The organism is Streptomyces sp. NPDC013187, assembly GCF_042899705.1.
GTDB lineage: Bacteria > Actinomycetota > Actinomycetes > Streptomycetales > Streptomycetaceae > Streptomyces > Streptomyces hawaiiensis_A.
On record NZ_JBIBAF010000002.1, the window covers coordinates 113,538 to 171,208 of the forward strand.

At 70.5% G+C, this 57,671-nt stretch carries 45 protein-coding genes and 2 tRNA genes (2 of these 47 cut by a window edge); 8 read left to right on the forward strand and 39 right to left on the reverse strand.

All coding sequences use genetic code 11. The annotated features are described in order from the left end of the window. The 4 genes from ACFY5B_RS03695 to proB all read right to left on the reverse strand — a co-directional run. Positions 1 to 294: the 5' portion of a hypothetical protein gene (locus ACFY5B_RS03695; RefSeq protein WP_389963972.1), read on the reverse strand. The gene continues 309 nt to the left of window position 1, outside the view; only the first 294 of its 603 coding nucleotides appear in the window; its start codon is at positions 292 to 294; its stop codon lies off the left edge, out of view. A 165-nt stretch (positions 295 to 459) separates the two neighbouring features. After that, positions 460 to 1,746, reverse strand: coding sequence for a glutamate-5-semialdehyde dehydrogenase (locus tag ACFY5B_RS03700; RefSeq protein ID WP_389963975.1), 1,287 nt, complete (start codon positions 1,744 to 1,746; stop codon positions 460 to 462). Positions 1,747 to 1,818: 72 nt separating this feature from the next. Further along, positions 1,819 to 2,286, reverse strand: coding sequence for a hypothetical protein (locus tag ACFY5B_RS03705; protein WP_389963978.1), 468 nt, complete (start codon positions 2,284 to 2,286; stop codon positions 1,819 to 1,821). Positions 2,287 to 2,411: 125 nt separating this feature from the next. After that, positions 2,412 to 3,518 carry a glutamate 5-kinase gene (gene proB, locus ACFY5B_RS03710; protein ID WP_389965125.1) on the reverse strand — a complete coding sequence of 369 codons (1,107 nt, stop codon included), beginning with the start codon at positions 3,516 to 3,518 and terminating at the stop codon, positions 2,412 to 2,414. 504 nt (positions 3,519 to 4,022) lie between these two features. On the opposite strand from proB, the gene ACFY5B_RS03715 reads away from it, so the two are divergent. Next, entirely contained in the window at positions 4,023 to 5,996 is a 1,974-nt protein-coding gene (locus ACFY5B_RS03715) for a hypothetical protein (protein ID WP_389965128.1), read from the forward strand. 25 nt (positions 5,997 to 6,021) lie between these two features. Here ACFY5B_RS03715 and ACFY5B_RS03720 read toward each other — a convergent pair whose 3' ends face one another. The 14 genes from ACFY5B_RS03720 to ACFY5B_RS03785 form a co-directional block, all read right to left on the reverse strand. Continuing rightward, a complete protein-coding gene (locus tag ACFY5B_RS03720; protein WP_389963981.1) occupies positions 6,022 to 7,230 on the reverse strand; it encodes a glycosyltransferase family 2 protein in 1,209 nt (402 codons plus the stop codon). Between the two features lie 202 nt (positions 7,231 to 7,432). After that, positions 7,433 to 9,547 carry a hypothetical protein gene (locus ACFY5B_RS03725; protein ID WP_389963984.1) on the reverse strand — a complete coding sequence of 705 codons (2,115 nt, stop codon included), beginning with the start codon at positions 9,545 to 9,547 and terminating at the stop codon, positions 7,433 to 7,435. A gap of 174 nt (positions 9,548 to 9,721) precedes the next feature. Beyond that, entirely contained in the window at positions 9,722 to 11,218 is a 1,497-nt protein-coding gene (locus ACFY5B_RS03730) for a bifunctional cytidylyltransferase/SDR family oxidoreductase (RefSeq protein ID WP_189588927.1), read from the reverse strand. Positions 11,219 to 11,871: 653 nt separating this feature from the next. Next, complete coding sequence (locus tag ACFY5B_RS03735; protein WP_389963988.1) at positions 11,872 to 13,422, reverse strand: alkaline phosphatase D family protein; 1,551 nt, start codon at positions 13,420 to 13,422, stop codon at positions 11,872 to 11,874. Positions 13,423 to 13,646: 224 nt separating this feature from the next. Beyond that, a complete protein-coding gene (locus ACFY5B_RS03740; protein WP_389963991.1) occupies positions 13,647 to 15,143 on the reverse strand; it encodes a VCBS repeat-containing protein in 1,497 nt (498 codons plus the stop codon). A gap of 152 nt (positions 15,144 to 15,295) precedes the next feature. Further along, complete coding sequence (gene obgE / locus ACFY5B_RS03745) at positions 15,296 to 16,732, reverse strand: GTPase ObgE (RefSeq protein ID WP_389963994.1); 1,437 nt, start codon at positions 16,730 to 16,732, stop codon at positions 15,296 to 15,298. A gap of 124 nt (positions 16,733 to 16,856) precedes the next feature. Next, positions 16,857 to 17,111, reverse strand: a complete 255-nt coding sequence (gene rpmA / locus ACFY5B_RS03750; RefSeq protein WP_003990207.1) for a 50S ribosomal protein L27 — start codon at positions 17,109 to 17,111, stop codon at positions 16,857 to 16,859. Positions 17,112 to 17,125: 14 nt separating this feature from the next. Further along, positions 17,126 to 17,446 carry a 50S ribosomal protein L21 gene (gene rplU, locus ACFY5B_RS03755; protein ID WP_030836278.1) on the reverse strand — a complete coding sequence of 107 codons (321 nt, stop codon included), beginning with the start codon at positions 17,444 to 17,446 and terminating at the stop codon, positions 17,126 to 17,128. 267 nt (positions 17,447 to 17,713) lie between these two features. Beyond that, on the reverse strand, positions 17,714 to 22,009 hold the full coding sequence (locus ACFY5B_RS03760; RefSeq protein ID WP_389963997.1) for an Rne/Rng family ribonuclease: 4,296 nt from the start codon (positions 22,007 to 22,009) through the stop codon (positions 17,714 to 17,716). A gap of 260 nt (positions 22,010 to 22,269) precedes the next feature. Then, a complete protein-coding gene (locus ACFY5B_RS03765; RefSeq protein WP_389964001.1) occupies positions 22,270 to 23,052 on the reverse strand; it encodes a TIGR03936 family radical SAM-associated protein in 783 nt (260 codons plus the stop codon). 48 nt (positions 23,053 to 23,100) lie between these two features. After that, entirely contained in the window at positions 23,101 to 24,354 is a 1,254-nt protein-coding gene (locus ACFY5B_RS03770) for a hypothetical protein (RefSeq protein WP_389964004.1), read from the reverse strand. A gap of 90 nt (positions 24,355 to 24,444) precedes the next feature. Further along, positions 24,445 to 24,921 (reverse strand): GNAT family N-acetyltransferase, encoded by a 477-nt coding sequence (locus tag ACFY5B_RS03775; protein WP_389964007.1) that lies wholly within the window; start codon positions 24,919 to 24,921, stop codon positions 24,445 to 24,447. Further along, positions 24,921 to 25,151, reverse strand: coding sequence for a helix-turn-helix transcriptional regulator (locus tag ACFY5B_RS03780; RefSeq protein ID WP_104780597.1), 231 nt, complete (start codon positions 25,149 to 25,151; stop codon positions 24,921 to 24,923). The genes ACFY5B_RS03775 and ACFY5B_RS03780 overlap by 1 nt, the downstream gene beginning before the upstream one ends. Next, on the reverse strand, positions 25,151 to 25,648 hold the full coding sequence (locus tag ACFY5B_RS03785) for a DUF2975 domain-containing protein (protein ID WP_389964011.1): 498 nt from the start codon (positions 25,646 to 25,648) through the stop codon (positions 25,151 to 25,153). Before ACFY5B_RS03785 ends, ACFY5B_RS03780 begins: the two co-directional genes overlap by 1 nt. A gap of 168 nt (positions 25,649 to 25,816) precedes the next feature. Between ACFY5B_RS03785 and ACFY5B_RS03790 the strand changes: the two genes are divergently transcribed. Both ACFY5B_RS03790 and ACFY5B_RS03795 read left to right on the forward strand, forming a co-directional pair. Next, positions 25,817 to 26,506 (forward strand): GAF and ANTAR domain-containing protein, encoded by a 690-nt coding sequence (locus ACFY5B_RS03790; RefSeq protein WP_389964013.1) that lies wholly within the window; start codon positions 25,817 to 25,819, stop codon positions 26,504 to 26,506. Positions 26,507 to 26,878: 372 nt separating this feature from the next. Continuing rightward, the gene (locus ACFY5B_RS03795; protein ID WP_389964016.1) at positions 26,879 to 27,484 is read left to right on the forward strand and encodes a dihydrofolate reductase family protein; all 606 of its coding nucleotides are present in this window, start codon (positions 26,879 to 26,881) and stop codon (positions 27,482 to 27,484) included. 144 nt (positions 27,485 to 27,628) lie between these two features. Here ACFY5B_RS03795 and ACFY5B_RS03800 read toward each other — a convergent pair whose 3' ends face one another. From ACFY5B_RS03800 to ACFY5B_RS03855, 12 genes are all read right to left on the reverse strand, one after another. After that, positions 27,629 to 29,593, reverse strand: a complete 1,965-nt coding sequence (locus ACFY5B_RS03800) for a TIGR03960 family B12-binding radical SAM protein (protein WP_389964019.1) — start codon at positions 29,591 to 29,593, stop codon at positions 27,629 to 27,631. Positions 29,594 to 29,680: 87 nt separating this feature from the next. Then, complete coding sequence (locus ACFY5B_RS03805; RefSeq protein ID WP_389964023.1) at positions 29,681 to 31,186, reverse strand: CHAD domain-containing protein; 1,506 nt, start codon at positions 31,184 to 31,186, stop codon at positions 29,681 to 29,683. Positions 31,187 to 31,253: 67 nt separating this feature from the next. After that, positions 31,254 to 31,862 (reverse strand): hypothetical protein, encoded by a 609-nt coding sequence (locus ACFY5B_RS03810; protein WP_389964026.1) that lies wholly within the window; start codon positions 31,860 to 31,862, stop codon positions 31,254 to 31,256. Positions 31,863 to 31,882: 20 nt separating this feature from the next. After that, positions 31,883 to 33,085 (reverse strand): rod shape-determining protein RodA, encoded by a 1,203-nt coding sequence (gene rodA / locus ACFY5B_RS03815; protein WP_389964029.1) that lies wholly within the window; start codon positions 33,083 to 33,085, stop codon positions 31,883 to 31,885. Further along, a complete protein-coding gene (gene mrdA / locus ACFY5B_RS03820) occupies positions 33,082 to 35,328 on the reverse strand; it encodes a penicillin-binding protein 2 (RefSeq protein WP_389964032.1) in 2,247 nt (748 codons plus the stop codon). Before mrdA ends, rodA begins: the two co-directional genes overlap by 4 nt. 115 nt (positions 35,329 to 35,443) lie before the next feature. Beyond that, on the reverse strand, positions 35,444 to 36,118 hold the full coding sequence (mreD, locus tag ACFY5B_RS03825; RefSeq protein ID WP_344453526.1) for a rod shape-determining protein MreD: 675 nt from the start codon (positions 36,116 to 36,118) through the stop codon (positions 35,444 to 35,446). A 13-nt stretch (positions 36,119 to 36,131) separates the two neighbouring features. Further along, positions 36,132 to 37,079 (reverse strand): rod shape-determining protein MreC, encoded by a 948-nt coding sequence (gene mreC / locus ACFY5B_RS03830; protein WP_389964036.1) that lies wholly within the window; start codon positions 37,077 to 37,079, stop codon positions 36,132 to 36,134. 144 nt (positions 37,080 to 37,223) lie between these two features. Continuing rightward, positions 37,224 to 38,243, reverse strand: coding sequence for a rod shape-determining protein (locus ACFY5B_RS03835; protein ID WP_004001297.1), 1,020 nt, complete (start codon positions 38,241 to 38,243; stop codon positions 37,224 to 37,226). A gap of 275 nt (positions 38,244 to 38,518) precedes the next feature. Next, entirely contained in the window at positions 38,519 to 38,932 is a 414-nt protein-coding gene (gene ndk, locus ACFY5B_RS03840; RefSeq protein WP_104780585.1) for a nucleoside-diphosphate kinase, read from the reverse strand. Positions 38,933 to 38,997: 65 nt separating this feature from the next. Then, positions 38,998 to 39,354: a DUF4233 domain-containing protein gene (locus ACFY5B_RS03845; protein ID WP_030836239.1), complete on the reverse strand. Its 357-nt coding sequence runs from the start codon at positions 39,352 to 39,354 to the stop codon at positions 38,998 to 39,000. A gap of 5 nt (positions 39,355 to 39,359) precedes the next feature. Continuing rightward, positions 39,360 to 40,883 carry a bifunctional folylpolyglutamate synthase/dihydrofolate synthase gene (locus ACFY5B_RS03850; RefSeq protein WP_389964043.1) on the reverse strand — a complete coding sequence of 508 codons (1,524 nt, stop codon included), beginning with the start codon at positions 40,881 to 40,883 and terminating at the stop codon, positions 39,360 to 39,362. Between the two features lie 176 nt (positions 40,884 to 41,059). Next, a complete protein-coding gene (locus ACFY5B_RS03855) occupies positions 41,060 to 43,684 on the reverse strand; it encodes a valine--tRNA ligase (protein ID WP_389964046.1) in 2,625 nt (874 codons plus the stop codon). Positions 43,685 to 43,822: 138 nt separating this feature from the next. Here ACFY5B_RS03855 and ACFY5B_RS03860 point away from each other — a divergent pair, with 138 nt between their 5' ends. After that, positions 43,823 to 44,788, forward strand: coding sequence for a hypothetical protein (locus ACFY5B_RS03860; RefSeq protein WP_389964049.1), 966 nt, complete (start codon positions 43,823 to 43,825; stop codon positions 44,786 to 44,788). A 64-nt stretch (positions 44,789 to 44,852) separates the two neighbouring features. Here the strand turns inward: ACFY5B_RS03860 and clpX are convergent, their stop codons facing one another. The 5 genes from clpX to ACFY5B_RS03885 all read right to left on the reverse strand — a co-directional run bounded on the left by clpX (position 44,853) and on the right by ACFY5B_RS03885 (position 49,756). Further along, positions 44,853 to 46,139: an ATP-dependent Clp protease ATP-binding subunit ClpX gene (clpX, locus tag ACFY5B_RS03865; RefSeq protein WP_010041898.1), complete on the reverse strand. Its 1,287-nt coding sequence runs from the start codon at positions 46,137 to 46,139 to the stop codon at positions 44,853 to 44,855. A gap of 183 nt (positions 46,140 to 46,322) precedes the next feature. Further along, complete coding sequence (locus ACFY5B_RS03870) at positions 46,323 to 47,030, reverse strand: ATP-dependent Clp protease proteolytic subunit (protein WP_298570889.1); 708 nt, start codon at positions 47,028 to 47,030, stop codon at positions 46,323 to 46,325. Positions 47,031 to 47,139: 109 nt separating this feature from the next. Further along, positions 47,140 to 47,745 carry an ATP-dependent Clp protease proteolytic subunit gene (locus ACFY5B_RS03875; protein WP_030818448.1) on the reverse strand — a complete coding sequence of 202 codons (606 nt, stop codon included), beginning with the start codon at positions 47,743 to 47,745 and terminating at the stop codon, positions 47,140 to 47,142. Positions 47,746 to 48,100: 355 nt separating this feature from the next. Next, positions 48,101 to 49,486: a trigger factor gene (tig, locus tag ACFY5B_RS03880; protein WP_389964052.1), complete on the reverse strand. Its 1,386-nt coding sequence runs from the start codon at positions 49,484 to 49,486 to the stop codon at positions 48,101 to 48,103. Between the two features lie 193 nt (positions 49,487 to 49,679). Then, positions 49,680 to 49,756: transfer RNA gene (locus ACFY5B_RS03885), tRNA-Pro, on the reverse strand. A gap of 164 nt (positions 49,757 to 49,920) precedes the next feature. Here ACFY5B_RS03885 and ACFY5B_RS03890 point away from each other — a divergent pair. Then, positions 49,921 to 49,991 (forward strand) — tRNA-Gly (locus ACFY5B_RS03890). Positions 49,992 to 50,215: 224 nt separating this feature from the next. After that, positions 50,216 to 50,419, forward strand: a complete 204-nt coding sequence (locus ACFY5B_RS03895; protein WP_389964055.1) for a hypothetical protein — start codon at positions 50,216 to 50,218, stop codon at positions 50,417 to 50,419. A gap of 135 nt (positions 50,420 to 50,554) precedes the next feature. Here the strand turns inward: ACFY5B_RS03895 and ACFY5B_RS03900 are convergent, their stop codons facing one another. Continuing rightward, positions 50,555 to 53,065 (reverse strand): PQQ-binding-like beta-propeller repeat protein, encoded by a 2,511-nt coding sequence (locus tag ACFY5B_RS03900; protein WP_389964058.1) that lies wholly within the window; start codon positions 53,063 to 53,065, stop codon positions 50,555 to 50,557. Between the two features lie 104 nt (positions 53,066 to 53,169). Continuing rightward, a complete protein-coding gene (locus ACFY5B_RS03905) occupies positions 53,170 to 53,364 on the reverse strand; it encodes a hypothetical protein (RefSeq protein ID WP_003990237.1) in 195 nt (64 codons plus the stop codon). A 694-nt stretch (positions 53,365 to 54,058) separates the two neighbouring features. Here ACFY5B_RS03905 and ACFY5B_RS03910 point away from each other — a divergent pair. After that, positions 54,059 to 55,177, forward strand: coding sequence for an acyltransferase family protein (locus tag ACFY5B_RS03910; RefSeq protein ID WP_389964061.1), 1,119 nt, complete (start codon positions 54,059 to 54,061; stop codon positions 55,175 to 55,177). A 15-nt stretch (positions 55,178 to 55,192) separates the two neighbouring features. On the opposite strand, the gene ACFY5B_RS03915 is transcribed toward ACFY5B_RS03910, so the two are convergent. Together ACFY5B_RS03915 and ACFY5B_RS03920 are read right to left on the reverse strand one after the other, a co-directional pair. Then, positions 55,193 to 55,630 (reverse strand): HD domain-containing protein, encoded by a 438-nt coding sequence (locus tag ACFY5B_RS03915; protein WP_389965131.1) that lies wholly within the window; start codon positions 55,628 to 55,630, stop codon positions 55,193 to 55,195. 30 nt (positions 55,631 to 55,660) lie between these two features. Beyond that, positions 55,661 to 56,839, reverse strand: a complete 1,179-nt coding sequence (locus tag ACFY5B_RS03920) for a PP2C family protein-serine/threonine phosphatase (protein WP_389964064.1) — start codon at positions 56,837 to 56,839, stop codon at positions 55,661 to 55,663. A gap of 162 nt (positions 56,840 to 57,001) precedes the next feature. On the opposite strand from ACFY5B_RS03920, the gene ACFY5B_RS03925 reads away from it, so the two are divergent. After that, positions 57,002 to 57,671, forward strand: the 5' portion of a protein-coding gene (locus tag ACFY5B_RS03925; RefSeq protein WP_389964067.1) for a GNAT family N-acetyltransferase. Its footprint extends 581 nt past the window's final position; the window shows 670 of its 1,251 coding nt (coding positions 1-670); the start codon lies at positions 57,002 to 57,004; its stop codon lies beyond the right edge, outside the window.

Below are 57,671 nucleotides of genomic sequence, written 5' to 3' on the forward strand. Positions count from 1 at the left end.
CACGCCCCGCCGGTCCGGGCCGTACCCGTCGTCGTAGCGCTCGCCTCTGGTGTGGGCGCGGCGCGCCTCGGCCTCGGAGGCCTCGGCTCTCGCCTGCGCGGCGGCCAGGAGGCGCTCCACCGCGCTCGGCTCGTGCACCACGGCCGCGCGTACGAAGGCCTCGTCGAAGACCACGGAGGCGAACTCTTCGTCCGACACCCCGCGGTCGTGGTCGTCGTCGGGCTCCCGGCCGTCCGGAAACGGCGTGCCCCCCACGTCCTCCGGCACGGATCCAGAGTAGACCTGGGGGGTCATTTTGGGCAGACGGTATGGAAATTCATCCGCAGGTCGAGACGGCTTCCACGGGGCGCCGGAGGGCGCACGCCGCCCGGCACTCCTCCCGCACGCATCTGCGCCACCCGGGTGACGCCTGCACGGGCATGCGAGGGTGCGCATGCCCGTACCCACGGCGAGAGCGGCTCAGCGCCGTACGTGCCCGTCCCCGGTGACGATGTACTTCGTGCTGGTCAGCTCCGGCAGGCCCATGGGGCCTCGGGAGTGCAGCTTCTGGGTGGAGATGCCGATCTCGGCGCCGAAGCCGAACTGGCCGCCGTCGGTGAAGCGGGTGGAGGCGTTCACGGCGACGGTGGTGGAGTCGACCAGCTGGGTGAAGCGGCGGGCGGCCTGCTGGGAGGTCGTGACGATGGCCTCGGTGTGGCCGGAGGTCCACAGCCGGATGTGCTCGACGGCCTTGTCCAGGGAGTCCACGACGGCCGCGGCGATGTCGTACGACAGGTACTCGGTCTCCCAGTCCTCGGCCGTCGCCTCGACGACGGTGGCCTTGGAGTCCTTGGCGTGAGCCTGCACGCGCTCGTCGGCGTGCACGGTGACCCCGGCCTCCGCGAGGGCGTCCAGGGCGCGGGGCAGGAACTCCGCGGCGATGTCCTGGTGGACCAGGAGGGTCTCGGCGGCGTTGCAGACGCCGACCCGATGGGCCTTGGAGTTGATCAGGATCTCGACGGCCATGTCGAGGTCGGCCTGGGCGTCGACGTAGACGTGGCAGTTGCCGGTGCCGGTCTCGATGACCGGGACGACGGACTCCTGGACGACCGTGTTGATCAGGGAGGCGCCGCCGCGCGGGATGAGCACGTCGACCAGGCCGCGGGCGCGCATCAGCTCGCGCACGCTGTCACGGCTCTCGCCGGGGACGAGCTGGACGGCGTCGGCGGGCAGCCCGGCCCCGCCGACGGCGTCGCGCAGGACGCGCACGAGGGCGGTGTTGGACCGGTACGCCGAGGAGGAGCCGCGCAGCAGGACCGCGTTGCCGGACTTCAGGCAGAGGGCGGCGGCGTCGACGGTGACGTTCGGCCGGCCCTCGTAGATGATGCCGACGACACCGAGCGGCACGCGGACCTGGCGCAGATCGATGCCGTTGGGCAGCGTGGAGCCGCGCACGACCTCGCCGACCGGGTCGGGCAGCGCGGCCACGTCGCGCACGTCGGAGGCGATGGCGCGGATCCGCTCGGGGGTGAGCGTGAGCCGGTCGATCATGCCCTCGCTGATGCCGGCCTCGCGGGCCCTGGCGACGTCCTCGGCGTTGGCCTCGACGATCTCGCTCGCACGGACCTCCAGCGCGTCCGCGATGGCGAGCAGCGCGTCGTCCTTCTCGGCCCGGGGCAGTGGCGCGAGGGTCGCGGCTGCGGCCTTGGCGCGGTAGGCGGCCTCGGTGACCGGGGACATGGAGTCGTACGGAGAGAGCGTGGTCATGAGGGAAGGGTAGTGCGCCGGGCGGCTCGGTTCATCGTTCGTTCCACAGCGCGAGACACTTCGTGGAACGGGTCAAAACGGGTGGACGCCGACCGGGGACGCCGGCGGCGGACCGTACCCCTCGGCGATGCGCTGGTGGTAGGTCGCGCGGTCGATGACCTCCAGGCCGACGATCTCCCAGGGGGGCAGCCCGGCGGTCTGCCGGTGCTCGCCCCACAGGCGCAGGGCGACGGCTGCCGCGTCGTGCAGGTCGCGGGCCTCCTCCCAGTAGCGGATCTCCGCGTGGTCGACCGCGTACCGGCTGGTCAGGAAGAAGGGGTGGTCGTGGGCGAGCTGTTCCAGGGCGCGCCGGACCTCGGGGAGCGGGGCCTCCGTGCCGGAGACGCTGAGGGTGACGTGCCACAGGCGTGGGGTGTCCACGGGTTCCTCGCCCTCGAACCGGTCCCCGGCCGCCACGCTGGTCAGGGCGCGTTCCTCACCGGCCGCGCGGGAGCCGGCACCACCGCGGGACGCCTGAGTCCCAGGGCGCACTCGTCGCACGACGGCCTCCTTCTGCACGTGGCGCTGCTGCGGAACAGTTCCCCGAGACAAAGTTGAGCAGGCCGCAAGGGATCGCGTGGCGGTTTTGCGGAACGTCCACCACCGGGGGCGGACGTTTCGACACATTAGGGATGCAGGAGCACCAGGTCGTCCCTGTGTACGACCTCGCGTTCGTACGCGGGTCCGAGTTCGCGGGCCAGTTCCCGGGTGGAGCGGCCGATCAGCCGGGGGATCTCCTTGGCGTCGAAGTTGACGAGCCCCCGGGCCACCGCGTGCCCCGTGCCGTCCCGCAGCTCGACCGGGTCGCCGGCGCTGAAGTCACCCTCGACGGCGGCGATACCGGCCGGCAGCAGCGACTTGCGGCGGTCCACTACGGCCTGCACGGCACCGTCGTCCAGGGTCAGCGCGCCCTGCGGGGTGGAGGCGTGCTGGAGCCACAGCAGCCGGTCGGCGGAGCGCTTGCCGGTGGGGTGGAAGAAGGTGCCGGTGTCCTGGCCGGTCAGGGCGTCGGCGGCGTGGATGGCGCTGGTGAGGACGACGGGGACGCCGGCGGCGGCCGCGATCCGGGCGGCCTCGACCTTGGTGACCATGCCGCCGGTGCCGACGCCGGCCTTGCCCGCGCTGCCGATCTCGACGTCCGCGAGGTCGGAGGGGTCGCGCACCTCGCCGATGCGGGAGGTGCCGGGCTTGGCGGGGTCCCCGTCGTAGACGCCGTCCACGTCGGACAGCAGGACCAGCAGGTCGGCGTGGACGAGGTGGGCGACCAGGGCGGCGAGGCGGTCGTTGTCGCCGAAGCGGATCTCGTCCGTGGCGACGGTGTCGTTCTCGTTGACGATCGGGAAGGCGCCCATCGCGAGCAGCTTGTCGAGGGTGCGCGAGGCGTTGCGGTGGTGCGAGCGGCGGCTCATGTCGTCGGAGGTCAGCAGGACCTGCCCGACGCGGACGCCGTAGCGGGCGAAGGAGGCGGTGTAGCGGGCGACCAGCAGGCCCTGGCCGACGCTGGCGGCGGCCTGCTGCCGGGCGAGGTCCTTGGGGCGGCGGCGCAGTCCGAGCGGGGCGAGGCCGGCGGCGATGGCACCCGACGAGACCAGGACGATCTCGCGCTCCCCGCCGCTGCGGACCTTGGCGAGGACGTCGACCAGCGCGTCCACGCGGTCCGCGTCCAGGCCGCCCGAGGCGGTGGTCAGCGAGGAGGACCCGACTTTGACGACGATCCTGCGGGCTTCGCCCACGGCCTGCCTTGCCCCTGCCACGTCGCCGTCCGTCCCCTCGCGTCGATTCGCTCCCTCACCAGGAAATCTACGGGACGGCCGGACCCGGCGCGGCGCCGGTCCACGCTACGGACGGCGCCGTCCGCCTCACGGGAGCGCAGCCGCCCGTCTCTTCCGTCGGCGCGGTCCCACCCATGACTGGAAGCCGCCCCGCCGTCTCCCTCGACAACCTGAAAGGGAGCGGGTCATCCATCCCTCGGCGCGGCCCCGCCCATGGCCGGAAACCGACCTTCCGCCTCTTCCGGGCCCACCCCACGACAGGAACAGGATCTTCCGCTACCGTCCGACGACACGCCTTACGGCCCCCGGCTCCCACACCCCGGCGACACGCGCGTGTCGTCGGGAGGCCGCCGCGCGTTAACCCGGACGGCCGACCTGCGCCGACCCGACGCTCCTGGAGTGACCGCAGTGCCCGTACCTCTCCCCCGTCAGCAGGCCCTCCTCAAGGGGCTGGTCACCGTCGTCATGGCCGCCGCGTTCGCCGCACAGGCGGTCGCGGCGCTGCTGCCCGACGTCCCGCTGCTGATCGCCGCGACGACCGTCTCCCTGGCCACCGAAGGCGTCCTGTACAAGTGGCAACGCGGGGTGCTGTCGCTGTTCGCCAAGGCGCACGCGGACACCATCGTGCGCCAGGTCGTCCGGGACCTGCTGCTGGTCGTGGCCCTGCTGCGGCTGGGCGAGCAGGACCGGGAGACGGTGTACGCGCCGCTGGTGGCCGGGCTGCTCGTCTGCTACGCCCTGCACTGCGCGATCCAGGCGGTCTCCGTGCTGGTGCGGCGCACCCGCACCCTGCCGGTGGTGACCCGGAACATCGACGCCTCGGCGCTGCGGCTGTCCCCGGCCCCGTCCGTGCTGCTGCGCCGCCCCGGCCAGCGGCTGCTGGTGTTCGGCCTGCCGGCGACGGCCGGGCTGCTGGCCGGCACGCCGGGCGACCGTCCGGTGTACGCGGCGGCGGGCATCGCGCTCTCCCTCGTCCTCGGACTGACCGGCCTCGGCGCGCTGCTCCTCCGGCTGCTCCCGGGCCGCCGTCCGGCGGACGAGCAGGAGGTGCTCGAGTGGTTCGACGCATGGCTGGCCGCGTACCGGCCGACCGCCGGCCTGTACTTCTCCGGCGGCGCCGCCTCGGCCTACCAGGCGAACATGTGGCTGGAGCCGCTCGCCGGTCTCGAGGGCAGGCCGGTCATCATCCTGCGCGAGCGGTTCATGGTGCAGAAGATCGCGGCGACGGACATCCCGATCGTCTGCCTGCCGAAGGTGTCGACGCTGATGCGCCTGGAACACTCCACGCTCCAGGTCCTCATCCACCCGTCGAACTCCGGCAAGACCTCCCAGGTGCTGCGCATCCCCACCATCCGGCACACCTTCGTCAACCACGGCGAGAGCGACAAGCTGTCCTCGTGCAACCCGTACGCGAAGGCGTACGACGAGGTGTGGGTGGCCGGGCCCGCCGCGCGTGAGCGGTACGCACTGGCCGAGGTGGGGGTCGAGGACAAGGACGTGGTGGAGACGGGCCGCCCGCAGCTGGACGGCGTGCTGCCCTACGCCGGACCGCCGACCGGGCCCTGGACGACCGTGCTGTACGCGCCGACCTGGGAGGGCTGGGACGGCAACCCCGGCAACACGTCGGTGATCGCGGCCGGGGAGAATCTGGTGCGGGCGCTGCTCGCGGACCCGGGGGTGCGGCTGCTGTACAAGCCGCATCCGCTGACGGGTTCGGTGGACCCGCGCGCGGGTGCGGCCGATCTGCGGATCCGGGAGCTGATCCGGGCGGCCAACCGGGAGCGGGAGACGCGCCCTTCCGACGGCGCGGAACTCGCCCGCCGCACCGCCGAGCTGGACCGGCTCACGACGTCGGTCTTCCGCTCCGGGGCCGACACCGTGGAGCGGATGCTGGTGCAGTCGGCGCCGGAGCCGGGCCGCGCGGAGGCGGTGGCACGGGCGACGGCCGCGTGGGAGGAGGCGTACTGGGCCTCGCTGCCGGCGGGTGAGCACCAGATCGTCACGGACGCCCGGCCCGCGCTGTACTCCTGCTTCAACGTGGCCGACCTGCTGATCAGCGATGTGTCGAGCGTGATCAGCGACTTCCTGGCGAGCGAGAAGCCGTACGCGGTGGCCAACACCAGCGGGCTGTCCGAGGAGGCCTTCCGTACGGCGTTCCCGACCGTGGTGGCGGCGACGGTGCTGACGCCGGACGCCGCCGGGGTGCCGGACCTGCTGGAGACGGTCCGCCACCCGGAGCGCGACGAACTGGCCGAGGCGCGTGCCGAGTTGAAACTGCGTCTGCTGGGCCCGGCGGAGCCGACGTCGCAGGAGCGCTTCAACGAGGCCGTCCGTGCGCTGAGCGCGGAGGCCCGGGACCACCGGGCACGGGTGACGGAGCGGCTGGCCGCGGTGCCCGGACAGCGCACCGGAGCCGAGGTCCCGACCGCACAGCGCTGAGCGGCGCCGCACACCCCCGTGCCGGTCACGCCGCGTGCCGTACCTCCCGGGACGTCAGCACCCGGCGGGCCTTGCGTACCGCCCGGCGCATGAACGTGTCGACGCCGCCCTCGCGGTACCCCGGGAAGGCGCGGGCCTCCCGGGGCTCGGCGAGGTAGACCGAGTCGGGGACTCCGGCCGCACGGTCCCGGAAGTGCGGGTAGGCCAGGTACACCCGGCGGCCCTTCCTCTCCAGGAGGGCCGCCGCCTGCTTCTTGTTCTTGACGAACTTCACGACGTCCAGGAGCAGTTCGGGCCGCTGCTCGGCGACCAGGTGCAGCCGCAGCCGCTCGTGGACCTTGAGGCGCTGGGCGACGCCCTCGGTCCAGTAGGTGTCCATCAGCGGCTTGGCGAGCTCGAACTTGTGCCGGCGTATCTCCTCGCTGTCCGTCAGGTACTTGGGCCCGAACTGCGGCAGCAGCGTGACGAGGAAGGGCCGGACCATCAGCTGGTCACGCCGGCCGCCCGCGGGGACGAGCTCGGCGATGAGCTCCATCAGGGCCCGCGCGGAGTCGAAGCGCAGCGTGTAACTGCCGCTCTTGGTCACGTGCTTGCCGTCGTCGCGGCCCACCAGGTAGTAGCAGGTGTGGTCGGCGACCACGGAGACGCCGTCCGCCCGCAGGTACGCCTCCATGGTGAACAGCGCGTCCTCGCCGGTGAACAGCGACTCGTCGAAGCGCATGCCGTGCCGGTCGAGCAGTTCGCGGCGGAACAGCTTCTGCGCGCTGAGCGTGAACTTGATGTTGGAGGAGAAGACGTCCGTCCGCTCCACCGTCCTGCCCCACATGGACTTCGGCGCCGAGCGGTTGACGCCCTCGACCTTGCCGAGCACCACGTCCGTGCCCGCCCGGTCGGCCATGCCGACCATCCGCTCCAGCGCCTCGGGACCCAGCCGGTCGTCGGCGTCGAGGAAGAACACGTAACGCCCGGTGGCCTTCCCCAGGCCCACGTTGCGCGGCCCGCTGGGGCCGCCGGAGTTCTCCTGCCGGATCACCAGCACGTGCATGGGAGCACGCTCGGCGAACTCCTCCAGGTACTCCCCTGTGCCGTCCGTCGAACCGTCGTCCACCGCGATGACCTCGACGCGTGTCGGATCGATGGTCTGCGCCTCGACGGACGAGAGGCACTCGATCAGATACGGCATCGCTTCGTACGCCCCGATGATCACACTCACATCAGGCTGCGTCACGGTCACGTTTCCCCCTAGTCAATGGGATATTCCCCCCGTATCGCCTCATTCGCTACTTGATAGACGGGTGATCGAGGCAAGCGGTTGCCTCGCACACGGGTGTTAGTGGGACACGTCACACAGTGAGCCGACAGGCCGCGGGAACGAGAAAGAGTTCGGCCCCGAGGAGTTCTCCTCGGGGCCGAACTCTTCAGTCGGCGGCGGCCGTTCAGGCCGTACCGACACCGTCCGTGTCACCGGCGGCGGGCACGCGCTGCCCGGGCACGGCGTTCGCCAGCTCGGCCTCGCTCTCCGCGAGGGCGGCAGCGTCCCGTGACTGCTGGCCGAGGTTGCGCGTCTCGGCCTTGAGGGCGAGGTTCGCGACGGCGGTGTTGAACTGCTCCAGCGAGGTCGGCTCGTCCGGGCCCAGCAGGTACTGCTTGAGCTCCTTGCGGTCCTCGGCCAGCGGGTCGGCGTCCGGGGCGCGGACCGCGCCGAGCAGCTCGCCCAGCTCGTCCGCGCTGTTGGACAGGATCACCGCGGCACGCACCGCCGTGTTGTTCCGCTTGAACTCCTCGACGCCCACCCCGGCGGAGTCGGTGACCGCGTACGGCTTGCCGCTCGCGATGAAGTCGGAGACCACGCTGGAGATGTCGGAGACCATCGCGTCGGAGACGTTGAAGCAGTCGTACAGCCGCGGCTCGGCACCGGTGATGACCCGGTGCTCCCAGGACGGGAAGGACCGCCAGTAGGCGTCGTTCCACTCGGCGCGCAGCCGGGCGACCTCCTCGTGCCGGGCGACGTCCACCAGCCCGTCACGGGTGGCCACGGCCTCGTCGCCACGGTCGCCGCCGGAGCCGGACAGCTGCGCGAGCCGGGCCTGGATCCGGTCCAGCTCGGCCTTGGCCTGCGCCTGGGCGGCGGTGTCGGGGATGAACCGGCTGTCGATGGCGCGCTCGGCGGCGGCCTTCTGCACCAGGGCGGTGATCCGCCGGTGCGCGGCGCCGGCCTCCTTGCTGACGTTGCCGGTGAAGGGGTGCGGCTTGTACAGGACGCGGACCGGCGGGTCGGCCTGCACCAGCTGCCGCACGATGTTCTCGCCCGCCAGCACGACCGAGGTGTTGCCGGGGTTGCCGTCCCAGCCCTCCCAGGTGGGGGCGTACAGGACCGTGGGGATGCGCCCCTCGGGCACGCCCTGCCAGGTCTGGATCGGGGCGAGCTGCGGGCGGCCGACCTCGACGATGTCGTCGTCGCGGACACCGACGTCGGCGATGGCGTAGCGGTCGCGGCCCGCGCGGCCGGCCGTCCACACCTCGTCGTAGACCTTGCTGTACGGGTTGACGCTGGCGAGCTTGTCGCTGTCGCCGTGGCCGATGAAGACGTGCTTGATGGTGGGCACGCGCAGCATGTGGATGTTCTTGCCGACGTTGGCCGCGTAGAGCGCGACGCGCACCGTGGACAGGTCCATGTTCATCAGGTGCACCCCTCCGGGCACGCAGATGACGGGGACCGTGGTGGGCGCCATGTTGTTCAGGATGGCCCGCTCACGCAGGATGATCAGCGGCTTGGACTCCAGCTTCTCCATGGTGTCGAGCCACATGTTGACCTGGTAGGCGGAGTCCTTCGAACCGGAGAAGTACAGGACCGTCTCCGGCTTGTACTCGCCCAGCCAGTCGTCGACCGCGGCCAGGACCTGTTCGGCCCTCGGCGGGATCCTCCGGCCGCGCACGAACGGCACGAGCGCCAGGACGTACAGGGTGGCCAGGGCCACCGTGATGCCGATGCCGATGAAGCCGATCAGGGCCGACTTCACCTGGGCGGCGAGCAGGACGCCGACGACGGCGGCGAGGTCCAGGTGGAGCATCTTCTCGGCGGAGCGGTGCAGCAGCTTGCGCGGCGGGGCGTCCGGGATGCGGATGCGGGAGGCCAGGTCGACGTTGCGGGTGGCGACCGGCATGCGGCGGCGGTTGCGGATCAGCTGGACCAGCGCGCCGTGCGGGGCCTGCAGGCCGTAGAAGGCGATGAAGCAGGCGATCGCCCCGTAGTAGATCAGGTTGTCCGCGAGGGACAGCCGGGCCAGCAGCAGGACGAGCAGCAGCTGCCGGATCAGGAAGCGGATCGACAGGCCGGCCCGGACCTTGCCGAGGCGGTTGATCAGGTAACTGCCCTTGCGGTGCAGATAGTGGTCCGCCAGGTACGTCACGGCGGCCGCTGCCGCGAAGGCGGGAACGCTCGGGACGAGCGCGGCCAGCATGAGGGCGGGGAAGCCCGCCACCATGAGGACCGCCGCGGCCAGCTCGGCCGCGCTGCCCACCCGGGCGACGCGAATAGCGGTGGATATCACGGAGAAACCTGCTCTTGGGAGGGGTGTGCCGGTCTTGGTTCGAGAATGCGGCTGGTCTGTGAATATTCGCGGGACTGTATGGATTCAGGCCCCTGCGAAACCTCCTGTACAGGGAAACCCGTTAACAGGAGGGCGCAGAGGCCTGAATTACCGAAGTCTATTTGGCGCCAATTATTACACGCCGTCCTGCCGGTCCAGCACCGTGGCCAGGGCCTGCTCGAAGCCGGAGGCCCGGGCCGCGCCGGCCGTCGGGTCCTGCTGGCGGACGTCGATGACGTGGCCGGTGAGCTCGGAGAGCAGCACGTCGAGGGAGGTGCGGGCCACGGCCTCGGAGGACAGCAGGGACCCCGAGGGCTCCTGGCCGAAGGCCTTGGTGCGCATGGGGGTGGCGGTGCGCTCGGGGTTGATGCAGTTGACGCGGACGCCGTCGCCGGCCCACTCGTCGGACAGCGCCTGGGTGAGGTTCACCATGGCCGCCTTGGTGGAGGAGTACAGGCTGTACTCGGCACGGCCGCGGGTGTAGCTGCTGGAGGTGTAGAGCAGCAACTGGCCCTTGGTCTCGGAGAGGTACTTGTACGACGACCGGGCGATCTGCACCGGGGCCAGGTAGTTGACCTTCAGCGCCTCCTCGATGGTGGCGTTGTCGGTCTCGGCGAGCTTGCCTATGCGCAGCACGCCGGCGGTGTTGACCACGTAGTCGATGCGGCCGGTCTCGGCGTACGCCTTGGACAGGGCGTCGTCGACCTCCTCCGGGTTCTCCACGTGGGTGCCGGTGGTGGAGCGGCCGAGGGCGTAGACCTTGGCGCCGTAGGACTCGGCGAGTTCGGCGATGTCCTTGCCGATGCCGTAGCTACCGCCGAAGACGACCATGGTCTTGCCGGTGAGGAGCTCGCGGTAGGCCTCCTCGGAGACCTGCTCGGGCGCGGCCGTGGAGGCCAGCTGGAACAGCTTGTCGGCGATGAAGACGTCGACGGGCTGCGTGACCTTCATGTTGTACTCGTCACCCGCGACGACGTGGATCGGCACGTCCGGCAGGTACTTGAGCACGACGGAGCAGTCGTCGGTGGCCTGGAAGTTGGGGTCGCCGGCGGCGACCTCGTAGGCCCGCTTGATCGTGGACAGCTTGAACGCCTGCGGCGTCTGGCCGCGGCGCAGCCGGGAGCGGTCCGGGATCTCGGTGATGAACTCGCCGTCCTCGCCGTGCGTGCGCGTGACGATGATGGTGTCCGCGGACGGGATGGCCACGTCGACGGCCTGGTAGCGCTCCAGCGCGACGACGCAGTCGTCGATGACGCGCTGTGAGAGCAGGGGGCGCACGGCGTCGTGGAAGAGGACGTTGGCGTCCTCGCCCTCGGCCAGGCCCTCGCCCAGCGCGGCGATGGCGCGCTCGGTGGTCTCGTTCCGCGTGGAGCCGCCCTCGATGACCTTCGAGACCTTCTTGAATCCGGCCTTCGCGACGATCTTCTCGATGTCGGGCACGTAACCCGGAGCCATCAGCACGATGATGTCGTCGATCGAGTCGGTGTTCTCGAAGGTGGTCAGCGTGTGCTCGATGACTGCCTTGCCGGCGATCTTCAGCAGCTGCTTGGGGATCGACAGACCCACGCGCTGGCCGGTGCCACCGGCCAGGATCACTGCGGTGGTACGGGGCTTGGCTATGTGCTGGGACACAGGTGACCTACCTTGGGGCGACAGGGAACTCGGAAATGGTCCCACTTGTGGTTACCGCGATGCAAGGTGAGCGCCCTCCACCGCATATGTGCGCGCCACCTCTCATTCACCTGACGGCACTGGTGATTGCGGACGGTTGCGCGCGCCCCGGGAAAATGCGCTGTGAGTAACTGCACAGCAGCTCGGCGACGGCGGAGCCGCACGGGACAGCGGTGACCGGGGGGCCTTCACGGGTTCCTCGGACGATGTCCAGTGCACGGTACGCGCTTTGGGGGCGCCCCGCGTACCGCGCCCGCCGCCCGCCGGGCCGGGTACGGGGGTTCCGGTGCGTGGATCCCCACTTCCCGGTGCACACGGCTGCACGTGTTCTTCATGCCGGCCGGCCGCGAATACGGCCCTCCCGGCAGCTCTTTGCCGCGGAATTCCCGGTTGCGATTCCGCAGCATTTCGGTCTCGGCGAGAGCAATACGCCGCAAACCCCGGTCGCACTTCTCACCCGGCCCGCCCGTCCCGTACGGCGAAGAGCCCGGGACTCCGAAGAGTCCCGGGCTCACGCGGCGCACGGACCGGGTCAGACGACCTTTCCCGGGCTCAAGCGGCTCACGGGCAGGGTCAGACGGCCTTTCCCGGGCTCAAGCGGCTCACGGGCATCGTCAGACGACCTCGACGCCCGGCCGGCCCGCCTCGACCCTCAGCCGGGCCAGCGTGCTCGGGACCGCCGTGGGCCGGCGCACCGTGTCGACCACCCTGACCTGGGCGTCGATGCCGTCGCGGCGGACGTCGAAGAGGTGGTAGCCGCGGTGCGCGTCGAGCAGCTTCCAGTGCGGGTTGTCCGGGCGCCGCGGGTCCCACTCCTTGCGGAAGGCCTCCTGGTCCTGGTCACCGTTGCTGGAGATGGAGGTGCCGACGAACTCGGCGCCGACGACCTCCGAGTCCGGGTCGGCGTAGTCCTCCTTGAGGTCGCTGATCATCGTCAGGTGCCGGTCCCCGGAGAGCACCACGGGGTTGCGGACCTGCCGGAACTCCTCCAGGAACGCGTTGCGTTCGGCCTGATAGCCGTCCCAGGCGTCGTAGAACCAGAGCTTGCCCTCGCCGACCTTGAGGTCCGTCTCCGCCATCATGATCTGGGAGGCGATGAGGTTCCAGCGGGCGGGCGAGTCCTGCAGCCCGTTCAGCAGCCACTGCTTCTGCCGCGCGCCGAGCATGGTCAGCGACGGGTCCTGGGCTCCGGCCTGGCTGGTGGCCTGGTCGCTGCGGTACTGGCGGGTGTCCAGGACGTTGAGCCGGGCCAGCCGGCCGAACTCCAGGCGGCGGTACATCCGGATGTGCGGTCCGTCCGGGACGGCGGTGGCACGGACCGGCATGTGCTCGTAGAACGCCTGGTACGCGGCGGTCAGCCGGGCCACGAACGCGTCGTGCGGCTGCTTGTCCGGGTCCTGCGGGATCTCGCCGGCGAAGTCGTTGTCCACCTCGTGGTCGTCGAAGGTCACCACGAAGGGCGCGTTGGCGTGCATCGCCGCGAGGTCCGGGTCGGTGCGGTACTGGGCGTACCGGTTGCGGTACTGCACCAGGCTGAACGGCTCGCCGGTGCCCTCGTGCCGCCGTACGCCCGTCGCCGAGGGCGTGGACTCGTAGATGTAGTCGCCGACGAACACGACGACGTCCGGGTCCTGCTCGAGCATGTCCGCGTATGGCGTGAAGTAGCCGTGCTGCCAGTTCTGGCAGGAGGCGAGGGCCATGCGCAGGGAGCCACCGGAGCTGTGGGGGTGGGGTGCGGTGCGGGTGCGGCCGACGGGCGAGAGCTGTCCACTGGTGCGGAAGCGGTACCAATATGTACGCCCCGCGCGCAGCCCGCGTACGTCCACGTGAACGCTGTGCCCGTACTCGGGCCGGGCCTGTGCGGTGCCCCGTCGAACGGTTTTACTGAACCGGGGGTCCTCCGCGAGCTGCCACTCCACCGGCACCACCCGATCGGGCATGCCGCCGCCGTTCAGCGGGTCCGGGGCGAGTCTGGTCCACAGCACGATGCCGTCCGGCAGCGGGTCGCCCGAGGAGACGCCGAGGCTGAACACACCGTCCGGCAGCGGCGTCTCCGCCGCGCGGGCGGCGGCCGGGAGCCACAGCTGGGCGGAGGCCGCGGCACCGAGCACGGCGGCACCCGCGGTCAGAAAGCGGCGTCGGTCGGGGGATACTGCTCCGGTCATCGGCTGACTCCCTTACCTCGCTGGCCACATGGACACGGGGAAGCTTCACGCTCGCGGGCGGTCCGCCCGCTGAACGCCGGGATTCGCGTACATGACAACTAAGCAGACAGAGAGAGACTCGCCGCCAGCACCGGAACAAGCCGTTGCCGGGGCGAGTCTGACAGGTGATCAGCAGGCGATACCGGAGCCGGGACGGGCGCCTGCGGCGGGAGGGGGTCCTGAGGTCAGCGGGCGAAACCCCTGCCGAGGGAGGAGCCGCTCCTGACCGTGCCGAGGGTGCCCGCGCCGAAGCTGACCGAGCCGGTCGCGGTGGGAGTGTTCACCGGGTTGGGGAACGCCCAGACTCCGCCGTCCCGGTTCTCGCCGGTGGCGCCGGCGAAGAGCTCGGCCCGGCCGTCGCCGTTGACGTCGAGCAGGTTGGTGTCGGCGCCGAAGAAGTCGTTCTGCTCCGCCGCGCCGGGGACGTTCCTGGTGTTCTGGTTCATGCTGTAGGCGCCCTCCCCGGTGAGCCCCTTCTTGCCGCCACGCAGGACGGTGACCTGGCCGGCCGCGTACACCTCCCCGAGGTCCTCGCTAGAGCTGCCGGTGGAGACGTCCGCGTAGCCGTCGGCGTTGACGTCACCGACGGAGATGCTCCCGCCGAAACTGTCGGACCACTCCGAGCTTCCGGGCACACCTGGGGTTTCCTGCGTGATGATCGTCGTACGGGAGGTGTCGGGTCCGGCGGCCGAGCCGTGCACCACGCCGATCTGACCGCCCTTCAGCAGCGGGTCGTCGAGGTCGACTTCGCCGAAGCCGTCATTCGGGCGGCCGATCACGAGGTCGGCGTACCCGTCCTTGTCCACGTCGCCGACACCGAGGCTCTCGCCGCCGCGCATGCGCGTGCCGTCGGGGTTGTTCACCGGCGCGGGGGCGCCCAGGCCGTCACGGGTGCCCCGCAGGAAGACCGCGCGACGGTGCCTGTAGTCGGGGTCGTGCATGTCGTCGTCGCTGACGTCGTGGATGAGCGCGACCAGGTCCGTGAGGCCGTCGTGGTCGACGTCCCCGGCCGCCACGTCGTCCGTGACGTACGCGGGCTCGATGGCCAGGGTCCGGCTCTTCGCGGCGCCCGTGGCGCGGTCGAACGGCCCGGACAGCAGGCGGTTGCCGGTGGCGAGGTCCAGGTGGCCGTCGCCGTCGAAGTCGCCGAGCGCCGGGGTCTCGGGGTCGACCCGGTCCTCCTCGGTGCCGGTGGCCACGGCCGTGCCGCCGGACAGACCCTGCTTCCCGCCCCACAGCACGGCGAGCGTGCCGGCCGCCCTGACGTCTCCGACGCTCTCGCCCGGGGCGCCCACGACCAGGTCGGCGTAGCCGTCGCCGTCCAGGTCGCCGGCGGCGAGACCGTCGCCGTAGTCGTCGTTGGTCTCCGCGGCACCGGGTATGCCCGGGGTGTTCTGGCTGATGACCTGCTTGTGCGTCAGGTCGATGCCCTTGGCCGAGCCGTACACGACGGCGACGTACCCGGCCTGGGCCTGCCCGTCGACCTTGCCGCGCGAGGCGGCGACGGCCAAGTCCTGGTAGCCGTCGCCGTTGAAGTCGTCACGGAGTTTCTCCGCGACGGACGGGGCGGCGGGGGCGGCCGGGGCGGCGTGCGCGACCACCGGGGTGGTCACGGTCGCGACGACGGCGATCGCCGCCGCGACCGCTCCGCCGACCCTGCGCTTGCTCATGGACTGTGGCACGTCAACTCCGTTGATCCGCTGGACAGCTGGTATACGGGTGGGGAACAAGATCCTCACCCGCACTGCCCTGTACGACTCACCGGAGAACGGCTTGGTTGCACCGAAGTCCGTTGCGAATTTGCTTTCTGTTAACCCAGAAGGGCTCTGTTGACTCAGAAGGGCTCGAAGTCGTCGAACTCCTGCTGCGCCTCGTCCCGCTCGGCCTGCCGGTCCTTGCGGCGCTGCGCGGCCGGCCGCTCCCCCTCGAGCCGGTGGTCCTCACCACGGCGGCCGAGCATCTCGGCACCGGCCGTCATGGAGGGCTCCCAGTCGAAGACGACCGCGTTGTCCTCGGGGCCGATGGCCACGCCGTCGCCGCCTCGGGCGCCCGCCTTCATCAGCTCCGCTTCGACACCGAGCCGGTTGAGCCGGTCCGCGAGGTAGCCGACGGCCTCGTCGTTGTTGAAGTCGGTCTGGCGCACCCAGCGTTCGGGCTTCTCGCCGCGTACCCGGAACAGGCCGTCGGCCTCCTGCGTCACGGTGAAGCCGGTGTCGTCCACGGCCTTGGGCCGGATCACGATCCGGGTCGCCTCTTCCTTCGGCTTCGCGGCCCGCGACTGCGCCACGAGCTCGGCGAGCGCGAAGGACAGCTCCTTCAGGCCCATGTGCGCCACGGCCGACACCTCGAACACGCGGTAGCCGCGCGCCTCCAGGTCGGGCCGCACCATCTCGGCCAGGTCCTTGCCGTCCGGTACGTCGATCTTGTTCAGGACGACGATCCGCGGCCGCTTGTCCAGCCCGCCGTACTGCCGCAGCTCCTCCTCGATGATGTCGAGGTCGGAGACGGGGTCACGCTCGGACTCCAGCGTCGCGGTGTCGAGGACGTGCACGAGCACACTGCACCGCTCCACGTGCCGCAGGAACTCCAGGCCCAGGCCCTTGCCCTGGCTGGCCCCGGGGATCAGCCCGGGCACGTCGGCGATCGTGTAGACCGTCGAACCGGCGGTGACGACACCGAGGTTGGGCACGAGGGTCGTGAAGGGGTAGTCGGCGATCTTCGGCTTGGCGGCGCTCAGCACCGAGATCAGCGACGACTTGCCGGCGCTCGGGTACCCGACGAGGGCCACGTCGGCGACGGTCTTCAGCTCCAGGACGACGTCCCGCAGGTCTCCCGGCTCGCCCAGCAGCGCGAACCCGGGTGCCTTGCGCCGCGCGGAGGCCAGCGCCGCGTTGCCGAGCCCGCCCCGGCCGCCCTGCGCGGCGACGTACGACGTGCCGTGCCCGACCAGGTCGGCGAGGACGTTGCCCGCCTTGTCCAGCACCACCGTGCCGTCCGGCACCGGCAGGACGAGGTCCTGACCGTCCTTGCCGGAGCGGTTGCCGCCCTCGCCGGGCTTGCCGTTGGTGGCCTTGCGGTGCGGGGAGTGGTGGTAGTCGAGCAGCGTGGTGATCGACTGGTCGACGGTGAGGATCACGTCCCCGCCGCGCCCGCCGTTGCCGCCGTCCGGCCCGCCGAGGGGCTTGAACTTCTCACGGTGGACGGAGGCACAGCCGTGGCCTCCGCTACCCGCGGCGACGTGCAGCTCGACGCGGTCCACGAAGGTGGTCATGGTGTGTGCCTCCAGGTGCGTACGTATGTGTACGAGGTTCTACGGGGTTGTTCTCTGCGTAACACGCGAAAGGCGGACCCGCTTCCCGTGAGGGAAGTGAGGTCCGCCTCGCGAAAGTTTCCGATCAGGCGACCGGAACGATGTTCACGACCTTGCGGCCACGGTGGGTGCCGAACTGCACCGAACCGGCCTCGAGGGCGAACAGCGTGTCGTCGCCGCCACGGCCCACGCCGGCGCCCGGGTGGAAGTGGGTGCCACGCTGACGGACCAGGATCTCACCCGCGTTGACGACCTGACCGCCGAAGCGCTTCACGCCGAGCCGCTGGGCATTGGAGTCGCGACCGTTCCGGGTGGACGATGCGCCCTTCTTGTGTGCCATTTCTCCTCAGTCCCTTACTTCGCAGCCGTGGGGATCTCAGTGACCTTGATCGCCGTGTACTGCTGGCGGTGGCCCTGGCGACGGCGGTAACCGGTCTTGTTCTTGTAGCGCAGAATGTCGATCTTCTGGCCCTTGTGGTGGTCCACGACCTCGGCCTGGACCTTGATGCCGGCCAGCACCCACGGGTCGCTGGTCACGGCGTCGCCGTCGACAACGAGCAGGGTCGAGAGCTCGACCGAGTCGCCAACCTTGGCAGTGGAAATCTTGTCAACCTCAACGATGTCGCCGACAGCAACCTTGTGCTGGCGACCACCGCTGCGCACGATGGCGTACACGCGGAACTCACTCTCTCGCTCGGGAAACGGCACCCCCGCAGGCCAGCCGCCCGACTCAGCGAACAGCCTCTCCCGGCGCCCGGCGCCCGGAGGATGAAGGTTTACGGGGATGTGACGCGTCAGTCGACACGCCGACGGTCAAGGTTACGGGGCCGCGGCCGAGGGGGTCAAACCGAGCCGGGCCCGCCACCTGTGCGACCGGTCACGCCGGTCGCGTCCCCGGGGCGTGCGCGGGGTTCGCGCACGCCCCGGGGACATCGAGGCCGGTCAGCCCTCGTCGGTGGAGGCCGAGACGGAGGACCCGGCGGACGCCGACTGCTCCGCCGCCACGGTCTTCTTCGACGCGGTCTTCTTGGCGGCGGTCTTGGTGGTCTTCGCCGCCTTCTTGGCCGTCGTCTTCTTGGCCGCGGTCTTCTTCGCCGCCGTCTTCTTGGTGGTGGCGGCCTTCTTCGCGGTGGCCTTCTTGGCCGTCTTGCGGGCCGTCTTCTTGGCGGGGGCCGACTCCTCGGCGGCCTCCTCCGTTGCGGCACCGCCGGATGCGGGCACTCCTGCGGCCTCCTCGGACGCGGGCGCCTGCGGGGCCTCCTCGGACGCGGCCGACGGGACGACCACGACGGCCGTCTCCTCGGACGCCGTGGACGCCGTGGGCTTGCGCACGGCACGACGCCGCGGACGGGCCGGGGCGGCGCTCTCGGCGGGCGCCTCGGCGACCGGCTCGGCCGCCTCGGGCTGCGCGGCCTGCTCGGGCGCCTCGGCGACGTCGGCCACCGGGGCGGTCTCGGCGACCGTCACCACGGTCGCCTCGGCCCCCGCCGGAGAACCGGCCGGAGCGGACACCTTGCGGGTGGCCCGACGCCGGGTACGGCCCTTGGGCGCGGCTTCCTCGACCGGAGCGGCCTCAGAAGCCCGAGCCGCCTGCGAGGCCTCAGCGGCCTCAGTGGCCGACGGGGCCTGCGCGGCCTCGACCACCGGGTCCTCCACGGCCATCGGCTCGGCCTGCGCCTCGGCGGCCGGCTCCGGCTGCACCGGACGGGCGACCTCCTGCTCGGCGGTCACGTCCTGCGCCGTCGGCACCTCGGCCTCGGCCTGCTCGGCCCTGCCCCTGCCCCGCCGGGTCCTGTCCCTGCCCTGCTCGGCCTTCGGCTCGGCGGCCTCACCACGCGGGGAGCCCGCCGGAGCCGACGCCCGCCGGCTCGCGCGGCGACGCGACCGACCGCGGCCAGCCGCGGCCTCCGCCTCGGCGGCGCTGCTGTACAGCTCCTCGTCGGGCTCGAAGGACGGCTCGGGCAGCGCGATCGGCTCGGCGGCCTCGGCCGCGACCTCGGTCTCGGTCTCGGCCTCCTCCTCGGCGGTCTCGACGGCGGCCTCGTGCACGTGCGGCTGCTCGGCGGCACCGGCACGGGCGCGCTTCTTGCGCTTGCCGCCGCCGGGGGCCGTCGGCTGCTCCATGTGCACGATGACACCGCGGCCGTTGCAGTGGACACACGTCTCGGAGAAGGACTCCAGCAGGCCCTGCCCGACCCGCTTGCGCGTCATCTGCACTAGCCCCAGCGAGGTCACCTCGGCGACCTGGTGCTTCGTACGGTCCCGGCCCAGGCACTCCAGCAGGCGCCGCAGCACCAGGTCCCGGTTGGACTCCAGCACCATGTCGATGAAGTCGATGACGATGATGCCGCCGAGGTCGCGCAGCCGCAGCTGACGCACGATCTCCTCGGCCGCCTCCAGGTTGTTCCTGGTGACCGTCTCCTCCAGGTTGCCGCCCTGGCCGGTGAACTTGCCGGTGTTGACGTCGACGACGACCATCGCCTCGGTCCGGTCGATCACCAGCGAACCACCGCTGGGCAGCCAGACCTTGCGGTCGAGGGCCTTGGCGAGCTGCTCGTCGATCCGGTAGGTGGCGAAGACGTCGACCTCGGAGGTCCACTTCGACAGCCGCTCGGCGAGGTCCGGCGCGACGTGCGAGACGTAGCCGTGGATGGTCGACCACGCCTCGTCACCGCTGACGACGACCTTGGAGAAGTCCTCGTTGAAGATGTCGCGCACGACCCGGACGGTCATGTCCGGCTCGCCGTACAGCAGCGTCGGCGCGTTGCCGTTCTTGGCCTTCTTCTGGATGTCCTCCCACTGCTGCTGCAGCCGCTCGACGTCACGGCGCAGCTCGTCCTCGCTCGCGCCCTCGGCGGCGGTGCGCACGATGACGCCCGCGTCCTCGGGGACGATCTTCTTGAGGATGGTCTTCAGCCGGGCCCGCTCGGTGTCGGGCAGCTTGCGGCTGATGCCGGTCATCGAGCCCTCGGGCACGTACACGAGGTAGCGGCCCGGCAGGGAGACCTGGCTGGTCAGACGGGCGCCCTTGTGGCCGATGGGGTCCTTCGTCACCTGGACGAGCACCGACTGGCCGGACTTGAGGGCGGATTCGATGCGCCGCGGCCCATGAGCCATGCCCAGCGCCTCGAAGTTGACCTCACCGGCGTACAGCACGGCGTTGCGGCCCTTGCCGATGTCGATGAAGGCGGCCTCCATCGACGGCAGCACGTTCTGCACCTTGCCGAGGTAGACGTTGCCGACGTACGAGGTCGACTGCTCCTTGTTGACGTAGTGCTCGACGAGCACGTCGTCCTCGAGGACGCCGATCTGCGTGCGGTCGCCGTGCTGGCGGACGACCATCACGCGCTCGACGGCCTCACGGCGGGCCAGGAACTCGGCCTCGGTGATGATCGGGACGCGGCGGCGGCCCTGCTCGCGACCTTCGCGGCGGCGCTGCTTCTTGGCCTCCAGACGGGTCGAGCCCTTGATGGACTGCACCTCGTCGGAGGGCTCGGCCTTGGGGCGGGGCTCGCGGACCTTGACGACCGTGCGCTCCGGGTCGTCCTCGGAGGGCTCGGGCTCGGTGCCGGAGTCCCCGGCGCGGCGACGGCGGCGACGACGGCGGCGGCTGCTGCTGGAGCCGCCCCCGCCGGACTCGTCGCGGTCGGTGGCGTCGTCGGAGTCCTCGTCGTCCTCCTCGGCGCTGTCCTCGGCGTCCTGCGCGGCGGTCGGCTCGGACTCGGCGTCCGAGCCCTCGCCGCCCTCGCCGTCGCCGTCGGCGGACTCACCACGCCGGCGGCGGCGACCGCCGCGGCGCCGGCGGCGGCGCGAGCCGGTGCCCTCGGACTCGTCCTGCTCGTCGCCGTCGGCCTGGTCCTCGGCGGAGTCGTCGGCCTCCTCCGCCTCCTCGGCGGTGGTGTCGGCGGCGGTCTCGGGGGCCTGCGCCTCGGGCTCGTCGCCGGCACCGCGGCGACGGCGGCGGCGACGCGAGCCGCCGCTCTGCTCCTCGCGCTGGGCCTCGACCGGTGCGAACTCCTCGCCCTCCTCGGCCTCCTGGGGCTCCTCGGCCCCGGCCGCCTCGGCGGCGGCAGCGGCGGCGGCGCGCTCCGGCGTCTGGAACTGGGGCTCGGTGAAGACGGGCGCCTGGAACAGCGCGACGGCGGGCCGCCTCGGACGCGAGGACGACTCGGTCTCGCTGTCGGCCGCGTCCGCGGACACCCGAGTCGCGGCCTTCGAGGCTCCCCCGCCCTTGGCGGGCTGGGCGGGCTCGGCGAAGCCACTGGCGGCCCTGCGCACGACCCGGCGGCGGCGCCGCGGACCGGCCTCTTCGACCGGCTCGGCCGACTCGGCGGCGGTCTCGGCGGGGACCTCGGCGGCACGGGCGGACTCGGCTGCAGCGGCCTCGGAGGCGGTGGCCTCGGACGCGCGGGCGGTCTCGGAGGCGGTCGCCTCGGACGCGCGGGCGCTCTCGGCGGCGGGGTTCTCGGTCACGGGCGCCTTCGCCTCCTCGGCGTTCCCTGCCACCGCGTCCGCGGCGGAAGGGGCCCCGGCGGGCGCGGACGCCCGCCGCGAGGCACGCCGGCGAGTCCGGCGCGGAGCAGCCTCTTCAGCGGCCTCGGCACCTTCGGCGGCGCCGTCGGTCACGACCGCCGGCTGCGCGGCCTCGGCTTCGGCCGGTGCCGCGGCCGCAGCCGTCTCGGCAGTCTCAGCCGTCTCGGCGCTCTCCGCAGGAGCGGCGGTGGGCGAGGTCACGGTGCGGGTGGCACGACGCCGGGCCCGCTTGGGCGCGGCGGCCTCAGTGGCGGGCGCGGCGGCCTCGGACACCTCGGCGGGCGCGGCGGCTTCGGACGGCTCGGCCGTCCGGTCGGCGGCGGGGGCGCCGGTGTTCACCGGGACCACGGTCTCGGCGGCCTCTGCCGCTTGCGGAGCGCCGGCGGGTGCAGAGGCACGGCGCACGGCGCGACGCCGCTTGGGCGGGGCGGGCGCGGCGGCCTCGTCACCCTCGACGGCCTCGGGAGCCTTGTCCCCCTCGGCAACGGCTTCTTCGACCTCGTCGGCCTCTACGACCTCGGCCGCGAGGTCCTCGGCATCGGCGGCCGGTATGGCCGGCGCGACGGTCTCCACCGGCGTGTCGGAGGAGGCACCGGTGGGCGGACCCGCCGGGCGGGACGCGGCACGGCGCCGCCGGCGGGGCGGCAGGGTGTCGCTGGGGGTGTTCTGTTCGGAACCCTCGGTGGGTTCGGTCGGTTCGAGCATGCGGGCTTGTCTCCCGTCAGGCTCCCGGGCGCCGCGCCTGGCCCGGCGATGCCGGTGACGTCCGCGGCGCGCGCTGTGCGCGTTCGCCGCCGTCCGGGGCGCGGGCGCCGCACGGGAGCTCTCTGTGTCCTGTCTCGCCGGTTCCGTACGCCGAATGCGTACGGCCTGGCGAAAGTCTTCTGGTCGGTGCGCTGCCCGACCCAGGTGGCTCCCGAGTCCGAGGGCGGCGCTACGACGTCCGTCCCTACACGGGACCTTCCTTACGCCGACGCCGTCGCGGTGGCAGTCGGTTCGGCCGTTGAGTGGGCCTCGACTGCCTCGCGGTCGGGCGCGAGCGGGTCGGTCACCGTGCCGGTCTCTTCATCGAACAGCCCCTGCGCCAGCCTGGTCACCGCTGCGGGGACCGGCGGCGCCAGGTCGGCCACGGCGCGGAGACCGGACAGGACGTCGTCGGGTCGTACGGCAGGCGTCACGTGCCGAACAACCAGCCGCAGTATCGCACAGGGCTGGTCGGTCGGCCTATCAGCCTGCGAACTGTGCGTTTCCGTGAGGTCGCGGACCTCGAGGCTCGCCACGGCGGCACGGGCGTCGAACGTACGGACGCCGTTCTTGGCGAGCCGCTGGACCTCGACGGTCTCGGCCGCGTTGAAGGCGTCCGCCGCCCGGCGGGCCTCTTCCGGCGGCACTCCGTCCAGCCGGAGCTCCCAGACGGAAGCCGTCAGCCGGTCGGCGAGCCCCGAGGTGCGGGCCTCGACCGCCTCGGTGATGTCGAGCCCGGTGGGCAGCGACTCGTCGAGAAGGGCCCTGAGCTGCTCCGGGTCGCGGGGCGCGGTGAGGGCGATCTCCAGGTATTCCGCCTCACTGCCCGTGCCGGTGGGTGCGGCATTGGCGTACGACACCTTCGGGTGCGGTGTGAAGCCCGCCGAGTAGGCCATCGGCACCTCGGCACGGCGCAACGCACGCTCGAAGGCGCGCTGGAAGTCACGGTGGCTGGTGAACCGGAGGCGGCCGCGCTTGGTGTAGCGCAGTCGGATGCGCTGCACCGCGGGTGCGGGCGGCGGGCCTTCGGGCTGTCGCTTGCCCAGTGTCGTTCAGTCCTTCGTGAGAGCGGTCGTACTGCTACCAAGAGTACGTGCCTCGTGCCCCGAAGGTTCCCCGCGGTCCGCGAGTCGCGGCCGGCGCGGCTCGCCGAACAGCATCCGCCGGAAGTCGGCGCGGGCCTGGCGTACGGATTCCCGGGCGGCGGCCACTGCCTGCCGGGTGGCCCGCCGCACACTGCGGGCGGCCTCGGCGGCGGGCCGCAGGACGGTGTCCCGGACGAGGTGCCCGACGGGCGTCAGCACGCTGCGGTACACCCACCGCACCGGCTCGACGAAGATCCACCGCAGGAGAGTGCCGAGGAACCGCCCGACGGCCAGCGAGATGTGCCCGGCGATGCGCCAGGCGTGCCCCAGGGCGTCCCACACTTCCCGTCCGATGACGGCGAGGACGCGCCCGACCGGCGTGAGGACCCACCGCCAGAGGGCGAGCGCGGGCAGGACGAGCAGGATGCGGGCGATCCAGTAGAGGGCCACGCCGATGCCGGTGACGGCCGTGCTCACCAGCCACACGAGCCCCTTGCCGCACCAGGCGACCGCGCGGCCGACGGGCGCGAGCACCCAGGTGTACAGCCACACGGCCGGTACGACGACGAGGTACGTCGCGAGCCAGGACACGACCGTCCAGACGCCGATGCCGAGCGCGGCGAGCACGGCGCCGAGCCCCTTCAGGACCCACGTCACCGCGTGCCCGACGGGCGTGAGGAGATACGCGTACACCCAGCCGAGCGCGGCTCCCACACCCCGCGCGCCCCAGCCGATCCCGGCCCCGATACCCCGGGCGGCCCAGGCGATCGCGTGCCCCACCGGGCTCAGCACGGAGCGGTAGAACCACACCAGCGGCACGACGACGAGGACGTTGCCGAGCCATCCGAGGGCCTTGCCCACCGGGACGACGACATAGCGCCACAGCCCGACGAACGGCCAGACGAACACCGCACGCCCGAGCCACAGCAGTGCCCGGCCGAGCGGCCGGAGCAGCACGTCATTCAGGAATCGCCCGGTGGCGACGAGCGCGTCCCACAGCATCCGCACGGGGACGACCAGGACGAGCACGATGATCCGTACAGGGATCCGGATGGCGACGGCGAGGCATCCCTCGGGCGCGTGCGGCTCGCGCGGGGCGGGCGGCCGCGGCTCGCGCGGGACGGCCGCCTGCGGCTCGCGCCGTACGGGCGGCCCGGCCTGCCGCTTGTGCAGATCGACCCGCGCCTCGGAACCCTCGCGGGAATGCTTCTCCAGATCCATACCGTCGTAGACGCTCTCAGTGCCCCGTCCGGATCCAGCACCGCACAGCCCCGCCCCGTTCTCCCGCGATTCCTCCACTCGGCCGCAAGATCATACGGCTCCGGCGCGGGCGACCTGCGCCTGCAGCAGCCGGGGCGACTCCTGGAAGCCGCTGCGGGCGTACGCGGGGACGGCTCGCGTACTGGAGTGGACGGTCACCCGCTCCAGTCCGAGTTCGCGGGCTCGGTCCAGGACGGCCCGGATGAGCCGCCCGCCCAGCCCGCCGTCGCGCGCTTCGGGTACGACGTAGACGCACTGCAGGTCACCGGAGGCCCGTCGCGGGGCCCGGGGCGTGGGCACCCGTTGCACCACGGCGAGCCAGGCCATTCCGATGACCCGGTCGCCCCGGACGAGCACCATGCAGCGGTGGGATCCGGCGTTCTCCTCCGCCCATGCGACGAAGTCCCGTACGAAGTCCCCGGGTTCGCCGAGGCCGTCGGAGCCGTTCTCGACGAGCCACTCCCACCGGAGGGTTGCCACGGCCGCCAGTTCGGCGGGCCGGGCCGGGCGGATGCTGATGTTCTCCATCAGGGCATTGTCGGGTCCGCCGCTCCGTCCGTCTCCCAGCGCAGCAGATCCCCCGGCTGGCACTCCAGCACCTCGCACAGCGCGGCGAGGGTGGAGAACCGGACCGCCTTGGCGCGGCCGTTCTTGAGGACCGCCAGGTTGGCGGGGGTGATGCCGACGCGCTCCGCCAGTTCCCCCACGGACATCTTGCGTTTGGCCAGCATCACGTCGATGTCGACGGCGATCGGCATCAGATGACCTCTTCCAGCTCTGCCTGCATCTGGGCCGCCTCGATGTCGCGGGCGACGGCCTGCGCGAGCAACATCCGCAGCACGAGCACGACCAGCGCGACGCCGAGCACAGCCACCACGACCCCGCACAGCAGCAGGACCACCCCGGGAGCGACGGCCTCACCCGGCGCGAGCACGACCGCGAGCGCGAAGACCAGCAGGGCGGCCGCCACGAACGCGCCGATCACGATGTGCACATAGCGGAACGCGGCAGTGGAGAACACCGTCCCGCGGCGCACCATCGTCACCAACCGCCACACGCAGACCACGACGACCTGGGCCGTCACGATACCCAGGACCGTGATCACGAGAATCGGAGTGCGCAGGTACGCGTACTCGGCCCTGAGCCCGTTCATGTCCACGGCCAGCAGCGGCACCATCACCGCCTGCACGAACAACGACCCGGCGAGCAGCACTACGAGCACCCCACGCAACGCCATCACGGCCAGCTTCCCCATTACCACCCCTTCGATCGACCTGCGATTGAAATCTATCGAGATTCGATAGATGACGCAAGGAGTCACTCCTCTACACCTCGGCTACGTCGCGCGCCCTGCCGGTGTGTGCGACACGTGACACCGTGGCAGGAGGTATGCATGCCGACACCGGGACCGAGGAGGACGACAGTGGACTGGCGCGTGTTCGCACGGGAGATGGCCTCCATGGCGCGCGACCTCCTTGCCCAGGAGACGGTCGGCGCCACGCTCGAGCACATCACCGGAGCGGCCACCGAGCGTGTGTCGGGGTGCGACGCGGCAGGCATCCTCCTTCTGCACGGCAAACGCGTGGAGACGCTGGCGCCCACCCACGACCTGGTCATCGAGAGCGACCGGCTCCAGGAGCGCCTCGCGGAGGGCCCCTGCTTCGACGCGGCCCGAACCAGCACCGGGGAGCGCGTCTTCCGCATCGCCGACTTCACCGCCGAGCAGGAGCGCTGGCCCGCCTACGCCACCCGGGCCCGCGAACTGGGCGTGGGGAGCATGATGGGCTTCCTGCTGTACACCGAGGACGAGGATCTGGGCGCGCTCAATCTCTACTCGCACCGGCCCGGGTCCTTCACCGACGACAGCGAGACCGCCGGCTGGCTGCTGGCCTCGCACGCTGCGGTCGCCCTCTCCAGCGCCCGCAGCCACGCCCAGCTGGAACAGGCCGTGGCCACGCGCCACATCATCGGTGAGGCCATGGGCATCCTCATGGGCAGCCATCGCCTCACCGAGGATCAGGCGTTCGACGTACTGCGCCGCTACTCACAGGAGAAGAACATCAAGCTCCGCGAGATCGCCCGACGGGTCTGCGAAGAGGGCCGCCTGACCTGACGGCTCCCCCAGCACACATTCTGAACTGGGGGAACCTGGCCGGGTCGATCCCCCGGGGGAGCGTCACCAACTCGACCTCCTCTGCGGGTCCCCCTCAGAACGGGCCTCTCACCTCCCGCTTTCCCGATACCTTCCGAGTTCACAGCTTCAGGGGGCACGCAAAGAGGCGGGGTACACACAGCCTGATGTTGCGCGGGAGACGGAAGGGTCCCTGTCGGAAGTCATGCGCCTGGAATCCGGCCCTGCTCATCAGTCATGCGCCTGGAGTCCGGCCCTGCTCATCGCCATCGCCTTACCGACCGGCCGGCCGGCCGATGAGTTTGTGGCTCCCGGCCGGTCCAAGCTCGTGACATCCCTGGAAAGGACACCGCCATGTCGGAGCTTCTCGTCGACTTCATCACCTCGCTCGACGGCTACGCCTCGGGAGAGGGGTGGCCCGGGTTCTGGGGCCTCGAGGGCCCGGAGTACCTCGCATGGCTCGGCGAGCAGCCCGAGGCCACCTATCTGATGGGAGCGAACACCTACCGCCTGATGTCGGGCTTCGCCGCAGGCGAGGTCCCGGATGGCCAAGACGAGTTCAGGCCCGAAGAAGAGGCGTCCGTCGACGAGCTCACGCAAGCGTCCAAAGTGGTGTTCTCCTCCTCACTCGAGGAGCCACTGACGTGGGCCAACTCCACGCTCGTCCGCGACGACGCCGTCGAGGCGGTCCGCGCCATGAAGTCGACCGGCTCGGGGCTCCTCAGCACGATCGGCAGCCTCAGCCTGTGCCGCTCCCTGCTGCGAGCCGGACTCGTCGACCGCTTCCGGGTCGTGATGTTCCCGGTGATCACCGGGGCCACGGGCGAAGAACGCATCTACGACGGCTATCCGGACGTTGCCCTCGAGATGATCGAGCACCGCACCTTCGACGGCCGCATCCAGCTGGTCGAGTACAAGCCCCGCGTGCTCGAACACCCGCCGCTCGGCGTCCCTGCCTGACGTCGCCCCGTCCGCCGGTCCCAGACGTCACGTCGGACGAAGGACGTCTTCGGGGGCCGACACCACTGAGCCCCCTCCGGGTCGAAGGGGGCTCAGTGCTCACCTGCTCAGGCCTCCACCGCTGGGGGCAGTGCGCCACTCACCTCAGTGCGTGTGCCCGCTGGGCGCCGGTGCCGCGTTCTTGACCGTCAGAGGCAGCAGCTTCTTGCCCGTCGGGCCGATCTGGATGCTGGTGTCCATCTGCGGGCACACCCCGCAATCGAAGCACGGCGTCCAGCGGCAGTCGTCGACCTCGGTCTCGTCGAGGGCATCCTGCCAGTCCTCCCAGAGCCAGTCCTTGTCCAGGCCGGAGTCGAGGTGGTCCCAGGGGAGGACCTCCTCGTAGGTGCGCTCGCGGGTGGTGTACCAGTCGACGTCGACGCCGAAGGGGGCCAGTGCCTTGTCGGCGCAACTCATCCAGCGGTCGTAGGAGAAGTGCTCGCGCCAGCCGTCGAAGCGGCCGCCGTCGTCGTAGACCGCGCGGATGACCGCGCCGATGCGGCGGTCGCCGCGGGAGAGGAGGCCCTCGACGATGCCGGGCTTGCCGTCGTGGTAGCGGAAGCCGATCGAGCGGCCGTACTTCTTGTCGCCGCGGATCTTGTCCCGCAGCTTCTGCAGCCGGGCGTCCGTCTCCTCGGCGGAGAGCTGCGGCGCCCACTGGAAGGGCGTGTGCGGCTTGGGGACGAAGCCGCCGATCGAGACCGTGCAGCGGATGTCGTTGGAGCGGGAGACCTCGCGGCCCTTGGCGATGACCTTCGTCGCCATGTCGGCGATCTGCAGCACGTCGTCGTCGGTCTCCGTCGGCAGGCCGCACATGAAGTACAGCTTCACCTGGCGCCAGCCGTTGCCGTACGCCGTCGAGACCGTGCGGATCAGGTCGTCCTCGGAGACCATCTTGTTGATGACCTTGCGGATGCGTTCCGAGCCGCCCTCGGGGGCGAAGGTGAGGCCCGAGCGGCGGCCGTTGCGCGTCAGCTCGTTCGCCAGGTCGATGTTGAAGGCGTCCACGCGGGTGGAGGGGAGCGACAGGCCGATCTTGTCGTCCTCGTAGCGGTCGGCGAGGCCCTTGGCGATGTCGCCGATCTCCGTGTGGTCGGCGGAGGAGAGGGACAGCAGGCCGACCTCCTCGAAGCCGGTGGCCTTCAGGCCCTGCTCGACCATGTCGCCGATGCCCGTGATGGAACGCTCGCGCACCGGGCGGGTGATCATGCCGGCCTGGCAGAAGCGGCAGCCTCGGGTGCAGCCGCGGAAGATCTCCACCGACATGCGCTCATGGACCGTCTCGGCCAGCGGGACCAGCGGCTGCTTGGGGTACGGCCACTCGTCGAGGTCCATGACGGTGTGCTTGGAGACCCGCCACGGGACCCCGCTGCGCTTCGGCACGACACGGGCGATACGGCCGTCCGGCAGGTACTCGACGTCGTAGAAGCCGGGCACGTACACCCCGCCCGTCTTCGCGAGGCGGAAGAGGAGTTCCTCGCGGCCGCCGGGGCGGCCCTCGGCCTTCCAGGCGCGGACGATCGCGGTGATCTCCAGGACCGCCTGCTCACCGTCACCGATCACGGCGCAGTCGATGAAGTCGGCGATCGGCTCGGGGTTGAACGCCGCGTGGCCACCGGCCAGGACGATCGGGTCGTCCAGGCCGCGGTCCTTGGACTCCAGCGGGATGCCGGCCAGGTCGAGGGCGGCGAGCATGTTCGTGTAGCCCAGCTCCGTGGAGAAGGACAGGCCGAACACGTCGAAGGCCTTCACGGGCCGGTGGCTGTCGACCGTGAACTGCGGGACGTGGTGCTCCCGCATGAGTTCCTCCAGGTCCGGCCACACGCTGTAGGTGCGCTCGGCGAGGACGCCCTGCTGCTCGTTGAGCACCTCGTAGAGGATCATGACGCCCTGGTTGGGCAGACCGACCTCGTAGGCGTCCGGGTACATGAGCGCCCAGCGGACGTCACAGGAGTCCCAGTCCTTGACCGTGGAGTTGAGCTCTCCGCCGACGTACTGAATCGGCTTCTGCACATGCGGGAGCAGAGCTTCGAGCTGCGGGAAGACCGACGCAGCGACTTCGGCAGGCATGTCGCGCACCTTCGTGAGCTGGACTGAACTGACAGGGGTGACCATCCAGACTAACGCGGTCGCGGGGTACCTCCGTACGCCGGAAGATCAGAGGTCCGCCGCGCGGTCCTTGATCCCGGTCCAGAACCCGGGCAGTTCTGCCTCCACGCGCAGCGCTCGGTGCGCCTCGCGCTCATGGAGAAGGCCGTAGGTGAAGGCGCTCTCCCCGGCGGCGTGGGCGACCGCCGACAGCTCGCGCAGGGCCTGCCGGGCCATCACGCTGTCCTGGTGCTCGCCGAGCAGGTTCTGCAGCGCCTTCATGGACTTGACCATGGCCTTGGCCGGCTTGCCGAGGACGGGTTCGGCCGCCTCCGCCGCGTAGCGGGTGCGCTTGGCCTTCTTGCGGGCATCGTGCAGCACGACGTCCCGGTCGGTGCCGGGCTCCAGGTCCGCCGCCCGCTCGATCAGCTTGGACACCTTGCGGAAGTCCTTCCGCACGGCCCTGGCGATCGGCTTGCGGGGTTTCTTGCCGGCCGCCTTCAGCAAGGGCGGGTCGGCGATCAGTGCGTCCAGGGTGTCGAGCAGGGTCAGGTAGCGGTGGGAGTCGAGGACACCGAGGAGGCGGCCGCGGGCGCTGCCGTGCTCGGCGCTCGACCAGGAGTGCAGGCGCTTGGCGACCGGGCCGCGGACCAGGCTCTCGGGCACCTCGTCGACGGCCGACGTCAGCCGCTCGGTCAGCACCTCGCGGTCCCGGTCCAGGCCCAGCTCGCCGGCGAGCCACTTGAGCTCGTCGGCGACGGGGCCGGTGACGGCCCGGTCGAGGATCTCGCCGAACGACTTGAACGTGCTGCGCAGCCGGCGGGTGGCCACCCGCATGCTGTGCACGGAGTCCTCGGCGTCCCGGCGGACGGCGGGATCGAGCTCGACGATCGCGTCCCGCTGGGTGCGCAGGTAGGCGAGCACATGGTCTCCGGCGGTCACCGGTTTCCCGGCGGACGCCGGCCTGTGCCGCTTCCCCGGTGCCGTCTCTGCCAGGGCGCGGGCCAGCTTCGACGACGACGCCGACGGCCGTACGCCCGCCTTGCGCAGCCGCTTCTCCACCTTGTCGAGCAGGGCCGGGTCGCCCCCGTCGGCTAGCTCCACCTCGATCTCGGTCCACCGCGCTTCGCCGCCGCGCCCGGTGAGCCGCTCGGCGTGCACGGTGTCCACGCTCACCTCGGCGAGCAGCCTGCCGTCGGCGTCGCGCAGGTGCCGTACGTCGCGGTCGGAGCGCAGCCGGACCACGGGAAGCAGCTCGCTGTCGCGTACGCGGGAGCGGACCAGCGCGGCGAGGTCCTCGGGGAGGGTGTCGGTGAGCGGGGCGCGGATCTCGTCGCGGACGTCCGGAGCGATCGGGAACTTGAGGTGCCAGCCCGCGTCGGAACCGCCGGTGCGGCGGCGCAGGGTGACGGACGACGCGGCGAGGCGTTCGTCCACGGTGTCGTGGTAGGTGGCGTCGAGGTGGGCGACGCCCTTGTTCACGACGTCCGCGACGCCGGCCACGCCGGTCAGGTCGGGAAGCCCGCCCTCGTCGGATTCGTACTTGCGCTCGATCTCGCGTTTCGTCTCCGCCATGCGACAAATCTAGTGGCTGACCGGCCGGGACAGCAGTGGTGGGCGCCGTCCGGGCGGCCCGTCATGTTCAGGTCGTCAGCAGGGCCCGCAGCTCCTCGCCGTCCGGGAACGGCGCGTCCTTCGCGGTCCTGGAGACGAGGTACACGTGGGCGTCCTCGAATTGGTGGTACGACAGCGGCTCCGGGCCCTGTCCGACGATCAGCACGTTGTGCTCCAGGCGCCAGCTGACGTACCGGGTGTCGTACCGGGGCTGCCGGATGTCATGGTCCGGCAACCCCAGCCGGTCGGTGAAGCGCTGCACGACGGAGGCGAAGTGGGCGTCGAACTCCGGCCGCCAGGCGCCCTCCTCGCTGGTCCAGCCGGGCAGCCGGCCCCAGCAGTCCTCGTCGAGCAGGCCGCCGTCGACCGAGTAGAGGTAGGCGAAGGGGAGGTGGAGCGAGCCGTCGCCGTCACAGGTGACGAAGTGCCCCTGCGGGGTGACGTGGGTGGCGTCGGGTACGTCGGGTGTGTCCTCGTACGCCGGGCCCTGCACCGCCTGCGACCAGTCGCGCCAGCCGGCCTCTCGCATCCGCGCCTCGACGGCGTCGTCGTCGGTCAGATCGAGTTCCGCCAACTCGACGAGCCGGCTCACCAGTTCTTCGGTCACCGGGCACCGGGCCACGTACTCCCCGGACATTCCGCTCCCCTCCTGGGACGCTAGGCCGACATCGGCCGCTGCACCCGGATCGACTGCAACAACCCCACCGCTATCCACACGGCGAACATCGACGAGCCGCCGTACGACACGAACGGCAGCGGCAGGCCCGTGACGGGCATGATGCCGAGCGTCATGCCGACGTTCTCGAACGTCTGGAAGGCGAACCAGGCGACGATGCCGGCGGCCACGATGGTGCCGTAGAGGTCCGTGGTCTCCCGGGCGATGCGGCAGGCCCGCCACAGGACGACGCCGAGCAGCAGGATGATCAGGCCGCCGCCGAGGAAGCCCAGCTCCTCCCCCGCCACGGTGAAGACGAAGTCCGTCTGCTGTTCGGGGACGAACTGGCCGGTGGTCTGCGAGCCGTGGAAGAGGCCGGAGCCGGTGAGGCCGCCCGAGCCGATGGCGATGCGGGCCTGGTTGGTGTTGTAGCCGACGCCGGCCGGGTCGAGTGCGGGGTTGGCGAAGGCGGCGAAGCGGGCGATCTGGTAGTCGTCGAGCACCCCGAGCTGCCAGACGGTGACCGCGCCGAGGGTGCCGGCGCCGAGTAGGCCGAACACCCACCGGTTGGACGCCCCGGAGGCCAGCAGCACGCCGAGCACGATGATGACCATCACCATGACCGACCCGAGGTCGGGCATCAGCATCACGATCAGCATCGGCACGGTGGCCAGGCCGAGCGCCTGCACGACCGTGCGGTGGTCGGGGTACTGCTTGTCGCCCGCGTCGACCCGGGCCGCCAGCAGCATCGCCATGCCCAGGATGATCGTGACCTTCACGAACTCCGAGGGCTGGAGCGAGAAGCCGCCGGGCAGCTTGATCCAGGAGTGGGCGCCGTTGATCGTGGAGCCGAGCGGGGTGAGCACCAGCAGGATCAGCAGCAGCGAGAAGCCGTACAGGACGGGCACGGCCGTGCGCAGGCCGCGGTGGCCGAGCCAGATCGTGGCGGCCATCAGGGCCAGGCCGATGCCGGTGTTGAGCAGGTGCCGGACGAGGAAGTAGTACGGGTCGCCCTGGTTGAGCTCGGTGCGGTTGCGGGTCGCCGAGTAGACGAGGAGCGTGCCGAGCAGTGACAGGGCCAGCGCCGACAGCAGGATCGGCCAGTCGAGGCGCCGCGCCACCGAGTCACGGGCCAGCAGCCGCGTCCAGCCGGAGCGCTCGGGCCCGTAACCGGAGACCTGGAAGCTGTTCACACCGCCGGTCATGCTGACAACCTCCGGCTTCCCCGGCGGCGCCGCCGCCTTCGGGTGTTGCGGTTCTCGGGGGACGGCGGGGCCGACGTGACCGGCTGGAGCGGGTCCGCCGGGGCGTTCGGGTCCTTCTTTTTCGCCTGGCCGTCCTTGGCCGGGTCCTTGGGGACCTTCGGGGAGGCGATGGTGCCGTCCGTCTTGATCTTCGGCAGGGTCTTCTGCGGCGTGGGCAGCAGCGCCTTCTTCGCGTCGATGTCGCCGTCTTCGGAGACGCCGTACAGCGCGTTGTAGATGTTGCGGACGGCGGGGCCCGAGGCGCCGGAGCCCGTACCACCCTGGGAGATCGTCATGACGATCGAGTAGTCCTTGGTGTACGTGGCGAACCAGGAGGTCGTCTGCTTGCCGTAGACCTCCGCCGTACCCGTCTTGGCGTGCATCGGGATCTTGTCCTGCGGCCAGCCGCCGAACCTCCAGGCGGCCGTACCGCGGGTGGCGACTCCCGCGAGGGCTTCGTCTATCTCGTCGCGCGTCTTCTGCGTCATCGGCAGCCTGCCGTGCGACTTGGGCTTGATCGGCGTGACGGTCTTGCCGTCGGCGCTGATGACGGCCTTGCCGACGGAGGGGTTGTAGAGGGTGCCGCCGTTGGAGATGGCCGAGTAGATGGTGGCCATCTGGATGGGCGTGACCAGCGTGTCGCCCTGGCCGATGGAGTAGTTGACGGAGTCACCGGCGCGCATGCGGTTGCCTTCGAGGCAGTTCTCGTAGGCGATCTTCTCGGCGTAGCTGCCGTTGCGCTTGCCCGTGCGGCACCAGGCGTCCTTGTTGGCCTTCCAGTAGCTCAGCTTCCACTGGCGGTCGGGGACGCGGCCGGTGACCTCGTTGGGCAGGTCGATGCCGGTTTCCTTGCCGAGGCCGAACTGGTGGGCCGTCTTGTAGAACCAGTCGTTGGCGTTCTTCTTCGGCTTGGTGCCGCCGTCGCGCTTCCACTCCTCGTGGGAGAGCCGGTAGAAGACCGTGTCGCAGGAGACCTCCAGGGCGCGGCCGAGGCTGATCGGGCCGTACCCCTTGGACTCGAAGTTTTTGAAGACCTGGCCGCCGATCGAGTACGAGCTGGAGCACTGGTAGGGGCCGTCGAAGGAGTAGCCCGCGTTGACCGCGGCGGCGGTGGGGACGACCTTGAAGATCGAGCCGGGCGCCGACTGGCCCTGGATGGCGCGGTTGAGCAGCGGGTAGTTGGAGCTCTTGCCGGTGAGCCGCGCGTAGTCCTTGGCCGAGATGCCGCCCACCCAGGCGTTCGGGTCGTACGTGGGGTTGGAGGCCATGGCGACGACGCGGCCGGTCTTGGCCTCCATGACGACCACGGCGCCGGAGTCGGCCTTGTAGTTCGTGCCCGTGTTGCGGTCGTGCTGCTTGCGGGCCTCCTTCATGGCCTCGTTCAGCTGGTACTCGGCGATCCGCTGGACCCGGGAGTCGATGCTGGTGACGAGGTTGTCGCCGGGGTGGGCCGGGTCTGCTTCGGCCTGGCCGATGACCCTGCCGAGGTTGTCGACCTCGTAGCGGGTGACGCCGGCCTTGCCGCGCAGTGCCCTGTCGTACTGGCGCTCCAGGCCCGAGCGGCCGACCTGGTCGGAGCGCAGGTAGGGCGAGTTGGTGTTCTGCGCCTTCTTGATCTCCTCGTCGGTGACCGGCGAGAGATAGCCGAGGACCTGGGCGGTGTTGGCCTTTCCGGGGCTCGGGTAGCGGCGCACGGCCTCCGGCTCGGCGGTGATGCCGGGGAAGTCCTCGGCGCGCTCACGGATCTGCAGGGCCTGCTTGGGGGTGGCCTCGTCGGTGATGGGGATGGGCTGGTAGGGCGAGCCGTTCCAGCAGGGCTGCGGCGTCTTGGCGTCGCACAGCCGGACCTTCATCTGGACGTCCTCGGGCGTCATGCCCAGGACCCCGGCGAGCTTGGTGAGGACTTCCTTGCCGTCGTCCTTCATCTTCAGCAGGTCGGTGCGGGAGGCGGAGACCACCAGCCGCGTCTCGTTGTCCGCGATGGCCACGCCGCGCGCGTCCAGGATGGAGCCGCGGACGGCCGGCTGGACGACCTGCTGGACGTGGTTGCCCGACGCCTCCTTGGCGTAGGCGGCGCCCTCACGGATCTGGAGGTACCACAGGCGTCCGCCGAGGGTGAGCAGGAGGGAGAGGACGAGGACCTGGATGACGACGAGTCGGATCTGGACCCTTGAGTTCCTGCCGGTCTCGGGAATGTTGGTCACTGCGGCTGCCTCCCCCTCTCGGTGCGCGTACGGATGTGCGGGTACGAAGGATGAACGCCCGCCCACGAACCGGCGTTCCTACTGGACCGACGCGTTCGGGTGAACTTCGCTGCGTTCACAGCCGCTTGACCCCCTTGATGCGCCCGGCGCGTGCCATCCGTGCCCGGGCGGCCTTCACGCGCAGTCCGTTGCGCTGGCTGCCGATCTTCAGGCCGGTGCCGCCGGAGAGCCAGCCGGAGGAGATGTCCGTGGCCTTGGCGGCGGCCGAGGTGGACTCGGCGAGCGGATCGTTGTCGGCGCGCCGGGCCAGGGCCATGATCCCCGGCACGACGAACGGGGCGAGCAGCAGGTCGTACAGGGCGGCGGTGAACAGCAGGCTGCCGAGGCCCACGTGGCGGGCCGCGGTGTCGCCGACGAGGGCACCGACCCCGGCGTACAGCAGGGTTGAGCCGACCGCGGCGGCCACCACCACGACCATGGGTCCGGTGGCGGACTTCAGCCGGCCCGACTCGGGTTTCACCAGGCCCGCGAGGTAGCCGATGACGCACAGCACGAGGGCGTAGCGCCCGGCGGCGTGGTCGGCGGGCGGGGCCAGGTCGGCGAGCAGACCCGCGCCGAAGCCGACGAGGGCGCCGCCCACATGGCCGTACACCAGCGCGAGGCCGAGCACGGTGAGCAGCAGCAGGTCGGGCACGGCGCCCGGCAGGTGGAGGCGGGCGAGGACGCTCACCTGGATCACCAGGGCGACGACGACCAGGGCGGAGGAGAGCAGGATCCGGTTGACGCGCATGGGGTGACAGCTCCTACTGCTCTTGCTGGTTCTGGCCGTCCACGGGTGCCTCGGGGGACGGCGTCACGGTCACCGTCACTGTCGGCCTGGGGGTCGGCTTGGGCTTGGGCGGGAGCACCGTGTCACGTGGGTCCTTCTTCGGGGCCTCGACGACGACACCGACGATGTCGAGCTTGGTGAAACTGGCGTACGGCGTGACGTACAGCGTGCGGGTCAGGCCGCCGCCGGAGGGGTCCACGCGGGACACCACGCCGACGGGCACGCCGGGCACGAACGGCCGGTCGGCCTGCGAGCCGAAGGTGACCAGGCGGTCGCCCTTCTTCACCTCGGCCTTGCCGTTGAGGAGTTCGACGCGCAGCGGGCGGTCGCCCTGCCCGGAGGCGAAGCCGAGCTCGTCGCCGGACTCCATGCGGGTGCCGACCGTGAAGTCGGGGTCGCTGGCCAGCAGGACGGTGGCGGTGTCGGGGCCGACGGTGGTGACGCGGCCGACGAGCCCGTCCCCGTTCAGGACGGTCATGTCGCGCTTGATGCCGTCGTTGGCACCGACGTCGACGGTGATGGTCCAGGAGAAGCCCTGAGCGGCTCCGATGGCGATGACCTGGGCGCCCTTGATGCCGTACTGGCCCTGACCGGCGATCTTCAGCATCTTGTCGAGCTGCTTGAGGCGGCTGCGGCTGCGGTCGTCGCTGCCGAGCCGGGCCTTCAGGGCCGCGTTCTCCTCTTCCAGCACGGCGAGCCGGTCGTGCCGGTCGCCGGAGTCACGGATGGCGGAGACCGCGTTGCCGACCGGGTCGACCGCGGCCGAGACGCCGCTCTCGATCGGGCCGAAGACCGTCGCCGCGCCCTGCCGGGCACCGTCGACCGGCGAGTCCTCCCCACCGCGGATGTCCACCGTGATCAACGCGAACGCGACGGCGATCAGCAGCACCAGGAGCAGCCGACTCTCTCGTGTGTCCCTCACGTGCGGCGGCCGTGCCCTTCCTCATAGGAATTCGGGAAGCCCCAGGGAAACCCGAGGGGCTGCTTTGTGGGAGCTTATGCAGCTGTATCAACGATCCGCCGCACGAGAGGAGATCGTCCCGTACGGCGGAATCGAAGAGTTATGTCATCTGCGCGGCTGGGCGTCCAGCACCTGCTGGAGCGCCTCGAACTCCTCGACGCACTTTCCGGATCCGAGCGCCACACTGTCCAACGGGTCCTCGGCGATGTGGATCGGCATACCGGTCTCCCGGCGCAGCCGCTCGTCGAGGCCACGCAACAGCGCTCCGCCGCCGGTCAGAACGATTCCCCGGTCCATGATGTCGCCGGACAGCTCCGGCGGACACTTGTCGAGGGTCGTCTTGACGGCGTCGACGATCGCGTTGACCGGCTCCTCGATCGCCTTGCGGACCTCCGCCGCGGAGATGACCACGGTCTTCGGCAGTCCGGAGACGAGGTCCCGCCCGCGGATCTCGGTGTGCTCGTCGGAGTCGAGGTCGTACGCCGAACCGATCGTGATCTTGATCTGCTCGGCCGTGCGCTCACCCAGCAGGAGGGAGTACTCCTTCTTGATGTGCTGGATGATCGCGTTGTCCAGTTCGTCGCCCGCGACCCGGATGGACTGGGCGGTGACGATGCCGCCGAGGGAGATGACCGCGACCTCCGTGGTGCCGCCGCCGATGTCGACCACCATGTTGCCCGTGGCCTCGTGGACCGGCAGGCCGGAGCCGATGGCCGCGGCCATGGGCTCCTCGATGATGTGCACCTGACGGGCGCCGGCCTGGGACGACGCCTCGATGACGGCGCGGCGCTCGACGCCCGTGATGCCCGAGGGCACACAGACGACGACCCGCGGACGAGCCAGATACCGCCGCTTGTGGATCTTCAGGATGAAGTAGCGCAGCATCCGCTCGGTGATCTCGAAGTCGGCGATCACGCCGTCCTTCAGCGGACGAACGGCAACGATGTTGCCGGGCGTGCGCCCGATCATCTTCTTAGCTTCGGCACCGACCGCGAGGATGCCACCGGTGTTGGTGTTGATGGCGACGACGGACGGCTCGTTGAGTACGATCCCGCGACCCCTGACGTACACCAGCGTGTTGGCGGTCCCGAGGTCGACAGCCATGTCACGGCCGATGAACGACATTGAGTTCCCCATCAGGATTCGTCTGGCCTTCCCACTAGCTTTTGAGGGCTTTTCAGGTAGGCAAAGGTGGGTGCTGTGACGTGAAGGCTTCCATCGTAGACGCGCCTTCGCGAACACTGCGGGAGGGTCTCCGCCATTGTCAGCAGATGCCGTCCGCATTCGCTTCTGGAGACGGGCGTTCGGGGCCCATCGTTCCCTCGATCGCCACGCATATGCCGCAAAGTCCGGGGGACTCGCCCCCAGACTCCGCCGGATGTGCTGGTGAGGTGCGGACGCTACGCCCGGCCGGGGAAGAAAATCTTCACCTCGCGCTCGGCGGACTCCTCGGAGTCGGAGGCGTGGATCAGGTTCTCCCGGACGATGACGCCGTAGTCGCCGCGGATGGATCCGGGGGCGGCGGCGATCGGATCGGTCGGGCCGGCGAGCGCGCGCAGCCCCTCGATGACCCGCTCGCCCTCGACGATCAGCGCCACGACGGGGCCGGACGCCATGAACTCCACCAGCGGCTCGTAGAAGGGCTTGCCCTTGTGCTCGCCGTAGTGCTGCTCCAGCGTGTCCTGGTCCAGGGTGCGCAGCTCCAGCGCGGTGATCTGCCAGCCCGCCTTGCGCTCGATGCGGCTGATGATCTCGCCGGTCAGGCCACGACGGACGGCGTCGGGCTTGAGGAGGACGAGGGTGCGCTGGCTCACGACGGGCTCCTTAGAGGTGAAGGTCTTGCGGTGGGACGAGATTACCCGGCGTGTCGGGAGGGCTGTTACGCAGCGTCAGGTGTGGACGAGCTCGCCTGGGCCGCGAATCTCGCCTTCGCCTCGTCCACCTTCCGCCCGTAGTGCACGGACGCCCACCACAGCGCCGCGAAGATCGCGCCCAGGAAGTACATGGTCGGCACGATGAACCCCGACGCGATGAGCGCGATCTGCAGCGCCCAGCCGAGGGCGACCCCGCCCGGCCGCGTCACCAGACCGCACAGCACCAGGCACAGGAACATCGCGATGCCGCTGACCGTCCACACGGTCGTCATGGACAGGTCCGGGTCCTTCATGGCGACCAGACCGGCGAACCCGATGACGAAGAACTCGCCGATCAGCGTCGAAGAACAGAGCGTGCGCACGGGACTCAGCCCCTCCCCAGGAGCAGTCGGGCCTCGCCGACGGTGATGACGGAACCGGTGACGAGCACACCACCGCCGGAGAACTCGCCCTCCTCCTCGGCCAGCGTGATGGCGGCCTCCAAGGCGTCCGGCAGCCGCGGTTCGACCTGGACGCGCTCCTCGCCGAACACCTCCACGGCGATACCGGCGAGCTCGTCGGCGTCCATCGCGCGGTGGCTGGAGTTCTGCGTGACCACGACCTCGGCGAACACCGGCTCGAAGGCCTCCAGCAGCTCCCGCACGTTCTTGTCGCCGCTCGCGCCGACCACGCCGATGAGACGGCTGAACTGGAAGGCCTCCCCGATCGCCGCGGCCGCCGCCCGGGCACCCGCCGGGTTGTGGGCGGCGTCCAGCACGACCGTCGGCGACCTGCGCACGACCTCCAGCCGGCCCGGCGACGCCACGGCCGCGAACGCCTTGCGGACGGTGTCCAGGTCCAGCGCGTCCGCCCGCTGCGCACCGACGCCGAAGAACGCCTCGACGGCGGCGAGCGCGACGGCCGCGTTGTGCGCCTGGTGCGCGCCGTGCAACGGCAGGTACACCTCGGGGTACTCGCCGCCGAGCCCGCGCAGCGTCACCAGCTGCCCGCCGACGGCCACCTGCCGCTCGACGACGCCGAACTCCAGCCCCTCCCGGGCCACGGTCGCGTCCACCTCGACGGCCTTCTTCAGCAGCACCTGCGCCGCGTCGACCGGCTGCTGCGCCATGATGACCGTCGCACCCTGCTTGATGATGCCGGCCTTCTCCGTGGCGATCTCGGCGTGCGTGGTGCCGAGGCGGTCGGTGTGGTCGAGGTCTATGGGCGTGACCACGGCGACGTCCCCGTCGATCACGTTCGTGGCGTCCCAGGAGCCGCCCATGCCTACCTCGACGACGGCCACGTCCGCGGGGGCGTCGGCGAACGCCGCGTACGCCATGCCGGTGAGCACCTCGAAGAACGACAGCCGGTACTCCTGCGCGGCGTCGACCATCTCCACGTACGGCTTGATGTCCTGGTACGTCTCGATGAACCGCTCGGGCGCGATGGGGGCGCCGTCGAGACTGATGCGCTCGGTGATCGACTGCACGTGCGGCGAGGTGTAGCGGCCGGTGCGCAGCTCGAAGGCGCCGAGCAGAGCCTCGATCATGCGGGCCGTGGAGGTCTTGCCGTTCGTCCCCGTGATGTGGATCGACGGGTACGACCGCTGCGGCTCCCCCAGGACGTCCATCAGCGCGGCGATACGGCTGACGGAGGGCTCCAGCTTGGTCTCGCCCCACCGGGTGGCGAGCTCGGTCTCGACCTCGCGCAGGGCCTTGTCGACCTCGGGGTCGGCGGGGCGCGTCGGGATGTCGGCGTCGGGCGGGCCGCCCTGGGTGCGCAGGGTTCGGCTGCCGGCTTCGATGACGGCGAGGTCGGGGTCGCGGGTGGTTTCCTCCGCGATGATCTCGTCGAAGCTGTCGAGGGGGTCGGGCTGGTCGTCGGCGTTGTGGTCTGGAGGGAGCTCGCTCACGGGGCCAGTCTACGGAGACCGGCTGACATTGCTTGCGGTGGCTTATGTCCCTGGGCGGCTGCGGGTCCGCGGGGGTCGCTCGCGCGGTTCCCCGCGCCCCTGAGCACGTGTCCGTGAGACATGTGTGAGGCCCCCGGGCCTGACGGCTCCGGGGGCCTCACACACCGTACGAACCCTTAACCCTGCGGCAGCCTCTCCAGCTGGGCCTGGATGCGGGCGATGTCCTCCTCCGCCTTGGCGAGGCGGGTTCGGATCTTGTCGACGACGTGGTCGGGGGCCTTCGCCAGGAACGCCTCATTGCCGAGCTTGGCGTTCGCCTGGGCCTTCTCCTTCTCGGCCGCCGCGAGGTCCTTGGCCAGGCGCTTGCGCTCCGCCGCCACGTCGATCGTGCCCGACAGGTCGAGCGCGACCTCCGCACCGGCGACCGGGAGGGTCGCCGTGGCGGTGAAGGCGTCGCCCTCCGGCTGGAGGCGGAGCAGCTGGCGGATGGCCGCCTCGTGGGGGGCCAGGGCGGTGCCGGTCAGCTCCAGACGGGCCGGGACCTTCTGGCCGTCCTTGAGGCCCTGGTCCTTGCGGAACCGGCGGACCTCCGTGACGACCCGCTGAACCAGCTCGATCTCCTGCTCGGCGGCCTTGTCACGGAACCCGGAGTCCTTGGGCCAGTCACCGATGACCAGGGACTCGCCGCCGGTCAGGGTGGTCCACAGGGCGTCCGTGACGAACGGGATGACCGGGTGCAGCAGACGCAGCATCACGTCCAGGACCTCGCCGAGGACCCGCCCGGAGACCCTGGCCGGCTCGCCGCCCGCGAAGAACGTGGTCTTGGACAGCTCGACGTACCAGTCGAAGACCTCGTCCCACGCGAAGTGGTAGAGCGCGTCGGCGAGCTTGGCGAACTGGTAGTCGTCGTAGTAGGCGTCGACCTGGGCGACCGTGGTGTTCAGGCGCGAAAGGATCCAGCGGTCCGTCGCGGACATCTCGGAGGCGTCCGGCAGCGGCCCCTCGATCGTGGCGCCGTTCATGAGGGCGAAGCGGGTGGCGTTCCAGATCTTGTTGGTGAAGTTCCGGGAAGCCTTGACCCAGTCCTCGCCGATCGGCACGTCCGCGCCCGGGTTGGCGCCGTTGGCAAGGGTGAAGCGGACGGCGTCGGAGCCGTAGGCGTCCATCCAGACCAGCGGGTCCACAGCGTTCGGGTTCGACTTCGACATCTTCTTGCCGAACTCGTCACGCACCAGGCCGGTCAGCGCGATGGTGTGGAAGGGGGCCTCGCCGTCCATGGCGTACAGGCCGAACATCATCATCCGGGCGACCCAGAAGAAGATGATGTCGTGGCCGGTGAGCAGGACGTCGGTCGGGTAGAACTTCTTGAGGTCCGGGGTCTTCTCCGGCCAGCCGAGCGTGGAGAACGGCCACAGGCCGGAGGAGAACCAGGTGTCCAGGACGTCGGAGTCCTGGGTCCAGCCCTCGCCGGTGGGCGGCTCGTCGTCCGGACCGACGCAGACGACCTCGCCGTCCGGGCCGTACCAGATCGGGATGCGGTGGCCCCACCACAGCTGGCGCGAGATGCACCAGTCGTGCATGTTGTCGACCCAGTCGAAGTAGCGCTTCGACATGTCCTCGGGGTGGATCTTGACGCGGCCGTCGCGGACCGCGTCACCGGCCGCCTTGGCGAGCGGGCCGACCTTGACCCACCACTGCATGGACAGGCGCGGCTCGACCGTGGTCTTGCAGCGCGAGCAGTGACCGACGGAGTGCATGTACGGGCGCTTCTCGGCGACGATGCGGCCCTGCTCCTTGAGGGCGCCGACCACGGCCGAGCGGGCCTCGAAGCGGTCCAGGCCGACGAAGGGGCCGTGAACCGTGATCACGCCGTGCTCGTCCATGATCGTCAGGGACGGCAGGTCGTGGCGGCGGCCGATCTCGAAGTCGTTCGGGTCGTGCGCCGGGGTCACCTTGACCGCGCCGGTGCCGAACTCGGGGTCGACGTGGGTGTCGGCGACGACCGGGATGGTGCGGTCGGTCAGCGGGAGCTTGATCTGCTTGCCGATGAGGTGCTGGTAGCGCTCGTCGTCGGGGTGGACGGCGACGGCCGTGTCACCGAGCATCGTCTCGGCGCGCGTGGTCGCGACGACGAGGCTGTCCTCGCCCTCGCCGTAGCGGATGGAGACCAACTCGCCCGCGTCCTCCTGGTATTCCACCTCGATGTCGGAGATGGCCGTCAGACAGCGCGGGCACCAGTTGATGATGCGCTCGGCGCGGTAGATCAGCTCGTCATCGTAGAGCCGCTTGAAGATGGTGAGGACGGCCTTGGAGAGGCCTTCGTCCATCGTGAAGCGCTCACGGCTCCAGTCGACGCCGTCACCGAGGCGACGCATCTGGCCGAGGATCCGGCCGCCGTACTCCTCCTTCCACTGCCAGACGCGCTCGACGAACTCCTCGCGTCCCAGGTCGTGTCGGGACTTGCCCTCTTCGGCGAGCTGCTGCTCGACCTTGTTCTGCGTCGCGATACCGGCGTGGTCCATACCGGGCAGCCACAGCGCCTCGTAGCCCTGCATGCGCTTGCGGCGCGTGAGGGCGTCCATGAGGGTGTGCTGGAAGGCGTGCCCCAGGTGCAGGCTGCCCGTGACGTTCGGCGGCGGGATGACGATGGTGTACGGCGGCTTGTCGCTCTTCGCGTCCGCCTCGAAGTAACCCCGCTCTACCCAGCGCTCGTACAGCGGCCCCTCTACGTCGGCCGGCGCGTACTGGGTCGGCAGGTCGGTGCTGGGCGCTGGTGGCTGCTGCTGAGCGTTCTCGGTCACGCAGGTCAGTTTAGAGGTGTCACCGACCCGTCCCGAAACGCGTTTCGTTTGTAACGGTGGGGGCCCCGATGCCATGCACACGGCGGGTCTGCGCCAGGATGTCCGGAAGACATAAGCATCTGGAGGGGAACCCAGAACATGAGTTACAACCAGCCGGGCCCGTACGGCGGGCAGCCCCAGCAGCCCGGTCCGTACGGCCAGCCCGGCCCGTACGGCCAGCAGCCGCAGGCGCCCCAGCCCGGCTACGGCTACCCCCAGCAGGCCCCTCCGCCCCAGCCCGGCTACGGCTACCCGCAGCAGCCCCCGCAGGGCGTCCCGCCCCAGCAGGCGCCCTACGGCCAGCAGCCCCCGTACGGCCAGCAGCCGCAGCCGCCCTACGGTCAGGCCCCGTACGGCGTGCCCCAGCCGCCCGCGCCGGGCGGCGGCAAGAAGAAGACCGGCCTCATCATCGGCGCGGTCGCGGTCGTGGCGGCGATCGGCGTGGGTGCGTACTTCGTGATCGGCGGGGGTGGCGGCGCGGGCGCGCTGGAGGACGACGGTCCGCACAAGCTGGCCACGCCGGCGACCGTGCTCAGCGAGTACAAGCGCACCTCGAAGGACGGAGCGACCGCCGGCACGGAAACGACGGCGGAGCTGGAGAAGAGCGGCGTCAAGAACGCCAAGTCCGCGACCGGCCTCTACTCCACGGTGGATCTGAGCGACTACGACCCGAACGATCCGGCGTCCGCGGCGAAGATGGCAACGGCCAAGACCCTCTCGGTGGCCGGCGCCTACGGTGAGATCTCCGACCCGGAGGCGACGCTGGACCTGTTCTTCGCCAACTTCAAGAAGGCGGCCGACAAGGAGTCCGCCACCGGATCCGGCAAGCCCGAGCTGGTCGGCGAGCCCGAGGCCGCGGACTTGGACGGCGCGGTCATGAAGTGCCAGTCGGTCAAGGGGCAGGACCAGCTGACCAAGACAGAGAAGACCAACTGGTTCTGCGCGTGGGCCGACTACAGCACCATCGCCATCGTGTCGCCGGGTGACGCGGCCCAGGGCGTCACGAAGGACGTCGCGATCGACCTCACCACCAAGGTCCGCCCAGAGGTCCGCGTCAAGGCCTGACGACGCCGAAGCCACAAAAGGAAGGACCCCGGTCGTCGACCGGGGTCCTTCCTTTACGTCTGTGTCACGCCGTCTTCTGCTCGCCCGGCCCCCGCCCCCGCGCGTCCCGCGGGATCAGGGTCGGGTTGACGTTCGACTGGACGACGTCCGCCGTGATGACGACCCGGGCCACGTCCTTGCGGGACGGGACCTCATACATCACGCCCTGGAGGACTTCCTCCATGATGGCGCGCAGGCCGCGCGCGCCGGTCTGGCGGAGGATGGCCTGGTCGGCGATGGCTTCGAGGGCCTCGCGCTCGAAGTCCAGCTCCACGCCGTCGAGTTCGAAGAGGCGCTGGTACTGCTTCACCAGCGCGTTGCGCGGCTCGACGAGGATCTGGAGCAGGGCCTCGCGGTCGAGGTTGTGGACCGAGGTGATGACCGGGAGACGGCCGATGAACTCGGGGATCATGCCGAACTTGACCAGGTCCTCCGGCATGACCTCCTGGAACTGGTCCTTGGACTCCATCTCGCGCTTGGAGCGGATCTGCGCGCCGAAGCCGATGCCCTTGGCGCCGGCCCGGGACTCGATGATCTTCTCCAGTCCGGCGAAGGCACCGCCCACGATGAACAGCACGTTCGTCGTGTCGATCTGGATGAACTCCTGGTGGGGGTGCTTGCGGCCGCCCTGCGGCGGGACCGAGGCCGTGGTGCCCTCCAGGATCTTCAGCAGGGCCTGCTGGACACCCTCGCCCGAGACGTCGCGCGTGATGGAGGGGTTTTCACTCTTCCTCGCGACCTTGTCGATCTCGTCGATGTAGATGATCCCGGTCTCGGCCTTCTTGACGTCGTAGTCGGCCGCCTGGATCAGCTTGAGCAGGATGTTCTCGACGTCCTCGCCGACGTAACCGGCCTCCGTGAGGGCCGTGGCGTCGGCGATCGCGAAGGGGACGTTCAGCATGCGCGCGAGGGTCTGCGCGAGGAGGGTCTTGCCGGAGCCCGTGGGGCCGAGGAGCAGGATGTTGGACTTCGCCAACTCGATGGCGTCGTCCCGGCCGTTCGCCCCGCCGTTCTCGCCGGCCTGGACGCGCTTGTAGTGGTTGTACACCGCTACGGAGAGGGCCTTCTTGGCGGCTTCCTGGCCGACCACGTAGCCCTCGAGGAACTCGTAGATCTCGCGGGGCTTCGGGAGTTCCTCCCAGCGGACCTCGCTGGTCTCCGCGAGCTCTTCCTCGATGATCTCGTTGCAGAGATCGATGCACTCGTCGCAGATGTACACACCGGGCCCTGCGATGAGCTTCTTGACCTGCTTCTGGCTCTTGCCGCAGAACGAGCACTTGAGCAGATCGCCGCCGTCACCGATGCGTGCCACGGTGTGCTTCCCCTTCGCCTGGGAGACTCCTGGACGTCGACGTCCAAGCGGACTCCTGGTGCTGCCTTATGTCCGACGGTACCTTGCCGGGCCCCCCGTCCGGGCCCCCCTTGGCGCGGTTCGCTTTGACGTGAACCGAGCCAAACCGTGCCAAGGGGCGGCAGACGTTACAGCCTCTCGCCTCTAACGCAGGCTCGAGTTGTCCATCTTCCGGGTGCTGATGACCTGGTCGATCAGGCCGTAGCTCAGCGCGTCCTCGGCCGTGAGGATCTTGTCGCGCTCGATGTCCTCGCGGATCTTCTCGACCGGCGTGGTGGAGTGCTTGGCCAGCATCTCCTCCAGCTGCGAGCGCATCCGGAGGATCTCGTTCGCGGCGATCTCCAGGTCGGAGACCTGACCGCGGCCGGTCTCGCTGTACGGCTGGTGGATCAGCACGCGCGCGTTCGGCAGGGCCATGCGCTTGCCCGCCGTGCCGGCGGCCAGCAGGACGGCGGCGGCGGAGGCGGCCTGGCCCATGCAGACCGTCTGGATGTCCGGCTTCACGTACTGCATCGTGTCGTAGATCGCCGTGAGCGCCGTGAAGGAGCCGCCGGGGCTGTTGATGTAGACCGAGATGTCACGGTCGGGGTCCATCGACTCCAGGCACAGCAGCTGCGCCATGACGTCGTTGGCGGAGGCATCGTCGATCTGGACGCCGAGGAAGATCACGCGCTCCTCGAAGAGCTTCGCGTACGGGTCGTACTCGCGGATGCCCTGGGAGGTGCGCTCGACGAAGCGCGGGATGATGTAGCGGGACTCGGCCTGCGGGCCGGTGTAGCGGCCCTGCGAGGCGCTCATGTCCTGCACGGCGTGCATACGGTCGTAGATCCCACTGCCGGGGAACTGGTTCACGGTGTCTCCTGAAAAGGGCTGAGGCGGTCGGCTGGGGCTGTCTGGGGTCGCTGGGGCCCGGGAGGGCTCCGTGGGCCTCACGGGGCGCCACAGGCCCCGTGGGGACCGCTCAGGCCCCGGTGCCGCCGCCGCCCGGCATACCGGCGGCCGTGGGAATCACGTCGTCGATGAGGCCGTACTCCTTGGCCTCGAAGGCGTCGAACCAGCGGTCGCGGTCCGAGTCGCGGGTGATCTGCTCGACCGACTGCCCCGTGTGCTGGGACGTGAGCTCGGCCATGCGCTTCTTGGTGTGCAGCAGCCGCTCGGCGTGGATCTTGATGTCCGAGGCCGAGCCGGCGAGGCCGGCGGAGGGCTGGTGGATCAGGATCTCGGCGTTCGGCAGCGCGAAGCGCTTGCCGGGGGTGCCCGCGCTGAGCAGGAACTGGCCCATGGAAGCCGCGAGACCCATGGCGATGGTCACCACGTCGTTCTTGATGAACTGCATCGTGTCGTAGATCGCCATGCCGGCCGTGATCGAACCGCCGGGGCTGTTGATGTACAGGTAGATGTCCTTGTCCGGGTCGGCGGCAAGGAGCAGCAGCTGTGCGGTGATCTTGTTCGCGATGTCGTCGTCGACCGGCTGGCCGAGGAAGATGATCCGCTCGTTGAGCAGCCGGTTGTAGACCTGGTCACCGAGGCCACCACCGATGGAAGGCTCGCCGGCGGCTGAGGGCATCAGATTCGTCACGTATCCACCTGCTCGTCTTACGACGGCGCCGGGCCGTCTCACGTTTCCCTAGGGGCTAGGAGCCGTTCGGGGACTCCACTGCCCTCGTATTCATGGACCCTAACGCGCGGGTCCCTTCGGGGAATCCCGGAGATGGGAGTGTTCGCCGGGGGCGTAGCGCGGTGGGCTCCGCCGGAGGGGCCGTGCGGTCACGCCGGGGTGGTCCGGCCGTCACCGGGCTGCGGGTCGTCGGGGTCGCCCGCGCAGTTCCCCGCGCCCCTGAGGGGCGTAGTCCCGCTCGGGTCGCAAGAAGGCCCTGGGGCATGCCCCAGGGCCTTCCTCACGAACTCACCGCTGCCGGGACTCAGCCCTCGGTCTTCTCCTCGGCGGAGGCCTCCGTGGCCTCGGCCTCGGCGGACTCCGTCTCGGCCTCGTCCTCTTCGTCGTCGAGGTCGATGATCTCGCCGTTGGTGTCCTTGACGGTGGCCTTCTCGACCACGACGGCCAGGGCCTTGCCGCGGGCGACCTCGCCGACCAGGAGCGGAACCTGGCCGCCCTCGACGACCGCCTGGGCGAACTGGTCGGGCGACATGCCGGAGGAGGCCGCACGGCGCATGAGGTGCTCGGTGAGCTCCTCCTGGTTGACGTTCAGCTTCTCCTGCTTGACCAGCTCGTCGAGGACGAACTGGGTCTTGATGCCCTTGACCGCGGCCTCACGGGTCTCGGTCTCGAACTCCTCCTCGCTCTTGCCCTGGATCTCCAGGTACTTCGCGAGGTCGAGACCCATCTGGCCGAGCTGGTGGTGCTCGAGGTTGTGCTTGCGGGTGTTGACCTCGTCCTCGAGCAGCTTCTCGGGGACGGGGACCTCGACCAGCTCGAGCAGCTTCTCCAGGACACGCTCCTGGGCCTGCGTGGCCTGGTCGTACTGCTTCATGTTCTCGAGGCGCTTGCGGCTGTCCGCGCGGAGCTCCTCGATGGTGTCGAACTCGGAGGCGAGCTGCGCGAACTCGTCGTCCAGCTCGGGCAGTTCACGCTTGGCGACCTGGGTGACCTTGACGGTGACCTCGGCCTCCTTGCCGGCGGCCGAGCCGCCCTTCAGCTCGGAGGTGAAGGTGGCCTCGCCACCGGCCTCCAGGCCCTTCACGGCGTCGTCGATGCCGTCCAGCAGCTCGCCGGAGCCGATGGTGTAGGAGACGCCGTCGGCGACGCCGTCCTCCAGGACCTCGCCGTCGACCTTGGCCTGCAGGTCGATCGTCACGACGTCGCCGTCCTCGGCGGCACGCTCGACCGGGGCGGTGGAGGCGAAGCGCTCACGCAGCTCCTCGACGGCCTTGTCGACGTCCTCGTCGGTGACCTCGACCGCGTCGACCTCGACCTCGATGCCGGAGAAGTCCGGGATCTCGATGGTCGGGCGGATGTCGACCTCGGCGGTGAAGTTCAGCGTCTCGCCGTCCTTCAGCTCCGTGATGTCGACCTCGGGCTGGCCCAGCACGCTGAGCTCGGCCTCGTTGACCGCGTCGGTGTAGAACTTCGGAAGCGCGTCGTTGACCGCCTCCTCCAGAACCGCACCGCGGCCGAACCGCTGGTCGATGACCCGGGCCGGGACCTTGCCCTTGCGGAAGCCCTTCACCGTGACCTGCTGGTTGATCTTCTTGTACGCCGCGTCGAGGCTGTCCTTGAGCTCCTCGAAGGGCACCTCGACAGTCAGCCGAACCCGGGTCGGGTTCAGGGTCTCCACGGCGCTCTTCACGGTTCGGTCTCCTTGTGGCTGACTTCTTGGTTTCTGCCGGGGCCAGAACGGCCCGGCGGATTTCGCCGCCCGGAGACTTCAGACGCTGAGACACACGGGCGTGCAGCTTGCATAGTAACGGCAGCGACTACACCGCCCAAAAGGCGATCACATGAGTGACCCGATGGGCGATCACGCGAGGTGATCGGGTGGCTGGTCGGGGTGGCGGGATTTGAACCCACGGCCTTCCGCTCCCAAAGCGGACGCGCTACCAAGCTGCGCCACACCCCGTCTGGTGCGACACGTAGGGTACATGCCGACGAGCGGTGTGGCCGCCGCATTTCCACCGGAGCTCCGCCTCGCCGGCCCGGGCCGGAATGCGGTGTGCGGCCGGAGGGTCCGACCCGCTACGATGCTTTGTGTGCCGCGGTCGCCCGACCTGCGGCGCGTGCTGTGCGGGCGTAGCTCAATGGTAGAGCCCTAGTCTTCCAAACTAGCTACGCGGGTTCGATTCCCGTCGCCCGCTCTTGACGCCGAAGGCCCAGGCGAGAGGTTGTCTTCCTCTCCCTGGGCCTTCCGCATGCCAGGGGCTTTCGCCCGTCCGGGGGACGCTGGGCCTTGTCCGAGGCGCTCTGGATATCTCCTGCCGGTGGAGGCGCCACTATGGGGCTCAAGCAGGAGGCCCGCACCACCGAACGGGCTTGGCGGCGTGATCGGTGGGGCGGGCACCGAGTACCAGGAGGTACCGCTATGAGTGTGGTTCCCACCCGCTCTGTACTGTCAATCGCACGCCCGAGGGACTGGGCGGCCCTGCTCGTCGTCATCGTGATCGTCTACGCCCCGGCGGCACAGATCCAGGACATCCTGACCAGTCTGATCGCTCTGTCGGGAGTGCTCGTCTCGGGCTCGGCGGTGAGAGCCGTGTCGGCGCGGCAACCGCGGACGGCCGCCTGAGGTTTCCGTCGCCCGTCCTGCACCGCTCGGGCCCGGTTCTCCGGAACCGGGCCCGACGTGTTTTTCCGGCGCTTTTCCGTGCTCCGGCCCTTTTCCGTGCTCCGGCGCGTTTCCGTGCTCCGGCGCGCTCCCGGCTCAGAGGTGGCGTACGTCCACCGTGTAGACGGAGCGGATGCCGTAGGGGACGTACAGGGCGTCGCCGACGAGCAGGGGCGGTGCCCCGGAAGTGATGAGCATGCTGTCGACCCGGCCGCCGTCGTCGCGGCCGTCTCGGGTGTCCTCGACCCTGCCGCTGCGCGCGTTCAGCGCGGCCATGCGGCCGCTGGGCGACGCGAAGTACACGTGGGTGGCCGAGGCGGTCGGGGGCCCCTGCCGCTCCAGGGTGGAGTTGGATTCCCACAGCGTGCGCCCGGTGAGCGGCGCGACGGCGCGGACGCCGCCGCTGCTGCGCGTGAAGTAGACGGTGCCGCGGGCCAGGTACGCCCTCGACCCCTCGGGCCGGGGCTTCGCCAGTCGGCGCACGGTGAGCTCGTGCGAGGCGACGTCGATCAGGGCGAGGCCTCGGGCCGTGGAGTAGCCGTCCGCGAGCACCAGGCGTCCCCCGTGCCTGCCGAGCAGCTGCAGGGACCCCTCGGCCTCGACGGTCCAGCGGGTCTTTCCGGTGGCCGGATCGATCTGCGAGACGGTGGTCTCGGCGGCTTTCTCGTCGTCCGCACTGGTGGTGCAGAGCAGGTAGGCGCGGTCGGCCGCCGCGTCCAGCACGCAGTCGCCGCGGGTCTGCGGCTCCGGCTGCCGCCAGCGGACCTTGCCCGTCTCGGCGTCCAGCAGGGCGTACTGGTCGCCCTGCGATCCGTAGAAGGTGATGACGCCCTCGGACACCGCCGTGGCAGCGCCCTGGGGTCCCTCGGGGACTCTCGCCATCTCGCCGCTGCCGGTCGGGGTCCGCCAGAGCTCCTTGCCGGTGTCGGCGGCCAGGGCGTGGACCGTGTAGCTGGAGCCCACGCCGCTGGTGCCCTCCGCGTCCTCGGACCCGTAGGCGTAGACGCGGCCGTCGCCGGTGCCGATGACTGCGCCCTCGTCACCGGAGGCGCCGTCGGGCGTGGGGTCGACGGGCCGGCTCCAGGTGTTGCGGCCGTCGGCGAGAGCGAAGCGGGTCGCCATGAGGTCGGAGCCGGCGCAGACGAGGGAGGCGCCGACGACGGAGCAGCCTTTGAAGGAGGTGTCCGTCCCGGCCAGGCCTGCGTCGCTGCTTGTGGGGGCCTTCGCGGTGGCGACCCACGGCTGCCAGCCCTCCGGGAGGTCGGCCGCGCCTTCGGGAGGGTCGGCGACCTGGGCGGTGGACGAAGGCGGGCGGTCGTGGTCGCGGATCAGGGTGAGGGTGGTGGTGACGATCGCGGCGAGCGCGACGGCCACGGCGGCCGAGATCAGCAGCAGTCCGTGTCGGCGGCGGCTGCGGGTGCGCCCGGACCCGGGCCCGGGCAGCCGTGTCCCGGCCGGGTCGCGTGGCGGCTGGGGCTGTGCCGTCGGGGTTGTGTCCGGCCGGGGGCGGCCCGGGCCGCCGCGCGGCGCCTCGTCCCGCCCGGCGTGCGCCCCGTCGCGCACTTCGTCGTCCGGCCCTCCGTTCCCAACGTCGTCCGGCCCCCCGTCCGCAACGTCGTGCACCCCTCCGGCCGCTTCGCCGTCCGCTTCGGCGGGCAAGGCTCGGGACGTCGCGCTCCGCCCCGTGCGGGCCGCGTCGGGCCAGGCCGTGCCGACCGGTTCGGTCGGCCGTGCGCCCGGCCACGGACGAACGGGACGGGGCGCGCCGGTGCCGGGCAGGGTGAGTGTGCCGGGGGTGCCGCCTTCACGGAGCAGCGTGAACAGTTCGTCCGCGGCGGGGCGGGACTTCTGGTGCTTCTCCAGGCAGACGCGGATGAAGGGGAGCAGCTCCTCGGGGACGCCGGTCAGGTCCGGTTCGCCCTCGACGACGCGCAGGGCCGTCTCGTACGGGCTCGGGCTGTCGAAGGGGCCGCGGCAGGTGGCGGCGTAGGTGAGGACCGAGCCGAGGGAGAACATGTCGGCGGCGGGGCCGACGTCCTGCGGGGAGGCGAACTGCTCCGGGGACATGAAGGGCGGGGTGCCCATGACGCGGCCGGTCTGCGTGAGGGCGTCCGAGGCGGCGAACTCGGCGGCGCGGGAGATGCCGAAGTCGATGACGCGGGGGCCGTCCTCGGCGAGCATCACGTTGGCCGGCTTCAGGTCGCGGTGGACGACGCCGGCGCGATGGATGTCGCGCAGCGCTTCGGCGAGACCGGCGGCGAGACCGCGCAGGCGGGGCAGCGGGAGCGGGCCGTGCCCGCGGACGTGGGTGCCGAGGTCCGCGCCCGGTATGTAGAGCGTTGCCATCCAGGGGTGCGTGGCGTCGGCGTCCGCGTCCACGACGGGGGCCGTGAAGGCTCCGCTGACCCGGCGGGCGGCGGCCACCTCGCGGCGGAACCGGGCGCGGAACTCGTCGTCGTCGGCGTACTGGCTGTGCACGACCTTGATCGCGAGGCGGCGGCCGGAGGCCGAGCGGGCCAGGAACACCACGCCCATGCCGCCGGAGCCGAGGCGGTCCTCGATCTGGTAGCCGCCCACTTCCGCCGGGTCGGAATCGCGCAGCGCCATCCCTGTACGTTCCCCCCGTCACGCACCGTCCTGCGGTCGGGGCGAGCGTAACCGCCCGTACCCCGGGCGCGTGGCGCGGGGCTCAGGAGGGTGCGTCGTCCCGGTCAGAAGCTGATGGAGTTGATCGTCTCCGCTATCGAGTTGAGGAACCGCTGGATGTCGTCGGCCATGCCGGTCGAGGCGAGGAAGAAGCCGAAGAGGACCGCCACGATCGCGGGACCGGCCTTGATGGAGCCGCCTCTCAGCAACACCACAAGGATGATCGCCAACAGCAGCACCACAGACAGTGAAATGGCCACAACTGATCACACCCTCGGTCGGTCCGCTCTCCCGGCCCGGGACGCGACCCGCGCACCCCGCCAGAACCATCGTGCCACCAACGCGGCCGGGCTATGCGGGCGCTGACACATCGACCACACCCGTGTCGCCCCCTCATGTGTGAGCCGCCCGCGCGTGGGGACCCGACTCCCAGCCCTCGCACGGCAATTCGACGAGCCACCCGCGCAGGGAATTCGATCGAATCGTTTCCGTCTCCACACAACGCGTTCGCAGCTAATTCGAATTGTTGCCACAGAGCCATCAACACCCCTATGAGGCAGGGCCGGAAGAGGGCGGAATCGGACATTCCACTGGAGTCGCCTGCTGGTCTTATGCGTCGCTTAGTCCGGAAGTATCACCATAAGCAGGGCCGGGAGCAGTGCACGCAATCCGCCAGTGGGTGATGTGTTGGCCATCACGCCGACAGTGACGCCAACTACCTGTAATCCGGGGTACTCGCAGCGAATAACCAGGAATGACGTCCGGCGTTTTACGAATACCCGCGCGGAACGCTAGGGTGCCTCAGATGTTCCACGCTGCCTCGTCCCCCGCACGCGCAGCGAGGTCCCGGATCGTCTCCCCGAGCTCCTGGTGGGAGGGTCTGTGACGAACTCGCTGCGACCGAACGGCGACCGCAGGGCGCCACTTCCCCCGGCACATTCGCCGGCCGGCGGAGTGCCGAGCCCGCGCTCGCCGCAGAGCACGCAGAAGAAGCAGAACGGCAAGCAACGCGACGCGTTCTTCGACAACGCCAAGTACCTTGCGATCGTGCTGGTGGCCATGGGCCACGCCTGGGAGCCGCTCAAGGGCGACAGCCGGATACTCGAAGCCGCCTACCAGGTCGTCTACGCCTTCCACATGCCGGCGTTCATCCTCATCTCCGGCTACTTCTCACGCAGTTTCGACATGCGGCCCGACCGGCTGAAGCGCCTGATCACCGGTGTGGCCGTGCCGTACATCATCTTCGAGACGGCCTATCCGCTCTTCAAGCGGGTCATCGACAACGACCCGCATCAGGAGATCAGCCTCCTCGACCCCTGGTACCTGACCTGGTTCCTGGTCGCGCTGTTCGTCTGGCGTCTGACCACCCCCATCTGGAACCTGGTGCGCTGGCCGCTGCCGCTCGCCCTGGGTCTCGCCATGCTGGCGACCGTCACCCCGGAGATCGGCGACGACCTGGACCTGCAGCGCGTCCTGCAGTTCCTGCCGTTCTTCGTGCTCGGCCTGGTCATGAAGCCCGAGCACTTCCACATGGTGCGCACCCGTGCGGTGCGGATCGCCTCGGTGCCGGTGTTCGCCGTCGCCCTGGCCTTCAGCTGGTGGGCGGTGCCGCGCATGAACACCGCGTGGTTCTACCACCGTGACGCCGCACAGGAACTGGGCGCCCCGTGGTGGACCGGACCGGTCATGGTGCTCGCGATGTTCGGCTGCTCCCTGGTGCTGACCGCCTGCTTCTTCGCCTGGGTGCCGCGCCGCCACATGTGGTTCACCGCCCTCGGCGCCGGCACGCTCTACGGCTACCTGCTGCACGGCTTCCTGGTGAAGGCCGGCGACTACCAGGGCTGGTTCGAGGCGTCTTGGCTGCACCACCCGGCCGGTGAGATCCTCGTCACCGTCCTCGCGGCCGCCGTCGTGACGGTGCTGTGCACCAAGCCGGTACAGCGCGTCTTCCGGTTCGCGATGGAGCCGAAGATGGACTGGGCCTTCAAGAAGGACGCCGCCGAACTCGCCCGCGAACGCCAGAGCGCCGAGCGGCGCGAGCGTGAGCGTGAGCGCGAGAAGGTCAACGCCTGACCTCCACAGCGGAATTCATCCGACGAGACCGAGAAGTGCGCGCATCCGCGCGTACTTCTCGGTCAGTCGTTTCCGGGTCGCCTCGTCGAGGACCGCGAGGCGGGCCGGGTCCGCGTTGTGCGCCAGGTCCGACTCCTTCACCAGCAACGCGCCGGGCGTGGCGAGGATCCGCGTGGCGTACGCCTCCGGCGACTCCCCCGCCCTCTTGGTGACGGCGAGGACGATGTCCTTCGTACGGCTGCTCAGGGCGGCCTCGCGCAGCCACTGCGCGGAGAGGGCGTCGTCCTCGACGGCGTCGTGCAGCCAGGCCGCCGCGATCTGCTCCTCGTCGCCGCCCCGCGCCCGTACGCCCTCCGCCACGGCCTGGAGGTGTTCCGCGTAGGGCCGTCCCGCTTTGTCGGTCTGGCCGGTGTGTGCGGCGCGGGCGGTGGCCTCGACCTGGGCCAGGGTCATACGGGTTGTCTCGCTCACCGCTCCAGTGTCTCAGCGGTTCGCGGCGGCCGTCGGGCCCTCGCGGCAGATCAGCAGCAGGGCCCGGTCGTCGTTGACGTCCTTGGCCACGGCCTCGATGAGGTGCCAGGCGGCGCCGTGGAAGCCGCCGGCCACATAGCGGTCGGCCTCCCCGGTGAGGCGGTCGATGCCCTCGACGATGTCGCGTTCGGCGGTCTCCACCAGGCCGTCCGTGAACAGCATCAGCACGTCCCCGGGCCGCAGGGAGCCCTTCACCGGGTCGAACTGGGCACCGTCGTACACCCCGAGGAGCGGGCCCTCGGCGGCCTTCTCCTCCCAGCGGCCGGTGCCGGCGCTGAGCTGGAGGCCCGGCGGGTGACCCGCGGAGTAGAGCTCGTAGTCGCCGGAGTCCAGGTCGAGGACCAGGTGGATGGAGGTGGCGAAGCCCTCGTCCCAGTCCTGGCGGAGCAGGTAGCCGTTCGCGGCGGGGAGGAAGGCGTGCGGTGGGAGGGAGCCGAGCAGGCCGCCGAACGCCCCGGACAGCAGCAGGGCCCGGGACCCCGCGTCCATGCCCTTGCCGGAGACGTCGGTGAGGACGACCTCCAGCGTACGGCCGCCGTTGGTGCGCGCCGCCACCACGAAGTCGCCCGAGAAGGACTGGCCACCCGCCGGGCGCAGCGCCATCTCCCGGTGCCAGCCGTCCGGCAGGTCGGGCAGCTTGCTCTGCACCCGAATGCGTTCGCGCAGGTCGAAGAGCATCGTGCCGCCGCGCCGCCAGGGAACGCCGACCCGGCTGCGGAACTGGGCCAGCAGCAGACCGAAGAAGCCGCAGGCCGCGACCACGAGCACGACGCCCGGGGTGACCCGCGAGGGGCCCTCCGTGTACGGGCCGAGCTGCACCGACTCCACGATCAGTGCCGTGGCCGCCGCCGCGTACAGGCCGAGCAGACTGGCGGGCCGCAGCAGCAGACCGCCGACGACGACGGGCAGCACCAGCGCGGCCGGTGAGAACCACACCGAGTTCGCCAGCGTGGCCGTCGCGATCAGCGGGACGGTGAGGATCAGACCGGCCAGGGCGATCCAGTCCGAGCCGTTGCCGCGGAAGTAGTCCACCGCGGCCCGGCGCACGCCGACGCGGACCCGGTGCCACTGCTTCTTCAACCGGGCCGTGAACGTCTCGGCTTCCGCGCGCCGCTCTCGTCCTGATGCCATTAGTTCGGGACCCTATCCATCGGACCAGCCCCTTGGCACGGGAGGTCCCACTTGTCCCCCGTCCGAGGGCCGACATCACAGTGAACTTCAGCGTGCTCCGCCCCGCCGCCGCCCCGCAGAAATTGCCTCGCCCGCCTCGTATCGCCCTGGTAGGCATGCCTCATGGCAACTGACGCGAACGGCCTCACGCCCGGTCTGCGAGTCCTGCGGCCAGACGATTGGGACAAGTGGTACGACACCCTGCTCCGGGGCTTCGGAGGGGTGCCGGAGTCCGCCGAGGAGCGGGAGTTGTGGCGCTCGCTGACCGAGCACGACCGTTCCCTCGGCATCTGGGACGGGGACGAGTGCGTGGGGACGGCCGGGGCGTTCAGCTTCCGGCTGACCGTGCCCGGCGGCGCGTCACTGCCGGTCGCGGGCGTCACGATGGTCAGCGTCGCCGCCACGCATCGCCGGCGCGGCCTGCTGACGTCGATGATGCGGCGGCAGCTGGACGATGTGCGTGCGTGGGGCGAGCCGCTGGCCGTGCTCACCGCGTCGGAGCCGGCGATCTACGGGCGGTTCGGATACGGCAACGCGACCCTGTCGTTGGCCGCCGAGATCGACACGACCCGGGTGGGGCTGTCGGTGCCGGACGGTACGGATGACGTACGGGTGCGGTACGCGGTGCCGGCCGATGTGCTCGATGTGTGCGAGGCGTTGTACGCCCGGCTGGTTCCGGCGCGGCCCGGGATGCTGGCCCGGCGGCCCGGCTGGGAACGGCTGGGGGTGCTCGATCCGGAGAGCGAGCGGGAGGGGGCGTCGCCCCTGCAGTGCGTGCTCGCCGAGCGGGACG

Excerpts from the sequence above, each read along its gene's own strand:
- rpmA (WP_003990207.1), bottom strand. The coding sequence starts at position 17,111 with ATGGCACACAAGAAGGGCGCATCGTCCACCCGGAACGGTCGCGACTCC.
- obgE (WP_389963994.1), bottom strand. The coding sequence starts at position 16,732 with ATGACCACCTTCGTGGACCGCGTCGAGCTGCACGTCGCCGCGGGTAGC.
- ACFY5B_RS03795 (WP_389964016.1), top strand. The coding sequence starts at position 26,879 with ATGTCGGAGCTTCTCGTCGACTTCATCACCTCGCTCGACGGCTACGCC.
- ACFY5B_RS03700 (WP_389963975.1), bottom strand. The coding sequence starts at position 1,746 with ATGACCACGCTCTCTCCGTACGACTCCATGTCCCCGGTCACCGAGGCC.
- ACFY5B_RS03895 (WP_389964055.1), top strand. The coding sequence starts at position 50,216 with ATGAGTGTGGTTCCCACCCGCTCTGTACTGTCAATCGCACGCCCGAGG.
- ACFY5B_RS03770 (WP_389964004.1), bottom strand. The coding sequence starts at position 24,354 with ATGGATCTGGAGAAGCATTCCCGCGAGGGTTCCGAGGCGCGGGTCGAT.
- rodA (WP_389964029.1), bottom strand. The coding sequence starts at position 33,085 with ATGACCGGCGGTGTGAACAGCTTCCAGGTCTCCGGTTACGGGCCCGAG.
- ACFY5B_RS03835 (WP_004001297.1), bottom strand. The coding sequence starts at position 38,243 with ATGTCGTTCATCGGCCGTGACATGGCTGTCGACCTCGGGACCGCCAAC.
- ACFY5B_RS03775 (WP_389964007.1), bottom strand. The coding sequence starts at position 24,921 with ATGGAGAACATCAGCATCCGCCCGGCCCGGCCCGCCGAACTGGCGGCC.
- ACFY5B_RS03785 (WP_389964011.1), bottom strand. The coding sequence starts at position 25,648 with ATGGGGAAGCTGGCCGTGATGGCGTTGCGTGGGGTGCTCGTAGTGCTG.
- ACFY5B_RS03715 (WP_389965128.1), top strand. The coding sequence starts at position 4,023 with ATGGCCGCCGCGTTCGCCGCACAGGCGGTCGCGGCGCTGCTGCCCGAC.
- mreD (WP_344453526.1), bottom strand. The coding sequence starts at position 36,118 with ATGCGCGTCAACCGGATCCTGCTCTCCTCCGCCCTGGTCGTCGTCGCC.
- ACFY5B_RS03760 (WP_389963997.1), bottom strand. The coding sequence starts at position 22,009 with ATGCTCGAACCGACCGAACCCACCGAGGGTTCCGAACAGAACACCCCC.
- ACFY5B_RS03800 (WP_389964019.1), bottom strand. The coding sequence starts at position 29,593 with ATGCCTGCCGAAGTCGCTGCGTCGGTCTTCCCGCAGCTCGAAGCTCTG.
- ACFY5B_RS03860 (WP_389964049.1), top strand. The coding sequence starts at position 43,823 with ATGAGTTACAACCAGCCGGGCCCGTACGGCGGGCAGCCCCAGCAGCCC.
- ACFY5B_RS03780 (WP_104780597.1), bottom strand. The coding sequence starts at position 25,151 with ATGCCGATCGCCGTCGACATCGACGTGATGCTGGCCAAACGCAAGATG.
- ACFY5B_RS03920 (WP_389964064.1), bottom strand. The coding sequence starts at position 56,839 with ATGGCATCAGGACGAGAGCGGCGCGCGGAAGCCGAGACGTTCACGGCC.
- ACFY5B_RS03900 (WP_389964058.1), bottom strand. The coding sequence starts at position 53,065 with ATGGCGCTGCGCGATTCCGACCCGGCGGAAGTGGGCGGCTACCAGATC.
- ACFY5B_RS03810 (WP_389964026.1), bottom strand. The coding sequence starts at position 31,862 with ATGTCCGGGGAGTACGTGGCCCGGTGCCCGGTGACCGAAGAACTGGTG.
- ACFY5B_RS03805 (WP_389964023.1), bottom strand. The coding sequence starts at position 31,186 with ATGGCGGAGACGAAACGCGAGATCGAGCGCAAGTACGAATCCGACGAG.
- ACFY5B_RS03735 (WP_389963988.1), bottom strand. The coding sequence starts at position 13,422 with ATGACCGGAGCAGTATCCCCCGACCGACGCCGCTTTCTGACCGCGGGT.
- ACFY5B_RS03915 (WP_389965131.1), bottom strand. The coding sequence starts at position 55,630 with ATGACCCTGGCCCAGGTCGAGGCCACCGCCCGCGCCGCACACACCGGC.
- ACFY5B_RS03875 (WP_030818448.1), bottom strand. The coding sequence starts at position 47,745 with ATGCCCTCAGCCGCCGGCGAGCCTTCCATCGGTGGTGGCCTCGGTGAC.